The 55,029-nt window shown below is 70.7% G+C and carries 59 protein-coding genes (2 of these 59 running past the window's edge); 34 read left to right on the top strand and 25 right to left on the bottom strand.

The features are described 5' to 3' along the window. On the top strand, positions 1 to 530 hold the 3' portion of the coding sequence (locus ACGFSB_RS36400; protein WP_393408570.1) for an NAD-dependent epimerase/dehydratase family protein. Its footprint begins 526 nt before the window's first position; only the last 530 of its 1,056 coding nucleotides appear in the window; its start codon lies off the left edge, out of view; the stop codon is at positions 528 to 530. A 38-nt stretch (positions 531 to 568) separates the two neighbouring features. Here the strand turns inward: ACGFSB_RS36400 and ACGFSB_RS36395 are convergent, their stop codons facing one another. Next, positions 569 to 1,687 carry a sensor histidine kinase gene (locus ACGFSB_RS36395; RefSeq protein WP_393408568.1) on the bottom strand — a complete coding sequence of 373 codons (1,119 nt, stop codon included), beginning with the start codon at positions 1,685 to 1,687 and terminating at the stop codon, positions 569 to 571. After that, positions 1,684 to 2,493, bottom strand: a complete 810-nt coding sequence (locus ACGFSB_RS36390; protein ID WP_393408565.1) for a response regulator transcription factor — start codon at positions 2,491 to 2,493, stop codon at positions 1,684 to 1,686. The genes ACGFSB_RS36395 and ACGFSB_RS36390 overlap by 4 nt, the downstream gene beginning before the upstream one ends. 208 nt (positions 2,494 to 2,701) lie before the next feature. On the opposite strand from ACGFSB_RS36390, the gene ACGFSB_RS36385 reads away from it, so the two are divergent. Genes ACGFSB_RS36385 through ACGFSB_RS36375 form a run of 3 tightly spaced genes read left to right on the top strand, consistent with a single transcriptional unit; the run spans position 2,702 to position 4,916 of the window. Continuing rightward, the gene (locus tag ACGFSB_RS36385) at positions 2,702 to 3,379 is read left to right on the top strand and encodes a glycosyltransferase family 2 protein (RefSeq protein ID WP_393408608.1); all 678 of its coding nucleotides are present in this window, start codon (positions 2,702 to 2,704) and stop codon (positions 3,377 to 3,379) included. After that, positions 3,376 to 4,080, top strand: coding sequence for a DUF2064 domain-containing protein (locus ACGFSB_RS36380; RefSeq protein WP_393408562.1), 705 nt, complete (start codon positions 3,376 to 3,378; stop codon positions 4,078 to 4,080). Before ACGFSB_RS36385 ends, ACGFSB_RS36380 begins: the two co-directional genes overlap by 4 nt. Then, complete coding sequence (locus tag ACGFSB_RS36375; RefSeq protein WP_393408560.1) at positions 4,077 to 4,916, top strand: class I SAM-dependent DNA methyltransferase; 840 nt, start codon at positions 4,077 to 4,079, stop codon at positions 4,914 to 4,916. Before ACGFSB_RS36380 ends, ACGFSB_RS36375 begins: the two co-directional genes overlap by 4 nt. A gap of 331 nt (positions 4,917 to 5,247) precedes the next feature. Here the strand turns inward: ACGFSB_RS36375 and ACGFSB_RS36370 are convergent, their stop codons facing one another. Further along, positions 5,248 to 6,525 carry a molybdopterin-dependent oxidoreductase gene (locus ACGFSB_RS36370; protein WP_393408558.1) on the bottom strand — a complete coding sequence of 426 codons (1,278 nt, stop codon included), beginning with the start codon at positions 6,523 to 6,525 and terminating at the stop codon, positions 5,248 to 5,250. Between the two features lie 208 nt (positions 6,526 to 6,733). On the opposite strand from ACGFSB_RS36370, the gene ACGFSB_RS36365 reads away from it, so the two are divergent. Next, positions 6,734 to 8,104, top strand: coding sequence for a hypothetical protein (locus ACGFSB_RS36365; protein WP_393408556.1), 1,371 nt, complete (start codon positions 6,734 to 6,736; stop codon positions 8,102 to 8,104). Here the strand turns inward: ACGFSB_RS36365 and ACGFSB_RS36360 are convergent. From ACGFSB_RS36360 to ACGFSB_RS36345, 4 genes are all read right to left on the bottom strand, one after another. Next, positions 8,076 to 8,894: a lysophospholipid acyltransferase family protein gene (locus tag ACGFSB_RS36360; RefSeq protein ID WP_393408554.1), complete on the bottom strand. Its 819-nt coding sequence runs from the start codon at positions 8,892 to 8,894 to the stop codon at positions 8,076 to 8,078. The genes ACGFSB_RS36365 and ACGFSB_RS36360 overlap by 29 nt on opposite strands. Continuing rightward, positions 8,891 to 9,655 (bottom strand): GNAT family N-acetyltransferase, encoded by a 765-nt coding sequence (locus tag ACGFSB_RS36355; RefSeq protein WP_393408551.1) that lies wholly within the window; start codon positions 9,653 to 9,655, stop codon positions 8,891 to 8,893. The genes ACGFSB_RS36360 and ACGFSB_RS36355 overlap by 4 nt, the downstream gene beginning before the upstream one ends. 65 nt (positions 9,656 to 9,720) lie before the next feature. Continuing rightward, positions 9,721 to 10,512, bottom strand: coding sequence for an ABC transporter permease (locus ACGFSB_RS36350; RefSeq protein WP_393408549.1), 792 nt, complete (start codon positions 10,510 to 10,512; stop codon positions 9,721 to 9,723). Continuing rightward, complete coding sequence (locus ACGFSB_RS36345) at positions 10,509 to 11,426, bottom strand: ABC transporter ATP-binding protein (protein WP_393408547.1); 918 nt, start codon at positions 11,424 to 11,426, stop codon at positions 10,509 to 10,511. The genes ACGFSB_RS36350 and ACGFSB_RS36345 overlap by 4 nt, the downstream gene beginning before the upstream one ends. A 153-nt stretch (positions 11,427 to 11,579) precedes the next feature. Here ACGFSB_RS36345 and ACGFSB_RS36340 point away from each other — a divergent pair, with 153 nt between their 5' ends. From ACGFSB_RS36340 to ACGFSB_RS36330, 3 genes are all read left to right on the top strand, one after another. Continuing rightward, a complete protein-coding gene (locus ACGFSB_RS36340) occupies positions 11,580 to 12,236 on the top strand; it encodes a response regulator (protein WP_393408545.1) in 657 nt (218 codons plus the stop codon). Positions 12,237 to 12,330: 94 nt separating this feature from the next. After that, complete coding sequence (locus ACGFSB_RS36335) at positions 12,331 to 13,875, top strand: sensor histidine kinase (protein WP_393408543.1); 1,545 nt, start codon at positions 12,331 to 12,333, stop codon at positions 13,873 to 13,875. A gap of 57 nt (positions 13,876 to 13,932) precedes the next feature. Then, on the top strand, positions 13,933 to 15,150 hold the full coding sequence (locus ACGFSB_RS36330) for a CaiB/BaiF CoA transferase family protein (RefSeq protein ID WP_393408540.1): 1,218 nt from the start codon (positions 13,933 to 13,935) through the stop codon (positions 15,148 to 15,150). A 26-nt stretch (positions 15,151 to 15,176) separates the two neighbouring features. Here ACGFSB_RS36330 and ACGFSB_RS36325 read toward each other — a convergent pair whose 3' ends face one another. Together ACGFSB_RS36325 and ACGFSB_RS36320 are read right to left on the bottom strand one after the other, a co-directional pair. Beyond that, the gene (locus ACGFSB_RS36325) at positions 15,177 to 15,734 is read right to left on the bottom strand and encodes a YbaK/EbsC family protein (protein ID WP_393408537.1); all 558 of its coding nucleotides are present in this window, start codon (positions 15,732 to 15,734) and stop codon (positions 15,177 to 15,179) included. A gap of 74 nt (positions 15,735 to 15,808) precedes the next feature. Further along, the gene (locus tag ACGFSB_RS36320; RefSeq protein ID WP_393408535.1) at positions 15,809 to 16,393 is read right to left on the bottom strand and encodes an XRE family transcriptional regulator; all 585 of its coding nucleotides are present in this window, start codon (positions 16,391 to 16,393) and stop codon (positions 15,809 to 15,811) included. 94 nt (positions 16,394 to 16,487) lie between these two features. On the opposite strand from ACGFSB_RS36320, the gene ACGFSB_RS36315 reads away from it, so the two are divergent. After that, the gene (locus ACGFSB_RS36315; protein ID WP_393408532.1) at positions 16,488 to 17,351 is read left to right on the top strand and encodes an EamA family transporter; all 864 of its coding nucleotides are present in this window, start codon (positions 16,488 to 16,490) and stop codon (positions 17,349 to 17,351) included. Positions 17,352 to 17,447: 96 nt separating this feature from the next. Here ACGFSB_RS36315 and ACGFSB_RS36310 read toward each other — a convergent pair whose 3' ends face one another. Continuing rightward, positions 17,448 to 18,197, bottom strand: coding sequence for an acyltransferase (locus ACGFSB_RS36310; protein ID WP_393408530.1), 750 nt, complete (start codon positions 18,195 to 18,197; stop codon positions 17,448 to 17,450). Between the two features lie 133 nt (positions 18,198 to 18,330). Here ACGFSB_RS36310 and ACGFSB_RS36305 point away from each other — a divergent pair, with 133 nt between their 5' ends. Continuing rightward, positions 18,331 to 18,861, top strand: coding sequence for a gamma carbonic anhydrase family protein (locus ACGFSB_RS36305; RefSeq protein ID WP_393408527.1), 531 nt, complete (start codon positions 18,331 to 18,333; stop codon positions 18,859 to 18,861). Between the two features lie 6 nt (positions 18,862 to 18,867). Here ACGFSB_RS36305 and ACGFSB_RS36300 read toward each other — a convergent pair whose 3' ends face one another. The 3 genes from ACGFSB_RS36300 to ACGFSB_RS36290 form a co-directional block, all read right to left on the bottom strand. Then, positions 18,868 to 19,527 carry a DedA family protein gene (locus tag ACGFSB_RS36300; protein WP_393408525.1) on the bottom strand — a complete coding sequence of 220 codons (660 nt, stop codon included), beginning with the start codon at positions 19,525 to 19,527 and terminating at the stop codon, positions 18,868 to 18,870. Between the two features lie 83 nt (positions 19,528 to 19,610). Beyond that, entirely contained in the window at positions 19,611 to 21,197 is a 1,587-nt protein-coding gene (locus ACGFSB_RS36295) for a carboxylesterase/lipase family protein (RefSeq protein ID WP_393408522.1), read from the bottom strand. A gap of 330 nt (positions 21,198 to 21,527) precedes the next feature. Next, on the bottom strand, positions 21,528 to 21,980 hold the full coding sequence (locus ACGFSB_RS36290; RefSeq protein ID WP_393408520.1) for a DUF4442 domain-containing protein: 453 nt from the start codon (positions 21,978 to 21,980) through the stop codon (positions 21,528 to 21,530). A gap of 204 nt (positions 21,981 to 22,184) precedes the next feature. Here ACGFSB_RS36290 and ACGFSB_RS36285 point away from each other — a divergent pair, with 204 nt between their 5' ends. From ACGFSB_RS36285 to ACGFSB_RS36270, 4 genes are all read left to right on the top strand, one after another. Then, positions 22,185 to 22,580, top strand: a complete 396-nt coding sequence (locus ACGFSB_RS36285) for a hypothetical protein (protein WP_393408518.1) — start codon at positions 22,185 to 22,187, stop codon at positions 22,578 to 22,580. Positions 22,581 to 22,608: 28 nt separating this feature from the next. After that, positions 22,609 to 23,613 carry a hypothetical protein gene (locus tag ACGFSB_RS36280; protein WP_393408515.1) on the top strand — a complete coding sequence of 335 codons (1,005 nt, stop codon included), beginning with the start codon at positions 22,609 to 22,611 and terminating at the stop codon, positions 23,611 to 23,613. A gap of 99 nt (positions 23,614 to 23,712) precedes the next feature. Next, positions 23,713 to 24,759, top strand: coding sequence for a hypothetical protein (locus tag ACGFSB_RS36275; RefSeq protein ID WP_393408513.1), 1,047 nt, complete (start codon positions 23,713 to 23,715; stop codon positions 24,757 to 24,759). After that, positions 24,756 to 26,057, top strand: a complete 1,302-nt coding sequence (locus ACGFSB_RS36270; RefSeq protein WP_393408511.1) for an MFS transporter — start codon at positions 24,756 to 24,758, stop codon at positions 26,055 to 26,057. The genes ACGFSB_RS36275 and ACGFSB_RS36270 overlap by 4 nt, the downstream gene beginning before the upstream one ends. Here the strand turns inward: ACGFSB_RS36270 and ACGFSB_RS36265 are convergent. From ACGFSB_RS36265 to ACGFSB_RS36255, 3 genes are all read right to left on the bottom strand, one after another. Next, positions 26,019 to 26,810: a spermidine synthase gene (locus ACGFSB_RS36265; protein WP_393408605.1), complete on the bottom strand. Its 792-nt coding sequence runs from the start codon at positions 26,808 to 26,810 to the stop codon at positions 26,019 to 26,021. The two genes, ACGFSB_RS36270 and ACGFSB_RS36265, sit on opposite strands and share 39 nt — an antisense overlap. A gap of 132 nt (positions 26,811 to 26,942) precedes the next feature. Further along, positions 26,943 to 28,118 (bottom strand): elongation factor Tu, encoded by a 1,176-nt coding sequence (tuf, locus tag ACGFSB_RS36260; protein WP_393408508.1) that lies wholly within the window; start codon positions 28,116 to 28,118, stop codon positions 26,943 to 26,945. A gap of 311 nt (positions 28,119 to 28,429) precedes the next feature. Beyond that, complete coding sequence (locus tag ACGFSB_RS36255) at positions 28,430 to 29,143, bottom strand: DNA alkylation repair protein (RefSeq protein ID WP_393408506.1); 714 nt, start codon at positions 29,141 to 29,143, stop codon at positions 28,430 to 28,432. A 49-nt stretch (positions 29,144 to 29,192) separates the two neighbouring features. On the opposite strand from ACGFSB_RS36255, the gene ACGFSB_RS36250 reads away from it, so the two are divergent. The 12 genes from ACGFSB_RS36250 (at position 29,193) to ACGFSB_RS36195 (ending at position 46,463) form a co-directional block, all read left to right on the top strand. Continuing rightward, entirely contained in the window at positions 29,193 to 29,897 is a 705-nt protein-coding gene (locus ACGFSB_RS36250) for a TVP38/TMEM64 family protein (protein ID WP_393408503.1), read from the top strand. A 222-nt stretch (positions 29,898 to 30,119) separates the two neighbouring features. After that, positions 30,120 to 31,121, top strand: a complete 1,002-nt coding sequence (locus tag ACGFSB_RS36245) for an ABC transporter permease (RefSeq protein ID WP_393408501.1) — start codon at positions 30,120 to 30,122, stop codon at positions 31,119 to 31,121. A 3-nt stretch (positions 31,122 to 31,124) separates the two neighbouring features. Further along, on the top strand, positions 31,125 to 33,164 hold the full coding sequence (locus ACGFSB_RS36240) for a dipeptide/oligopeptide/nickel ABC transporter permease/ATP-binding protein (protein ID WP_393408498.1): 2,040 nt from the start codon (positions 31,125 to 31,127) through the stop codon (positions 33,162 to 33,164). Then, positions 33,161 to 34,141, top strand: coding sequence for an ABC transporter ATP-binding protein (locus ACGFSB_RS36235; RefSeq protein WP_393408496.1), 981 nt, complete (start codon positions 33,161 to 33,163; stop codon positions 34,139 to 34,141). The genes ACGFSB_RS36240 and ACGFSB_RS36235 overlap by 4 nt, the downstream gene beginning before the upstream one ends. Then, positions 34,138 to 35,196: a dipeptidase gene (locus ACGFSB_RS36230; protein ID WP_393408493.1), complete on the top strand. Its 1,059-nt coding sequence runs from the start codon at positions 34,138 to 34,140 to the stop codon at positions 35,194 to 35,196. The genes ACGFSB_RS36235 and ACGFSB_RS36230 overlap by 4 nt, the downstream gene beginning before the upstream one ends. A 40-nt stretch (positions 35,197 to 35,236) precedes the next feature. Continuing rightward, positions 35,237 to 38,647, top strand: coding sequence for a serine hydrolase (locus ACGFSB_RS36225; protein WP_393408491.1), 3,411 nt, complete (start codon positions 35,237 to 35,239; stop codon positions 38,645 to 38,647). A gap of 1 nt (position 38,648) precedes the next feature. Further along, on the top strand, positions 38,649 to 39,497 hold the full coding sequence (locus tag ACGFSB_RS36220; RefSeq protein ID WP_393408488.1) for a GNAT family N-acetyltransferase: 849 nt from the start codon (positions 38,649 to 38,651) through the stop codon (positions 39,495 to 39,497). A 110-nt stretch (positions 39,498 to 39,607) separates the two neighbouring features. Further along, positions 39,608 to 41,284: a PucR family transcriptional regulator gene (locus ACGFSB_RS36215; RefSeq protein WP_393408486.1), complete on the top strand. Its 1,677-nt coding sequence runs from the start codon at positions 39,608 to 39,610 to the stop codon at positions 41,282 to 41,284. A gap of 199 nt (positions 41,285 to 41,483) precedes the next feature. Next, a complete protein-coding gene (locus ACGFSB_RS36210; protein ID WP_393408484.1) occupies positions 41,484 to 42,842 on the top strand; it encodes a serine hydrolase domain-containing protein in 1,359 nt (452 codons plus the stop codon). Next, positions 42,839 to 44,557 (top strand): ABC transporter substrate-binding protein, encoded by a 1,719-nt coding sequence (locus tag ACGFSB_RS36205; RefSeq protein ID WP_393408482.1) that lies wholly within the window; start codon positions 42,839 to 42,841, stop codon positions 44,555 to 44,557. The genes ACGFSB_RS36210 and ACGFSB_RS36205 overlap by 4 nt, the downstream gene beginning before the upstream one ends. Positions 44,558 to 44,725: 168 nt before the next feature. Next, the gene (locus tag ACGFSB_RS36200; protein WP_393408479.1) at positions 44,726 to 45,601 is read left to right on the top strand and encodes an undecaprenyl-diphosphate phosphatase; all 876 of its coding nucleotides are present in this window, start codon (positions 44,726 to 44,728) and stop codon (positions 45,599 to 45,601) included. Positions 45,602 to 46,232: 631 nt separating this feature from the next. Beyond that, entirely contained in the window at positions 46,233 to 46,463 is a 231-nt protein-coding gene (locus tag ACGFSB_RS36195) for a helix-turn-helix transcriptional regulator (protein ID WP_393408476.1), read from the top strand. On the opposite strand, the gene ACGFSB_RS36190 is transcribed toward ACGFSB_RS36195, so the two are convergent. The 5 genes from ACGFSB_RS36190 to ACGFSB_RS36170 form a co-directional block, all read right to left on the bottom strand. Next, entirely contained in the window at positions 46,460 to 47,134 is a 675-nt protein-coding gene (locus tag ACGFSB_RS36190; protein WP_393408473.1) for a class I SAM-dependent methyltransferase, read from the bottom strand. The two genes, ACGFSB_RS36195 and ACGFSB_RS36190, sit on opposite strands and share 4 nt — an antisense overlap. Before the next feature lie 70 nt (positions 47,135 to 47,204). Next, positions 47,205 to 47,672, bottom strand: a complete 468-nt coding sequence (locus ACGFSB_RS36185) for a hypothetical protein (protein ID WP_393408471.1) — start codon at positions 47,670 to 47,672, stop codon at positions 47,205 to 47,207. A gap of 81 nt (positions 47,673 to 47,753) precedes the next feature. After that, positions 47,754 to 47,954 carry a hypothetical protein gene (locus tag ACGFSB_RS36180; protein ID WP_393408469.1) on the bottom strand — a complete coding sequence of 67 codons (201 nt, stop codon included), beginning with the start codon at positions 47,952 to 47,954 and terminating at the stop codon, positions 47,754 to 47,756. Next, positions 47,951 to 48,433, bottom strand: coding sequence for a hypothetical protein (locus ACGFSB_RS36175; protein WP_393408467.1), 483 nt, complete (start codon positions 48,431 to 48,433; stop codon positions 47,951 to 47,953). Before ACGFSB_RS36175 ends, ACGFSB_RS36180 begins: the two co-directional genes overlap by 4 nt. A 92-nt stretch (positions 48,434 to 48,525) precedes the next feature. Further along, complete coding sequence (locus tag ACGFSB_RS36170) at positions 48,526 to 49,704, bottom strand: transcriptional regulator (RefSeq protein WP_393408603.1); 1,179 nt, start codon at positions 49,702 to 49,704, stop codon at positions 48,526 to 48,528. Between the two features lie 132 nt (positions 49,705 to 49,836). Here ACGFSB_RS36170 and ACGFSB_RS36165 point away from each other — a divergent pair, with 132 nt between their 5' ends. The 6 genes from ACGFSB_RS36165 (at position 49,837) to ACGFSB_RS36140 (ending at position 52,268) form a co-directional block, all read left to right on the top strand. After that, a complete protein-coding gene (locus tag ACGFSB_RS36165) occupies positions 49,837 to 50,382 on the top strand; it encodes a flavoprotein (RefSeq protein WP_393408465.1) in 546 nt (181 codons plus the stop codon). Positions 50,383 to 50,393: 11 nt separating this feature from the next. After that, a complete protein-coding gene (locus ACGFSB_RS36160) occupies positions 50,394 to 50,633 on the top strand; it encodes a hypothetical protein (RefSeq protein ID WP_393408463.1) in 240 nt (79 codons plus the stop codon). A 99-nt stretch (positions 50,634 to 50,732) separates the two neighbouring features. Further along, a complete protein-coding gene (locus ACGFSB_RS36155) occupies positions 50,733 to 50,936 on the top strand; it encodes a hypothetical protein (RefSeq protein WP_393408612.1) in 204 nt (67 codons plus the stop codon). A 32-nt stretch (positions 50,937 to 50,968) separates the two neighbouring features. Then, positions 50,969 to 51,436: an excalibur calcium-binding domain-containing protein gene (locus ACGFSB_RS36150; RefSeq protein ID WP_393408461.1), complete on the top strand. Its 468-nt coding sequence runs from the start codon at positions 50,969 to 50,971 to the stop codon at positions 51,434 to 51,436. 130 nt (positions 51,437 to 51,566) lie between these two features. Then, positions 51,567 to 51,743: a hypothetical protein gene (locus ACGFSB_RS36145; RefSeq protein WP_393408460.1), complete on the top strand. Its 177-nt coding sequence runs from the start codon at positions 51,567 to 51,569 to the stop codon at positions 51,741 to 51,743. A 174-nt stretch (positions 51,744 to 51,917) separates the two neighbouring features. Next, positions 51,918 to 52,268, top strand: coding sequence for a hypothetical protein (locus tag ACGFSB_RS36140; RefSeq protein ID WP_393408457.1), 351 nt, complete (start codon positions 51,918 to 51,920; stop codon positions 52,266 to 52,268). A 373-nt stretch (positions 52,269 to 52,641) separates the two neighbouring features. Here the strand turns inward: ACGFSB_RS36140 and ACGFSB_RS36135 are convergent, their stop codons facing one another. From ACGFSB_RS36135 to ACGFSB_RS36125, 3 genes are all read right to left on the bottom strand, one after another. Next, entirely contained in the window at positions 52,642 to 52,989 is a 348-nt protein-coding gene (locus tag ACGFSB_RS36135; RefSeq protein ID WP_393408455.1) for a hypothetical protein, read from the bottom strand. A gap of 256 nt (positions 52,990 to 53,245) precedes the next feature. Continuing rightward, entirely contained in the window at positions 53,246 to 53,461 is a 216-nt protein-coding gene (locus tag ACGFSB_RS36130) for a hypothetical protein (protein WP_393408452.1), read from the bottom strand. Beyond that, positions 53,458 to 53,901 (bottom strand): helix-turn-helix domain-containing protein, encoded by a 444-nt coding sequence (locus ACGFSB_RS36125; protein ID WP_393408450.1) that lies wholly within the window; start codon positions 53,899 to 53,901, stop codon positions 53,458 to 53,460. Before ACGFSB_RS36125 ends, ACGFSB_RS36130 begins: the two co-directional genes overlap by 4 nt. A 185-nt stretch (positions 53,902 to 54,086) precedes the next feature. Between ACGFSB_RS36125 and ACGFSB_RS36120 the strand changes: the two genes are divergently transcribed. Together ACGFSB_RS36120 and ACGFSB_RS36115 are read left to right on the top strand one after the other, a co-directional pair. Then, entirely contained in the window at positions 54,087 to 54,542 is a 456-nt protein-coding gene (locus ACGFSB_RS36120) for a hypothetical protein (RefSeq protein WP_393408447.1), read from the top strand. A gap of 154 nt (positions 54,543 to 54,696) precedes the next feature. Continuing rightward, a complete protein-coding gene (locus tag ACGFSB_RS36115) occupies positions 54,697 to 54,891 on the top strand; it encodes a hypothetical protein (protein ID WP_393408444.1) in 195 nt (64 codons plus the stop codon). Positions 54,892 to 54,944: 53 nt separating this feature from the next. Here the strand turns inward: ACGFSB_RS36115 and ACGFSB_RS36110 are convergent, their stop codons facing one another. Beyond that, a protein-coding gene (locus tag ACGFSB_RS36110) for a hypothetical protein (RefSeq protein WP_393408441.1) crosses the window boundary here: on the bottom strand, positions 54,945 to 55,029 show its 3' end. Its footprint extends 491 nt past the window's final position; 85 of the gene's 576 nt are visible here — the last part of the coding sequence; its start codon lies off the right edge, out of view — the gene reads right to left on this strand; it ends in the stop codon at positions 54,945 to 54,947.

The following is a 55,029-nucleotide window of genomic DNA, read 5'->3' as shown; positions in this document are numbered from 1 at the left end:
CGCGTAATGTGTACGCCACGACGAAGCTCGCGCAGGAGCATCTGGCGGCGGCATGGGCTCGTGCGACGGACGGCCGTGCGGTGTCGCTGCGCTACCACAACGTCTACGGCCCCGGGATGCCGCGCGACACCCCCTATGCGGGCGTCGCCTCCTTCTTCCGCTCGTCCCTCGCCGCCGGTGAGGCCCCGCGCGTCTTCGAGGACGGCCGCCAGCGCAGGGACTTCGTCCATGTGCGCGATGTGGCCGCGGCGAACGCGGTGGCGCTCGACGCGATGCGGGGCGGGGCCACCGGCGCCTTCACCGCGTACAACACCGGCAGCGGCGATCCGCACACGGTCGGCGAGATGGCCGACGCGCTCGCTTCGGCGTACGGGGGTCCGGCCCCTGTGGTCACGGGCGAGTACCGCCTGGGCGACGTCCGCCATGTGACGGCGGACTCGGCACGGCTCCGCGCCGATCTCGGGTGGCAGCCGGAGGTGGACTTCGCTTCGGGGATGCGGGAGTTCGCGGCGGCGTCGTTGCGAGGTTGAGAGGAGGGGGTGAGGTGCTGTCCGGCAGCGCTATGTTCCTACGTTCCCTGCGCCGCCGCCGGCAGCATCACCTCGAAGCAGCACCCGCCCGCCACGTTGCGTACGGCCGCGCTGCCCTGGTGGGCCTCGACGATGCCGCGCACGATGGCGAGGCCCAGACCGGCGCCCGCCGGGGGCGTACGGGCGTGGGTGCCACGCCAGCCGGTGTCGAAGACGCGGGGCAGATCCTCCTCGGGGATGCCGCCGCAGCCGTCCGTGACGGAGAGGACCACGCCGTCGTCCGAGCGCACGGCGGCGACGGCGACGGTGCCGTCCGCGGGGGTCCGCCGAATGGCGTTGATCAGCAGATTGCCGAGCACCCGGCTCATCTCCTTGCCGTCGACCTCGACCGGGACGGCATCGATCCGATTACCCACGAGGCGTACGCCGTGTTCGCGGGCGAGGGGGTCCGCCCCCGCGATGGCGTCGCCGACGAGGTCGTACACGGAGACGCGCGACGGCGAGAGCGCGAGGGCGCCCGCGTGGATGCGGGAGAGTTCGAAGAGGTCGCCGACCATGCCGTTCAGGCGCTCGACCTCGGTACGGATCTGGCGCAGATAGCGGTCGGGGTCGGAGGCCACACCGTCCTCCAGGGCCTCCGACATGGCGCGCAGACCGGCGAGGGGGGTGCGCAGGTCGTGCGAGATCCAGGCGACGAGTTCCCGCCGCGAGGTCTCCAGGGCACGCTCCCGCTCCCTCGACTCGGCGAGCCGGGCGCTGGTGGACTCCAGCTCACGGGTGAGATCGGCGAGTTCCGCGGTGGCGGGGATGCCGGGGGCCGCGAAGTCACCGCCGTCCCCGAAGGAACGGGCCGCGAGGGTCAGCGCCTTGCTCCGGGCGACGACCCAGCGCCCGAGCAGCAGGGCGGTGGCCAGCGAGACGACGGCGGCCATGGCGACCACGGTCGTCACGACGCTCAGGTCGTGCGGCGAGAGAAACATCGCCCACGCCACCACGAGCGTCCCGGCCAGCATGGCGGTCACCGCGACCCCGGCGACGACGGCCAACGACACGACGAGCGACCGCCGCCGGAACACGCGAAGCAGCAACGCACCGAGCAGCCCCGCGGCGGCGGCTCCGAGGAAGGCGTAGAGGGCGATGAGGAGGGTGTCGTTCATGAGGGGCTGCCGGGGGGCGAGGGCAGGAACGGGGACGGAGGCGAAGGCAGGGACGGGGGCGGGGTGGCGCTCGGTTCGGCTTCGTCCGGCGCCGCCCCCTCCGGTGCCGTCAGGCGGTACCCCACGCCCCACACCGTCTGGATCAGCCGCGGCCTCGCCGGGTCGTCCTCGATCTTGGCGCGGAGCCTGCGGACGTGGACCGTGACCGTCGACAGGTCGCCGAAGTCCCAGCCCCAGACCTCCCGCATCAGATCCTCGCGGCCGAACGCGCGGCCCGGGTGGCGCATGAAGAAGGCCAGGAGGTCGAACTCCCGGACAGTGAGGGCCAGTTCCGTGCCGCCCTTGGTGGCGCGGCGGGCCGATGGGTCGAGGGAGAGGCCCGCCGTGCGCAGCGGCGCGAGGGGGCGGCCGACGGTGGCCGAGCCGCTGCGGCGCAGGACCGACTCGACCCGCAGGACCAGTTCCCGCGGGCTGAACGGCTTGGTCACGTAGTCGTCCGCCCCTATCTCGAGCCCCAGGATCCGGTCGTCCTCGTCGCCACGCGCGGTGAGCATGATGACCGGCACCGGGCCCCGCGCACGCAGCCTGCGGCAGACCTCGAGGCCGTCCATGCCGGGCAGCATCAGGTCGAGCACCACCAGGTCGGGGCGGCGGGCGGCGGCGCGCTCCAGTGCCGTGGGGCCGTCCCCGGCACGGTCGACTCCGTACCCGGCGCGCTCCAGATAGCCCGTGACGACCTCGGCGACGGTCAGGTCGTCGTCCACGACGAGTACACGGAGCTCGCCGCCCTGCGGTGGTGTCTGCATACCGCCCAGCCTCGCACCGCACCCGGCCGGGCGGCGCGTCCGGTGGCGTCCCGCGTGCCGACGTCCCCGTTTCGTAAGAACCTGTTGTCCGATATGTCCGCTTCTGCTTCGTAGGGTGAAGCGCGTGAACCTCTCCTCCCCCCTTCCAGAGAATCCGCCGGAAGCGACGGACGCGCCCGGCGCCCGTGCCCCGCGGGCCGACGTCGTCCTGCCCTGCCTCGACGAGGCCGCCGCGCTCCCCTGGGTGCTCGATCGCGTCCCCGCGGGCTGGCGCGCGATCGTGGTGGACAACGGCTCCACCGACGGCTCGGCGGAGATCGCCCGCTCCCTCGGTGCCACCGTCGTACACGAGCCGCGGCGCGGTTTCGGTGCCGCCTGCCACGCGGGCCTCGCGGCGGCCACCGCGGATATCGTCTGCTTCTGCGACTGCGACGCCTCGCTCGATCCGGGGCTCCTCGCCTCCTTCGTACGCCAAGTCGACGCGAGGGAGGCCGACTTGGTGGTGGGCCGACGTCGCCCGCAGGGGCCGGGCGCCTGGCCACCGCACGCCCGCGTGGGCAACGCGGTGCTCGCCCGGATGCTGCGGCGGCGCACCGGTGTACGCCTGCACGACCTGGGCCCGATGCGGGCCGCCGGGCGCGAGGCGCTGCTCGCCCTCGGCCTCACCGACCGCCGCAGCGGCTACCCCCTGCAGATGGTCGTACGGGCCGCCGACGCGGGCTGGCGGATCGAGGAGCGGGACGTGCCCTACCTGCCCCGCACCGGCAAATCCAAGGTCACAGGCACCTGGCGCGGAACGTGGCACGCGGTCCGCGACATGCGGGGTGTGCTCGCCGAGCGGCCCGTGTCCGGCCCGGCCGTGCGCGAGGCCGGGGATGCCCGATGAACGCGCACCGGCCGAAGGGCTCCCGTACGGACTCTCACACATATGACCGCGCGGACTCCCGTGCGGGCTCCACCACCCTCGTCGTCATCGCCAAGGAGCCACTCCCCGGCCGCGTGAAGACCCGGCTCACCCCGCCCTGCACGCCGCAGGAGGCAGCCCGCCTCGCCGAGGCCTCGCTGCGCGACACCCTGTACGCCGTGCTCGCGGCGCCCGCACGGCGGCGCGTCCTGGTGCTGGACGGGGCCGCGGGGCCCTGGCTGCCGCGCGGCTTCGACGTCGTACCGCAGTGCTCAGGCGGTCTCGACGAGCGCCTCGCCGCCGCGTTCGCGGGGTGTACGGGGCCCACCCTCCTGATCGGCATGGACACCCCACAGGTGTCCCCCGCGCTGCTCGCCCCGGCACTCGGACCCGACGCCTGGCGGGAGGCCGACGCGTGGTTCGGGCCCGCCGTCGACGGCGGTTTCTGGGCCCTGGGTCTCGCCGAGCCCGACCCGGCACTGCTGCGCGGGGTCCCCATGTCCGTGCCCACCACCGGCGCCGTCCAGCGCGCACGCCTCACGGCGGCGGGGCTGCGCGTGCGTGACCTGCCGGTACTGCGTGACGTCGACACCGCGGACGACGCGCGGCACGTCGCCGCCGAAGCGCCGGACAGCCGCTTCGCCACCGCGCTCGGCGCCCTCGCCACGGCCGTCCGCCGATGAGCACCACCGTGCCGCCCACCGGCCGCGACGCCGTCCCGTGGCGTGCCGACCCGTACGCGGACGCCCTGCGCAACGGCCACGGCCCGCTCTTCCTGCGCCGCAGTGACGGCTGGCTGCTCCCCCTGGAAGTCGAACGCTGGTGCGCGGCCCCCGACGCGGCCGATCTCTCCGCGCTGCGCCGCTGCACGGGCCCGGTGCTCGACATCGGCTGCGGCCCCGGCCGCCTGGTCGCCGCCCTTGCCGCCCTGGGCTACCCGGTCCTCGGCATCGACATCAGCGAGGCGGCCGTCGCCCGCACGCTCCGCCTGGGCGGCACGGCTCTGCGTCGCTCCGTCTTCGACTCCCTGCCGGGCGAGGGGCGTTGGGGCACGGCCCTGCTCATCGACGGCAACATCGGCATCGGCGGCGATCCCGCTGCCCTGCTGGCCCGTACGGCGCGGCTGCTCGCCCCGGGCGGGCTCCTCGTCGCGGAGAGCGCGCCGGTGGACATCGACGAGCGTGTCCAGGTCCACGTGGACGACGGACGGGGCCGGGACACGGCGGGCGCCACCTTCCCGTGGGCCCGGCTCGGCACCCCCGCCCTGCTGCGGCACGCTCGCCCGTCCGGCTGGCGCCTCACCGATCAGTGGATCGTCGGCGGGCGTTCCTTCGTCGCGCTGCGGCGCCGCCGAAGGAACGTACGCGACGCACGCGACGTACGCGACGCACGCGACGCACCCGACATACGGAGCCTCCGACGAAGCAGCCACAGCGCCGAGCCCCCGAACAACGCCGCCGTCACCAGCAGCCAGCGCGCGAGGAACACGTCCGCGGGCAGGCCCGTGGCCGGCTCGTAGCGCGCCACCTGCCCGGTGATCAGCGGGAACCACACGAGCAGGAGCAGCAGGGAGAAGGCCGCCGGGACCCGGACGAAGTTGACCAGGTCCCGGCGCGGCCCGCCGAGTCCGGCCTGCACGGCACGGTCGGCCAGGGCGTAGAGCGGCAGCAGCACCAGATCGTGCAGCAGCGCCGCACCGACGAACCAAGCCGCCACCCCCACCCAGTCGTCCGCCAGGAGCCGCACCCCGGCGTAGCCGGCGAGCGCGAACGAGGCGAGCAGGAGGAGGAGTTGGAGCGGCCCCTCTCCATACCAGCGCCGGATTCCGTGCAGGACCGCGCCGCTGGTCATCACAGCTCTCCAAAGGTCAGCCGGGCCACCCACTTGGTGTTCAGGACACCGGGCGCCGCAGGGACGATGATCCGTGCCGGATAGCCGTGATCGGGGGTCAGATCCACGCCGTTCACCTGGAGCGCGAGCAGCGAACGCGGGTCGCGGACCTGGTTCTCGCGGAGTGCCGCCTTACGGAAGGACCCGCGCAGCTGGAGCGATTCGACGAGGACCGCGGGCGCCTCGGCATCCTCGTATCCGGCAAGCGCGGCGAGGTCCCGCAGCCGGACTCCTCGCCACCACTGGTCCGACGTCGACCAGCCCTCCACGCACGCGATGGGGAGCGCCGCGCTGTGCTGAGCGAGACTCAGCAAGTCGGCGCGGGACAGGCGCAGTTCGCGACCGTCCCGGCCGCTGACGACCAGCCGCCAGGCCTCGCCCGTGTCGGCGGGCCTGATCCCCACCATCCCGGCCGACTTGTTGATCTGGAAGCCGCTCGGCCCCGTCCCCGGTTCGCCGCCGCCGTGCGGCGCGAAGAGGGCCGTCCGGCGCGGCGCCCCGTCGAAGCTCTGCCCCGCCGTCGTCACGAGCAGCAGCGCGGAGCCACCGCCGACCAGGCCGAGCGCGCCCCTGCGGGACATCGTCGAGCCGGTGGCGGGCGTGTCGTCCGTACGCAGCCGATCCCGCAGCCCGCCCGCCCGCAGCGTCCGCACCGCGAGCGGCATCCGGAGCGCCGCATGTGCCACGAAGGCGCCGAAGAACACCCAGGCGCCGTAGAAGTGCAGGGGGTAGAACGAGCCGGGGAAGAGGTACTCCAGCTGGACGTTGAGCACCCCGGTCACGAACTCGAACAGCGCGCCGCCCACGAGCAGCAGCAGCGAGATCCGTTCGAGTGCGTGTCCCACGGAACGCACCGGCGGCAGCTCGAACAGCTTCGGGATCACCGACCACAGCTTGGCGAGCAGGACCGGGATCAGCGTGATGCCGACGGTGACGTGCAGGCCCTGGGTGAGGCGGTAGAGCCAGTGCGGATCGGTCGGCCAGGAGAAGAGGTAGAAGCCGAGCAGGCCCTTGTCCGGCGTCTTGTCGTTGACCGGCGAGAGGTCCGGGTTGTACGCGGCGTACGACAGGAGGCCCGTCACGAAGAGCAGCGTGATGCCGAACAGGAGGACGACACCGAGCACCGCGGTGAACCAGGTCCCGCGCAGAGGGCTGCGCCAGAAGCCCGGCGAAGACGGGGGTAGAGGAGAAGAGGGGGAGCCGTAACGTGGCTCGGTCCGTGGCAGGTCGTCGCCCATGTCGCTTCCTCGGCGGTCACGCGCGGCGGTGGGTTCCGCCGCCCTGCGCCGACCGTATGCCGCACCACCTGCGTGGACGGGCCCGCGACTCATGACGAAACTCTGACGGCGCAGTGCGGGCCCGCAAGATCTGACAGTTCGGTGACACCACCCTGTCCAAGGCCTGTCCAAGGCCGCCGACCGCCGCTTCCCGGCCTAGCGTGCAGGTGTGATCCCCGAAGAAGGACGTGAAGGTCCCGTTCCGCCCCGCCGCGACCTGCTCACCGCCATCGGGGCCGTCGCGCTCGTCGCGCTTGCCATCGCCATCGGCACGTACGTGGAGCGGGAGTACGGCACTCTGCACGTCAACTGGCCCCCGCTGTACGCCAAGTGGTCCCCGCACGTCGGGCCGGGAACCCCTGCCGCGCTCGCTGTCGCCGCGATGCTGATCGTGTACGGCCCCGCGCTCGCATCGCGCCTGCCCTGGCGACTGCTCGTCCTGGGGAGCTGGGCGGCGTCCATGGCCTGGATCTGGTCCCTTGCCCTCGTCGACGGCTGGCGCCGGGGCATCGCGGAGCGCCTGACCACCAAGTACGAGTACCTCCAGGTGATCGACCGCTTCGACGACATCCCGGCCGCCCTGCGGGACTTCACCCAGCACATCCTGATCGACTCGCCCGGCCACTGGCCCGCCCACACGGCGGGGCATCCGCCCGCGGCCACGCTCACCTTCGTCGTCCTGGACCGCATCGGCCTCGGCGGCGGCGCCTGGGCGGGCGTCTGGTGCATCACGCTCGGCGCGACGGTCGCGGCCGCCGTCCTGGTCAGCGTGCGCGCCCTGGCCGACGAGGCGATCGCACGCCGGGCCGCGCCCTTCCTGGTGCTCGCCCCGGCCGCGGTCTGGACCGGCACATCGGCGGACGGCTACTTCGCCGCCGTCGCCGCGTGGACCACGGCCCTGCTCGCGCTGGCCGCGACGCGCACGGTCCGCTTCCCGGCGGCCGCCGCACTCGGCGCGGGTCTGCTGTTCGGACTTCTCTGCTACCTCTCGTACGGCCTGACGCTGTTCGCGGTGGTCGCAGGCGCTGTGCTGCTCCTCGCGAGGAACGCCCGCCCGATCCCCTTTCTCCTCGCGGGGGCGGTGGTGGTGCCGCTCGTCTTCACCCTGGCGGGGTTCGACTGGTGGGAGGCGTACCGGATCCTGGTGGAGCGCTACCACCAAGGGGCGGGCGGCATCCGTCCGTACGGCTACTGGGTGTGGGCCAACCTCGCGTGCACGGTCCTCGTCGTGGGACTCGCCTCGGTCGCGGGGCTCGGCCGCGCGGTGACCTCCGCGCCGGGCGCCGTCCGGCGGCTGCGTACGGGCCGGGACGCGCCCGTCGACCGGCTCGTACTCCTCGTGCTCGTCGTCCTACTCGTCCTCGCCGCCGCCGACCTCTCCGGCATGAGCAAGGCGGAGACGGAACGGATCTGGCTCCCTTTCGCGGCCTGGCTCCTTGCCGCCACGGCACTGCTGCCACCGCGCACCCAGCGCTGCTGGCTGACGGCCCAGGCGGCTCTCGCGCTGCTGCTCAACCACCTTCTTCACACCGGGTGGTGACGACCGCTTGCGCCGCGGCGGCGAGCTCACGCCGGTCGGAGCCGTGCAGCGGGGAGTGTGCGGTGACCCGCATGGTCAGGCCCCGCGCACGGGCGACGCGGTGCAGGGAGGCACCGAAGGTCTCGTCGCCGAGGAAGGCTGCCGTGGTGCTGCGGGTGCCGTGCTGGTAGTAGCGGATGGTCACCGGGCGCACGGGCGCGCCCGCGTCGGCCGCCGCCTGGAACGTGGCCCGCCGGAACCGGCCGCCTGGCACGGAGCACCAGGTCGTCGCCTGCGGGAAGGCGAGGACCGAGCGACCGGAACGCAAGGCGGACGCCAACTCGGCGACCACGTATGGCAGTTGACGCAGCCCATCGCGGTCGATGAACTGGCATCCCGCGCGCCGGGCGAGCGTGCCGATGACCGGCCACTGACCCACTTCGCGCTTGGCGAGGACCGTCACCGGCTCGACGGCGAGCAGGCCGACGACGTCGAGCCAGGAGATGTGGTTGGCGACGATCAGGGTTCCCACACCCTGCACGGCACCCCGGTCCGGGCCGCCCCGCACCGTCAGACTCTCCGGCGCCGACTCGATCCGTACGCCGAGCGCGTCGAGGACGCCACGGGCCCGCGCCCGCAGCGCGAGGGGCTCGGCGAGCCGCTCGCCCTGTGCGACGCCACGGCCTATCTCGTACGCCAACGCGGCGTACCGGCGGCCCAGTTCGCCCGACGCCACCCGTGGCACCGACCGCGTGACGCAGGCCGGGGTGCACAGGACCACCGGGCCTCCTCCCCCTCCCCCGTGGCTCATGGGGTCTCCCCCAGGAAGTAGCGGCGGTAGCGGTCGCCGAGCCGGTCCATGTCGAGGAGTACGAAGAAGTCGGCGACGTCGAACTCGGGGTCGTGCGTCGGCGCCCCGCACATCCACGCGCCGAGGCGGAGATAGCCACGGAGTAGCGGCGGCAGATCGGCGTAGGTGGGCCGCTCCACCGTCGGCACGGTGGGCACCCAGGGGCGCCGGGGGTGCACCCGGAGGTCGGGCGGCGACGCGTGCTTGGACGTGCCGAGCAGCCAGGCGCTTGACGCCGCCTTGCCGCCGTCGGACAGCGGCACGGAGGCGCAGCCCGCGAGATAGCGGTGGCCGGAGAGCAGGACGTAGCGGGCGAGCGCCGACCACATCAGGTTGATCACGGCGCCGGAGCGGTGATCCGGGTGCACGCAGGAGCGGCCCGCCTCGATCGTGGAGGACCGCAGGTCAGCCAGGGCGCGCAGGTCGAACTCGCTGTCGGAGTAGGACCGCTCGGCCCGGCCGGGCGGCAGCAGACGGTACGTGCCGACGACCTCGTCGGTGGTGGTGTCGGTGACGATGAGGTGGTCCACGAGCTCGTCGTAGGGGTCCACGTCGTGGCCGGGCAGGGGGGTGTGGAGCGTGGCGCCCATCTCCTCGCCGAAGACGCGGTACCGCAGCCGCTGTGCGGCGCGTATCTGCTGTCCGGAGTCGGCGATGGAGGTGACGTAGGTGCTGGATACGGCGGGGACGGTGGGTGTCGAGGCAGCGGATGTCGAAGCCATGACGGATCTGGTCTCCGTTCGAGGATGAGCGGTGGTTCGGGGAGGCGTGGTTCGGGGATGAGGGCTCAGGCGTCGCGGCGCCCCATGATCACCGTGGCCAGGGTCAGTGAGGCGGCGACCCAGGCCGCGAGGAGCAGCAGCCCGGCAGCGGGGCCGTACAGATCCGCTTCGCCGGTGAGGAACTGCGTGCCCGCCGCCTGGGGCAGGAACTGCGCCAGGTTCGTGAGGAAGTCGAGGGGAATCGATTGGAGGATCGTCGGCACGATGAGCAGCAGCACGAACAGCACGGTGATGGCCCCGGCTGAACTGCGCACGATGGCCGCGAGGCCGATGGTCAGGACACTCATGAGCATCAGGTGAACGGCGATCCCAAACACCTGACCCGCCACTTGTGCGAGGTCGGATGTCGACTCGTCCATGGCCGACGCGCCCGCCACGACCCCGATCACGGCGAGCACGATCCCGGCGGCGAAGGCGACGGCCCCCACCGTGAGGCTCTTGGCGATCAGCAGGCGTGCCCGGTCGGGCACGCACTGGAGGGTGGTGGTGATGCTGCCGGTGGCGTACTCGCCGGCGACGCTGAGCATGGCGAGGGCCGCGACGATGAACTCGACGCCGTAGACGGTGGCGAGCGTCGCCGGGTCGGCGGCCGACGCGCCGGGGTCGTGGGTGACCGCCCCGACGCACGCGGCCGTCATGCCCATCACGGCGGCGGCGGTGCACAGGAAATACCAGGTCGAGCGGAGCGAGAAGAGCTTGGTCCACTCGGCTGCCACGGCCCCGCGAAGGCCGCCGCCGCCCGTCCGCAGCGGGACCCGGTGCTGCTCGCGGTGCTGCTCGGAGGTCTGAGCGCTCACAGCCGCGCCTCCCCGTACTCGACGCTGCCCGCGGTCAGTTCCATGTAGGCCTCTTCCAGTGACGCCTCGACGGCGCGCAGTTCGTGTAGGCGTACGTGCTGCTCATGGGCCAGATCACCGACGCGTTCCGCACTGATTCCCCGTGCGACCAGCTCGTGCGGTGAGACCCGCTCGACGTCGTGCGCCTCGCCCCTCAGCCGGTTCGCCAAGGCGTGCAGGCCCTCCGCCTCGGGCCCGCGCACGCGGACCGCGTTGCGGGAGCTGCGGGCGAGGATGTCCTCCATCGGGGCGTCCGCGATGAGCCGCCCCTTGCCGATGACGATCAGCCGGTCGGCGGTGACCTCCATCTCGCTCATCAGATGGCTGGAGACGAACACCGTTCTGCCCTGCGTGGCGAGCGACCGCAGGAAGCGGCGGATCCAGAGGACACCGTCCGGGTCGAGCCCGTTGACCGGCTCGTCGAGCATCAGCACCTCGGGGTCGCCGAGGAGCGCTCCCGCGATGCCGAGGCGCTGCCCCATGCCGAGCGAGAACGATCCCGCCTGCTTGCCCGCCACATCGCTGAGCCCGGTGGCGTCGAGCACCTCGTCGACTCGACGGGCGTCGATACCGTGACTGCGCGCCATCGCGAGGAGGTGCTTGTGCGCGCTGCGCCGGGGGTGCACGGCCCTGGCGTCCAGGAGCGCGCCGACCTCCCGCAGGGGATGCGTGTGGTCGGCGTACCGCTTGCCCTTGATGAGCGCGGTGCCCGATGTGGGGTGGTCGAGGCCGAGGATCATGCGCATCGTGGTGGACTTGCCCGCGCCGTTCGGCCCGAGGAAGCCGGTGATCTTCCCCGGCGCCACCTCCAGGGACAGGTCGTCGACGGCGGTCTTCTCGCCGTATCTCTTGGTCAGGCCCCGCAGTGTGAGCATCGTTCCCCAAATCCCTCTCGGCGCCTACGCCTTCGGTCGCGTCGGCGGTGCTGACAGGGACGCTACGAAGCGGCGCGGCCGGGGACAGGGGACCTTGGTCAGCACTTGCCCTGCACTTTCGTCAGGTGGAGAGCCGCCGGGTAGCGTGCTCGCATGATCCGAGTGCTGCTTGCCGATGACGAGGCGATGATCAGGGCCGGGGTGCGGGCGATCCTCGGCACCGCCGACGGCATCGAGGTGGTCGCCGAGGCGACCGACGGGCGCGAGGCGGTCGACCTGGCCCTGAAGCACCGTCCGGACGTCTGCCTCCTCGACATCCGGATGCCACGCCTCGACGGCCTCCAGGCGGCGGCCGAGCTGCACCAGGTCGCACCCGAGACGGCCGTCGCGATGCTCACCACGTTCTCCGAGGACGAGTACATCGCGAGCGCCCTCGGCTCGGGAGCGGCCGGTTTCCTGCTCAAGTCCGGCAATCCGCGCGAGCTGATCGCAGGCGTCCAGGCCGTCGCCGACGGCGGGGCGTACCTCTCCCCCTCGATCGCGCGGCGGGTCATCTCCCACCTGGGAGCGGGGCAGCTCGGCAAGCAGGCCACCGCGCGTGCCCGCATCGAAGAGCTGACGGCGCGCGAACGCGAGGTGCTCGCGCTGGTCGGGGCCGGTCTGTCGAACGCGGAGATCGCCCAGCGGCTGCACGTCGTCGAGGGCACGGTGAAGGCGTACGTCAGCCAGGTCCTGGCCCGCCTCGGCTTCAAGAACCGGGTGCAGGCCGCGATCCTCGCGTACGAGGCGGGGCTCGTCGGCGGGGAGTGAGCGCTCCGGCACGATCGGGTCACTCGGCACGCTCGGGGCGATCCCCTACTTTCGTCACGGGCGCGGGCCGGGGGTGATCGGCGATGCTTGCCGGATGCGGATGCGCGGCGTACACAGCTGGTTCCCCCAGCTCTTCGACATCGGACTGTGGCTCGTGGTGTGCATGCCGCCGGTCTCGGGAGTCTTCGGTCTCGACGGGCGTGACGCGGTCGTGGCGGCCGTGGGCGTCCCGCTGCTCGGGGGCGCCGTCGCGTGCGGCAGGCGGTGGCCGCTCGCCGCCCTCGCCGTGCCGGTCGCGCTGAGCCTGATGATGGACCCGGAGATGCTGGCGCCCGCGTACTGGGCGGCGCTCGCCCTCTTCGGGTATCTCGCGGGCAGCCGCACAGTGGCGGTGCGTCCCGCGCTGTGGTTCTTCGGGGCGGTCGCCGTGGTCGGGCTCGTGCTGTGCGCGGTCGTGTCGAGCGATCTGTGGGGCTGGCCCACGATGCTCCTGGTGCTGCTGGTCGCCGTGGTGCTGCCCTGGCTGCTCGGCCGCTACCGCCGCCAGTACACCGACCTGATGTCCACCGGCTGGCGGCTCGCCGAGCGCATGGAGCACGAGCAGCAGGCCGTCGCGGACCGTACCCGCATCCGTGAGCGGGCCCGGATCGCGGGCGACATGCACGACTCGCTCGGCCACGACCTGACGCTCATCGCGGTCCAGGCGGGCGTCCTGGAGGTCGATCCCAGCCTCGACGCCCGCCAGCAGGCGGCCGTGGGGGAACTGCGCGAGGCGGCGGGTGCGGCGACCGAACGGCTGCGGGAGATCATCGGCGTGCTGCGGGCCGACGACGAAGTACCGCCGAGGGCGCCGTCGGAGGAGAGCCCGGACGCCGTGGTCGAGCGCGCGCGGGCCTCCGGGGTCGAGGTCACGCTCGAACGCTCGGGGGCCACGGAGGACCTGCCGCCGATGGTCGCTCTCGCCGTCCACCGCGTGCTCCAGGAGTCCCTGACGAACGCCGCCAAGCACGCGCCGGGTGCGGCGGTGCGGGTCCGCATAGCGCGGGACGGCGACACGCTGCGGCTCACGGTGGTCAACGGTCCGGCTCCGGCGGGGCCCCTCGCCGGGGTGGCGTCGGGCGGCAGTGGTCTGGTCGGCCTCGACGAGCGGGTGCGCCTCGCGGGCGGCACGCTGCGCGCGGACCTCACGGACGACGGCGGCTTCGCCGTGGACGCGGAGCTGCCCGCTGCGGGAGCGGCACCGCGCGCCGCCGACGCGCCCCGGCCGACCACGTCCGCCCGTGAACTGGAGCTGGCGAGGCAGCAGATCAGACGGCGGCTCACCCAGGCGGTCCTGGCCCCGCTAGCGGTCCTCGCCGGAATCCTGCTGCTCATGCTCCCCCTCAGCCTGATCAGCTCGTCCTTCTCGATCCTGGACCGGGACGTGTACGAGGGCCTGACGACCGGAGAGCCGCGAGGCGAGGTCGAATCCCGGCTGCCGCGGTTCACCAGGGACGGCGCGCCGGACGGCGCGCCCGCGCCTCCGCGCGGCCAGGACTGCGTGTACTACAGCACGCGCCTCATGTCGGCCGACGGCTACCGGCTCTGCTTCACCGACGGACGACTCGTGTCGAAGTCGGTCGTGGGTGAGGGTGAGTAGCGGGGCCCGTGGACGGACCGTGCAGACTCAGGCAACACCCGCGAACGAGAGGCAGTCATGGCGACGACGCACCACGAACCGGCCGGTCAGCTCCCCCTGGCGGGCATCACCGTCGTCAGCCTGGAGCAAGCCGTCGCCGCCCCCTTCGCCACCCGGCAGCTCGCCGACCTCGGCGCCCGCGTGATCAAGGTGGAGCGTCCCGGCGGCGGCGACTTCGCCCGCCGCTACGACACCACGGTGCACGGCCAGGCCAGCTATTTCGTCTGGCTCAACCGCTCCAAGGAGTCCCTCACCCTGGACCTCAAGGCCGATGACGGCATGGAGATCCTGCACGAACTCCTCGCGGGTGCCGACGTGTTCGTTCAGAACCTCGCCCCCGGCGCCGCCGACCGCCTGGGTCTCGGCGCGGACGAACTCCAGGCCCGCTACCCGTCGTTGATCCCCTGCACCGTCAGCGGCTACGGCACGAGCGGCTCCTGGGCGGACCGGAAGGCGTACGACCTGCTCGTGCAGTGCCAGACCGGGCTGCTCTCGCTGACCGGCACACCGGACGAGGCGGTGCGTGCGGGCATCTCGGTCGCCGACATCGCGGGCGGGATGTACGCCTACAGCGGCATCCTCTCCGCGCTCTTCACCCGGGCAACCACCGGGCGTGCACCGACAGTTGAGGTCTCCCTCTTCGACGCGCTCGCCGAGTGGATGAGCCAGCCCGCGTACTACACCCGCTACGGCGGCACCCAGCCGCCGCGCGTCGGCGCCCGGCACGCGACGGTCGCGCCGTACGGCCCGTTCACCGCGTCCGACGGCAAGGACGTCCTGCTGTCCGTGCAGAACGAGCGCGAGTGGGCCGCGCTGTGCGAACAGGTCATCGGGAGGCCCGAGTTGACCGACGACCCGCGGTTCGCCACCGGCTCGGACCGCGTGGCACACCGCGAGGAACTCGACGCGATCATCTCCGTACGCTTCGCGGGACTCGGCAGCGACGAGGCGATGGAGCTGCTCGACCGCGCCAACATCGCCAACGCGGGCGTCAATTCGGTCACCGAGTTCCTCGACCACCCCGCGCTGACGGAGCGCGAACGCTGGCGGGATGTCGCGATCCCGGGAAGCACAGCCCCCGTACAGGCGCTGCTGCCGCCCGCCGATCTCAGCGGCGTACACCCGCGTATGGATCCCGTACCGGCCGCGGGCGAGCACACCGAGCTGATCCTCGGCGAACTGGGCCACGATCCGGCCGACATCGCGCGGCTGCGCGAGCAGGGAGTCTGCCGCTGATGCGGGGAGTCTGCCGCTGAGCGGTCTCAGGCGACGCCGAGCCCCTCCAGCACCACGGCACCCGGCAGCTCGGCGAACGCCTTGCCCGGCACGATGAGCTTGCCGCGGCGGCTGCCGCTGCCGATCAGGACGTACGGCAGATCGACGACGGCGGCGTCCACGAGGAGCGGCCAGTCGGCGGGCAGGCCGATCGGGGTGATGCCGCCGTACTCCATGCCGGTCCCGCCGGTCGCCGTGTCCATCGCCGCGAACGAGGCCTTGCGGGCGCCGAGTTGGCGGCGCACGACGCCGTTCACGTCGACGCGGGTCGTGGAGAGGACCAGGCACGCGGCGAGCGTGGACTCGCCGCCGCGCTTGCCCGCGACGACGACACAGTTCGCTGACTGCTCCAGGATGTCCTGGCCGTAGTGCTCCACGAAGGTGGCGGTGTCGGCCCACTGCGGGTCGGTGTCGACGTGCAGGACCTGCGCGGCGGGGACGGCACCCGTCAAGGCGCGCACGGCGTCGGCGACGGGTGCGACCAGGAGGTCGAGGGCTTCGGAGGCGGGGCGGACGGCGTCGAAATCTCCCATGGGTGCACGCATGGCCGCACGCTAACAGCGAAGCGCACGAAGGCAGTCGGCCGTCTCGACGTGCGGGCGCCCCGCGCCGCCGTGGCTCAGTACGACGAGCCGTGCGCGGGCGGCACGGACACCGACATCGTCATCTCGACCGGCTCGGCGCCCTTGTTGTGATAGCCGTGCGGAACGTTCGCCTCGAACGTCGCCGCGGACCCGGCGGGCACCGGATACTCCTCGCCGTCCACGACAAGCGTCAGCTCGCCCGCCGCGACGTGCAGCAGCTCGATGGTCCCCGGCGGATGCGCGTCGGAGTCACTGCTCTCACCGGGCATCAGCTTCCACGCCCACAGCTCGAAGGGGCCGCGCGCCTCGGTCCCGACGAGCAGTGTCGTACTGCTGCCCGCCTCCGTGGACCACATGCGCACCGCTTGTTCCGGCGGTACGAGGCGGACGTGCGAGCCCTGCTCGTAGTCGAGGAGCGTGGTGATGCTGACGCCCAGGGCATCGGCGAGCTTCACGGTGATGCCGACGCTGGGGTTGGTCCTTGCCTGCTCGATCTGGATGATCATGCCGCGACTCACGCCCGCGCGGGCCGCGAGCGCGTCGAGCGTGAAGCCCCGTTCCGAGCGCCACCGCTTGAGGTTGCGAGCGAGCGACTGAGTGAGCTGGTCGAGGTCCGACACATTCCGTCCAATATTATGGATGACAGAGTTCATTATACTGAACTACGGTGTGGTGCACCTGAAGGTTCACCACACTGTACTGCGAGGATCTCCGATGACAGCACTGTTCGCCCTGGCCACCAGCCTCCTCTGGGGCCTTGCCGACTTCGGCGGCGGACTGCTGACCCGACGCATCCCCGCCCTCACGGTGGTCGTCGCCTCACAGACCATCGCCGTGGTCGTCCTCGGAGCGATCGTGATCGCCACGGGCGGCTGGACGGAGTGGGGGCCGCAGCTGTGGTTCGCCGTCGGCGCGGGCCTCGTCGGGCCCATCGCCATGCTCGCCTTCTACAAGGCTCTGGCGCTCGGCCCGATGGGCGTCGTCTCGCCGCTCGGTTCGCTGGGCGTCGTCGTACCGGTGGGCGTCGGGCTCTTCCTCGGGGAGCGGCCGGGGGTCCCGCAGTTCGCCGGGATCGCCGTGGCCGTCGTGGGCATCGTGCTCGCGGGCGGGCCCGAACTGCGCGGCGCCCCCGTGCAGCGGCGGGCGGTCGCACTCACCCTGGTCGCGGCCTTCGGCTTCGGTGCCGTGATGGCGCTCATCGCCGAGGCGTCGACCAACCTCACGGGCCTGTTCCTCGCCCTGTTCGTACAGCGCGTGACGAACGTGACGGCAGGCGGCACGGCCCTGTTCATCTCGGTCAAGCGGGGCGGCAGGGCGCTCCCCGAGGGCACGGGGGTGCGCATCCTCTGGTCATCGATCCCGGCCTTGGCTTTCGTCGGCCTGGCGGACGTCGCGGCCAACGGAACGTACTCCATGGCAGCCCAGCACGGCCCGGTCACCATGGCCGCCGTACTCTCGTCGATCTACCCGGTGGTCACCGCACTAGCCGCACGAGCCGTACTGAAGGAACGACTGCGGGGAGTACAAGCGGCGGGAGCAGGCCTGGCTCTGGTCGGCACAGTGCTACTGGCCAGCTGAACAGCGCCCCGCCAGGGGCGCGGGGCTCTGACATGTGCGACTCCATCGCGTGGGCGCGACAAGCCACGACGCACCCGCGGACAAGGGAGACAGCAACTACCCCTCTCCCAAATCCCCCAGGGCAAGCAACTGATCCGGCGTAACCCCGTCAGGGATCGGCACAGGCGCAGGCGTCCGCAACGGCGGCTGCCACCCCGCCTCCGCATCCCAGGTCCGCACCACGCGAGCAGGCGCTCCGGCCACCACCGCGTGGTCAGGCACATCGCCCCGCACAACGGCCCCCGCGGCCACCACGACATTGCGGCCGAGCCTCGCCCCCGGCAGGATCACCGCATTCGTGCCGATCCAGCAACCGGGCCCGATCTCGACGGGCTCCATACGCGGCCACTGCTTGCCGATGGGCGTATGCGGATCGTCGTACGAGTGGTTCGTCGAGGTCACGTACACCGTGGGCCCGAAGTAGCAGTCGTCGCCGATCGAAATCGTCGTATCGGCGATGACATGGCTGCCGCGGCCAAGGACGACACCGTTGCCGATGCGCAGGATCGGCTCGGGCCCGAGGTCCAGATCGGGCATCATCCCGGCGGTGAGGGTGACCTGCTCCCCGATGATGCAGTGGTCGCCGATGCGGATCCACCGCTCACCGAAGACCGTCCCCTGCGGGAAGGCCAGCTTCGTGTTCTCGCCCAGCGCGCCGAACCGCAGCCGCCCCGGACTCTGCGCGGTCACCGCCCCCGTCCGCTGCACCCACGCCCAGCCCGCGTGGACGGCACGCTGGACCGCGCGGCGCCGCAAGGCGGCGGCTGCGGCGACCGCGGATGAGAACGTGTTCCTGTTCTTCGGCACGCGCTCACGTTACTCAGCCCCGCGCGGCCCGGTGACCCCGGAGCCCTGTGATCTTCACCCCACAGGGCGGCGCGCCCGCCCCCGTCCCGTACGGTTCCGCCAGGCGCGAGACACGTACGAATGGAGACATCCGATGAGCCACCAGGCACTCATCACCGGGTTCGGCGGCAAGGACCCGCAGATCGATCAGGACGCCTTCACCGCGCCCACATCGGTCATCATCGGCGAGGTGACGCTGCACGCCGGTGCGAGCGCCTGGTACGGGGCGGTGCTCCGCGCCGACGGCGGGCCGATCGTCGTCGGCGCCGACAGCAACATCCAGGACAACTGCAGCCTCCACGTCGACCTGGGCTTCCCGATGACCATCGGCGAGCGGGTCTCGGTCGGCCACAACGCCGTCCTGCACGGCTGCACCGTCGAGGACGACTGCCTGATCGGGATGGGCGCGACGGTGCTCAACGGCGCGGTGATCGGCGCCGGTTCACTGGTGGCGGCGCAGGCGCTCGTCCCGCAGGGGATGATCGTGCCGCCCGGCTCACTCGTCGCGGGCGTGCCCGCGAAGGTGCGGCGCCCGCTCACCGACGAGGAGCGCGCGGGCGTCACGCTCAACGGCACCATGTACGTCGAGCTCGCCAAGGCTCATCGGGACGCCCACGCGCAGTGACGTACGTCAGTCGGCGGCCGGGGCTGACAGCGGCTGCGCACCGCTGTCGGCTTCGCGCGCCGCCGCCGCCTTCTTGGCGCGGCGCTTGACGAACAGCATGGAGCCGACGCCGATCAGGACGGCGATGGCCAGACCGAAGTACGAGAACCGCTTGAGCCAGTCCTCGGCCACGACACCGATGTAGTAGATGACAGCGGTGGTGCCGCCCGCCCAGATGATGCCGCCGAGGACGTTGGCGATGAGGAACTTCCAGTAGGGCATACGAAGGACGCCCGCCAGCGGTCCCGCGAAGATCCGGAGCAGGGCGACGAAGCGGCCGAAGAAGACCGCCCACATGCCCCACTTCTGGAAGGACAGCTCGGCACTGCCGACGTTCGATGCGCCGAAGTGCTTGGGGAACTTCCGTTCCAGCCAGGCCAGGAGCGGCCGACCGCCCTTGCGTCCGATCGCGTAGCCGATGGAGTCGCCGATGATGGCGCCCGCCGTGGCACAGACGCCGAGGACGACCGGGTTGAGCTCGCCGTGCTGCGAGGAGAGCAGCGCGGCGGAGACGAGGACGATCTCACCCGGCAGCGGAATGCCCAGGCTCTCGAGGGCGATGACCACGCCCACCAGCGCGTAGATACTGACGGCCGGTACGGTCTCCAGCCATTCCTGGACGTGCAACGCCGGTTCCTCCTGTTGCTGGTGTGCCTGTACCCGGCGTGCGCGCTCCCCCCCGGTGCGCGCACGCCGGGCAGCCTACCCGCTCACCCGGCGTCGGCCGGGGCGGAGTCCCAGAGGTCACAGCGGTGCTCGGCGGCCACCGTGGCGCTCAGCTCGTTCCCGCCCGCGGACGCGGTGCGCAGCGAAAGCACCTGGCCGGGCCGCGTCCGCTGGTCGGGCGCGGTGGGCTGGCCGTCGGCGCGCGGCGGACCGCCGTGGATGAAGGATCCCCAGTACTGGACCATCTGCCGCGCCAGGACCCGCTGTTCGGCGTCGAGCGGCGTCGGGAGCCCGAAGTGCTTGAAGAGGTACTGCACTTCGTTGACATGGGTCGCGCCGAAGTCGAACGTCTTGCCCGCCTCGCGGATCGACGCGAAGGGCGGCGATGTGCGGTCGGCGAACTCATAGGCGTAGACGGGCCCGCGGCCCTTGAGCGCCTTGTTCATCCGCAGCGCCGGGCAGGCGAACGTCTCGTCGCCGAAAGTGGCCGCGTAGGCGTGGGTCGGCGAGGCGTGTTCGGACACGGGATAGCGCTTCAGGACCTTGGCGCCGAGGTCCGCGCCGTACGCCTGTCGGATCGCGCCCGGGTACTGCTCCTCGGTGAGCGGCTTGCCCTGTCCGTCGAACTGCCCGTAGGCGAAGAGCCGCCCTTCGTCGCTGTTCGCGCCGTTCAGGACGGGCACGCGCGAGGCGCTCCCCTTCTCGTACGCCTCCTCCGGCTGGACCGGCAGGAAGTCGCCGCCCGTCACCGGAGCCCAGTCGAACCCGCCTTGCGCCGCGAGGATCTCCCTGGCGGGCTTCTTCCGCAGACACGCGAGAGCGGTCGCCGCGTCCGGGCAGCCCGCCTTCTTCGCGAAGGCAGCGCCCTGCGCTCGGGCGTCCTTCTGCTCGCGGGCCGCACAGTCCCCGTACGCGCCGCTCTCGACGACGCCCGCGCGGTAGAGGCCCTTCGCGGTGGGCGAGGCGAGCTGGGTGCAGACGGAGCGGCCGCCCGCGGACTCGCCCGCGACGGTGACGCGCTGCCGGTCGCCGCCGAAAGAGCCTATGTTGGCACGCACCCAGCGCAGGGCGGCCTGCTGGTCGAGCATCCCGTAGTTGCCCGACACGTGGTCGGACGCCTCACCGTCGAGGCCTTCCCCGGCCAGGAACCCCATGGCTCCGAGGCGGTAGTTGACGGTCACGACGACGGTGCCGGTGCGCCGGGCGAAGGCGTCGGGCACGACGTCCTCCCCCGCACCCGCGGTGAGCCCGCCGCCGTGCAGCCAGACGAGGACGGGACGCTGCTCGCGCTGCCCCTCGGGCGCGTAGACGTTGAGATCGAGGCAGTCCTCGGTGTGGCTGGGGTTCTCGTATCCGGGATCCCCACTCGCCGTCTGTACACACCGGTTACCGAAGGAGGTCGCGCCGCGCACGCCCTGCCAGGACTCGGCGCGCCGTGGTTCCTTCCAGCGGAGGTCGCCGACGGGCTGCTGTGCGTACGGGATGCCGAGGAACTGCCGCCCCTCGGCGGTGGGTTCACCGCGCACCCAGCCCGCGTCCGTACGCACGAGCGTGCCCTTGCCCGTGCCCGTGCCCGTGCCGGGATCGGCCTGCGCGAGGTGCGGGGTGAGCAGGGCCGCGGCGGCGGCCATGACGACGACGGCGACGGACGTGCTTCGCCCCGATCTTCTCCTGCGACTCATAAGGCTCGTATGACTCATACGACTCATGTGGCTCATGCGGCGACTCCCCTGGAAACGTCGACCCACTGGCGGCGGGAAAACTATGACCGTCGCTGACTCGTGTCAATGAGTTGAACAGAAGGCCAGGGGAAACGGCGGGAAAGAAGTCACAAGGAAGCGAGAAGGGAGCACCGAGGGAGCACGAAAGAACGGCGTCCCACCGGTCGGCACCCCCGTGACCCGGCCGGCGTGACGCCGCTGTGTTCAATGAACGTACGGAACCGAACGCCCCTGTGCGACTCAGTTATTGGGCCGCAGGGTCCACACGACAGTCATCTCGCCGGTCACGGCGCCGTCCTCGCGCTGGATCGCGATCGCCACCGGGAACTCGGGCCGCTGCCCGGCGTCGAGCTCGGCGATGACATCGGCGGCGGGGCGGCCGAGGGTGGCGGTGGCGGTCACCGGGCCCATGGCGAGCTTCTTGTACGAGATGTCGGCGCGGACGGCGAGAGGCACGGCCCGCGAGAGCTGCTCCCCGAACGCGGCGAGCACGATCGCACCGCTCGCCGACTCTCCCAGGGTGAACATGGCTCCGGCGTGCGGTCCGCCGACGTGGTTGTGGAAGTCACCCTGGTCGGGCAGGGCGACCACGGCCTTCTCGGGCGTGGTCTCACGGAACTCGAGGTTCAGGGTCCGGGCCATCGGCACGGTGGCGGCGAGCATCTCGCCTATCGACATCTGGTCAGCGCTCATGACCGTGATGTTACCCACGAGTAGCGTTCTTTGGCCACTACCCCGCCACGACCACCGACCCCTCGGGGTGGAAAACGGGCATCACAAGCCTTGGCCATTTAACCCAGTTCGCCCACCTGGATCCTGATTGACAGCACTCGGTCAAGCCGATTAACTTATCGCAAGTAGCACGCTCAATTGATCGGATTGGGGGATTCCCCACGAATGGATAACCCCCTCAAAGAAGGACTCATCTTGAATAATAAATCTTCATCCTGGGCAATTGCCGCAGCGCTCGTCGCGGCCAGCCTCTCCTTCGTGACCCCCGCCTCAGCGCATTCGACACCGGATACTTCCGCGTCCAACGCCGCAGGTATCAACCACTGCGAGAAGTACTCTCGGGCCTACAAGACGAAAAAGAGGACGGCCGTCCACTACGGACCGTCATCGGGCAGCAGGGTCACCGGCCACCTTTCCAAGGGGACGGCCGTCAAAAGCAAATGGCGCTGCAAGAATTCATCGGGAAATTACTGGGCCTGCTACAAGAGCTGCGTGATAGATGTGGACGTTCCGGTAATCAAGGGAAAGTTCGTCTACACCGGCCACCTGCGCAGAGTCTAAAACAGTAGATGCCCTATCGTTGCCCCCCATGTGGCCAGGACAGCAGCCGCCCGGGGGCGAGCAGAACCCGCAGGACCAGAATTCCAACCCGTACCAGCAGCCGGGGTACCAAGCACCCAACCCGTACCGGCAGCCGGGGTACCAGCAGCCCAACACGCACCAGCAGCCAGGGCAGTGGAACACTCCCCCGACCGTATCGGGAGCACCTCAGCCGCAAGGCGGGGGCGGTGGGACCAGAACCAAGGTGATCGCCCTGGTGGCAGCCGCCGCGGTCGTGGTGGCTGCCGGCGTCACCGGATTCGTCGTCCTGGGGGGCGAGAAGGACTCCGAGAAGGACTCCGCCGCCCCCCAGAAGTCCTCCGCCGAGAAGCCCGGCCCGGTGAACTCCCCGGCGAACGGAGGCGGCAGCGAGCGCGGCACCGACAACGGCCCCAAGCCGACCGTCAAGGGCTGGCAGGTCGTAGTGAACCCCAAGCGAGGCACCGTTTTCGACGTACCGCCCGGCTGGGATGTCAGGTCCGCGGACTCCGCGGTCGCATTCGAGGACGTCAAGACGGGTGAGCCGCTCATCACCATGTCCGCGCCGGCTTACTACAAGTCGAAGTGGTGCACTTCCGACGACGACAAGGACGGCCAGAGCGAGGACAAGGCGCTCTCAGCTGTGGGCACCAAGGGTGCGAACGGCGCGAAGAACACCGACGAGGTCGCCGTGAACCAGGTCGGTTGGTGGGTCTTCGGTGCTTACACCCAGCCGGACAAGAAGAGCCTCTCCGTCGACGAGAAGGCCAAGCCGTACACCACCAAGTCAGGCATCAAGGGCAGTGTCGCGTGGGCCCGGTCGAAGAACGCGCCCACACGCTACAAATGCGACTCGGACGGCAAGGCGATCACCTTCGGCTTCAAGAACTCCGAGGGCGAGTACGTCGCCTGGAGCCTCTACAGCGCCAAGGACGTCAAGGACGAGATCCCGAACGCGACCATCATGAAGATTCTCAGCACGGTGCGCCTGCAAGGGGATTCGACGAACTCCTGAGTCACTTCGTACACCGATGGGGCTTGTGCCCTGATGTGTCGCCCCCTCGCCGGGGGCAGCGATGACATCAGGCCACAAGCCCCTCTATGGTTACTGCCCATGTGGCCAGGACAGCAGCCGCCCGGGGGCGAGCAGAACCCGCAGGACCAGAATCCGAATCCGTACCAGCAGCCGGGGTACCAGCAGCCGAACCCGTATCAGCAGCCGGGATACCAGCAGCAGCAGCCGCACTCGGGTGCCTTCTCGCAGCCGGAGCAGGCTCAGTGGGCCGCGCCCACGCCGCCGCCGATGCCGCCCCAGCCGGGCGGCGGGCAGGGCGGGGGCGGAAACAAGACGAAGATCACCGCGATTGTCGCGGCGCTCGCCGTCGTGGTGGCCGCGGGCGTCACGGGCTTCCTCGTCCTCGGTGGTGACAAGGACGACGAGGCGGATTCGAAGCCGGAGAAGTCTCCCTCGAAGTCCACGTCCAAGAAGCCGAGCCCCAGTCCGACGGACGACGGCGGAACCGAGCGCGGCACGGGCGGCGGCCCGAAGCCGACGATCCCCGGCTGGAAAGTCGTGGTGAACCCCAAGTGGGGCACGGCCTTCGATGTGCCCGCCGACTGGGAGGTCTCGAGCGCAGACACGCTGATCGGCTTCGACGACCGCAAGGAAGAGGGCGCGAAGTCCATCATCATCATGTCCGCGCCCGCGATCCTCAAAGAGAAGTGGTGCACGTCCGACGACGACAAGGACGGGGAGCCTGACGACACCTCGCTCGCCGCGGTCGGCACGAAGGGGCAGAACGGCGCCAAGGACACGGCGGGCGTCGCACGCAACGACTCCGCCTGGTGGGTCTACGGCGGCTACACGGAGCAGACCAAGGCGGACAAGAAGAAGATCAAGATCAGCAAGGTGGAGCCCTACACCACCGATGCCGGTATCAAGGGGAGCCTCGCGACGTCGACGACGTCCGGCGCTGCCACCTCCGCCAAGTGTGACTCCGAGGGCAAGGCCACGACGTTCGCCTTCAAGAACGGCAAGGGCGAGTACGTGGCCTGGACCCTCTACGGCGCCAAGGGCGTGAAGGACGAAGTTTCTGAGTCGCAGGTCAAGAAGATCCTCAGCACGGTGCGTCTGAGCGACGACACGCCGGAATCTGAGTGACCGAGCCCCACCGCTCGTCCTGGGTGAAGCGCAACTACACCCTGCTGACCGCCGCCGCGATCGTGACCAATCTGGGCAGCCACGGCGCCTTGATCGCGGCGGCGTTCGCCGTTCTCGATTCGGGTGGTGACGGCGGGGACGTCGGTCTGGTGGCGGCGGCGCGCACCCTGCCGCTCGTGCTGTTCCTGCTCATCGGCGGCGCCGTCGCCGACCGGCTGCCGCGGCACCATGTGATGGTCGCGGCCAACACGCTCAACTGCCTCTCGCAGGCGGTCTTCGCGGTGCTCATCATCTCCGGCACGCCCCCGCTGTGGTCGATGATGCTGCTCACCGCGCTCGGCGGTACCGGCCAGGCGTTCTTCGGTCCGGCCGCCGAGGGCATGTTGATGTCGACCGTCAGCGGCGAACAGGCGAGCCGCGCCTTCGCGCTCTACCGCATGGCGATGCAGGGCGCGGGGCTCGGCGGGGCGGCGCTCGGCGGTCTGCTGGTCGCCGCGATCGGGCCGGGCTGGGTGCTGGCCGTGGACGCGGCGGCGTTCGCGGTGGCCGGAGCCCTGCGGTCGTTCCTCGACGTGAGTCACATTCCGGCGCGTGCACCCGGCGGCGGGCTGCTCTCCGATCTGCGGGAGGGCTGGCGGGAGTTCATCAGCAGGCCGTGGCTGTGGGCGATCGTCGCGCAGTTCTCCGTGGTGGTCGCCGTGATCGGCGCGGCCGAGGCCGTGTTCGGGCCGCTGGTCGCCCGGGACGAGCTCGGCGGCGCGGGCCCCTGGGGGCTTGCGCTCGGCGCGTTCGGCGCGGGCACGGTCGGCGGCGCCTTCCTGATGATGCGGTGGAAGCCGCGGCGCCTGCTGCTCGCGGGCACCCTCTGTGTCTTCCCGCTCGCCGCGCCTTCGGCGGCGCTCGCGGTGCCGTTGCCGGTGGCAGGTCTCGCGGCGGTGATGTTCGTGAGCGGCGTCGCGATCGAGGTGTTCGGCGTCTCCTGGATGACGGCGATGCATCAGGAGATCCCGGAGGAGAAGCTCTCGCGGGTCGCCGCGTACGACTGGTTCGGCTCGATCGCGATGGTCCCGCTCGCCACGGCGCTGGCAGGCCCCGCGGAGATCGCTTTCGGGCGTTCGGCTTCGCTGTGGGGCTGCGCGGTGCTCGTGGTCGTCGTGACGGCGCTCGTGCTTTTCGTCCCTGACGTACGCAACCTGACGCGGCGCACGTCGTCGACGGAGGTCAAGGTCACGAAGGCGTCCGCCCCGGCGGCGGATCACTCAGCCGATGTGGAAGGCCCCGTCGGGCGGCTCGGGTGAGGCGACCGCGTCCTCGTCCCGCACGGGCTTCGCGTCGCCGATGAACCGCCGCAGCGAGTCCCCGTACTCCACGCGTGCCGGAAAGACATCGGCCGCCGCACGCCGGGCGAGCGCCTCGATGTCGATGGCCTCGTGGGAGGCGACGAGCACCGCGTTGCCGAAGCGACGGCCGCGCAGCACGGCCGGTTCCGCGATCAGCGCGAGCTCTTCGAAGACCTCGGCGAAGGTGGCGAGCTGGGAGCGGAGGAAGCCGAACGGCGCGCCGTCGGCGAGGTTCGCCGCGTAGACGCCACCCGCCCGTAGGACCCGGTCAGCGGCGTGCGCGTAGCCAAGGGACGTCAGATGGGCGGGCACTCGCGAACCGCCGAACACATCGGCGACGAGCACATCGGCGCTGTCGGGCGCCGCCGCTTCCAGCCACTGGCGGGCGTCCGCGCCGTGCACGGTGACCCCGCAGTCCGCGGGCAACGGCAGCCGCTCGGTGACGAGTTCGAGCAGCCCCCGGTCGGCCTCCACCACGTCCTGCCGTGAGCCTGGCCGCGTCGTGGCGACATAGCGGGGCAGAGTGAGCGCGCCGCCGCCGAGGTGGGTCACGTCGAGGGGGCGGACCGGCTCTCCGGCGGTGTCGATGACGTGGGCGAGGCGCTGCGCGTACTCGAACTCCAGATGTGTGGGCGCGTCCAGATCGACGTACGACTGAGGCGCACCGTCGACCGTGAGCAGCCAGGCGCGCGGCCTGTCCACGTCCGGCATCAGCTTGGCGGTGCCGTGATCCACGTCCTTGATGACGGGTATGGCCTCGTCCGTACGTTCGTCATCGGTCACCGCTCCATTGTGCCCGCCTTCCCCGGGGGCGGATCCCCCGGGGAAGGCGGGCATCGGCGGTCAGCCGACCGCGGTCACCGTGCCCGCTCCGACGGTGCGCCCGCCCTCGCGGATCGCGAAGCCGAGGCCCGTCTCCAGGGGCATGTCGCGGCCGAGCTCGACCATCATGGTGACGGTGTCGCCGGGCCTGGCGACGGCGGTGTCGCCGAGGTCGACGTCGCCGACGACGTCCGCGGTGCGGAGGTAGAACTGCGGCCGGTAGCCGGTCGTGATCGGCGTCGACCGTCCGCCCTCCTTGGCCGAGAGGACGTACACCTGCGCGGTGAAGCGGCGCCTGGGACTTACGCTCCCCGGCTCCGCGACGATATGCCCGCGTCGTACGGCGTCGCGCGGCACTCCGCGCAGGAGCAGCGCCACGTTGTCGCCCGCCTGCGCGGACTCCATGGGCTTGCCGAAGGTCTCGAGCCCGGTGACGACGGTCTCCGTGTCCGGCTGCGCGCCGAGCACCTCCACCCGGTCGCCGACCCGCACCTGGCCGCGCTCGACGGCCCCGGTGACGACGGTCCCGCGCCCGGTGATGGTGAGCACGTTCTCCACCGGAAGGAGAAAGGGCGCGTCGACGTACCGCTCGGGCATGGGCACATAGGTGTCCACCGCGTCGAGCAGCGCCTCGATGGCGGCGGCCCACCGTGGGTCGCCCTCAAGCGCCCGCAGCCCCGAGACCCGTACGACGGGTACGGCGTCGCCCCCGTACCCGTGCGCGGAGAGCAGCTCGCGCACCTCGAGCTCGACGAGGTCGGTGAGCTCCTCATCACCGGCGTCGGCCTTGTTGAGCGCGACGACGATGTGGTCGACGCCGACCTGCCGGGCGAGCAGGACGTGCTCGGCGGTCTGCGGCATGATCCCGTCGAGCGCGGAGACGACGAGGATCGCCCCGTCCAGCTGCGCGGCGCCGGTGACCATGTTCTTGACGTAGTCGGCGTGGCCCGGCATGTCCACGTGGGCGTAGTGCCGGGTGTCGGTCTCGTACTCGACGTGCGCGATGTTGATGGTGATGCCGCGCTGCGCCTCCTCGGGGGCGCGGTCGATGCGGTCGAAGGGCACGAATGTGCCGGTGCCGCGCTCGCTGAGGACCTTGGTGATGGCGGCGGTCAGAGTGGTCTTGCCGTGGTCGACGTGGCCCATCGTGCCGATGTTGAGGTGCGGCTTGGTGCGGACGTATGCCGTCTTGGACATGGCTGTTCCTTCTCGGGAACTCGAAGCTGAAGTCCTGGGCGTACGTCATCGCGTACGCGCTCGGGACGGGGACCCCGGGGCCGAACCGACCCTCCCCCTATGGGGTCCGCCGGAGTGTCCGGGGAGGGTCAGCGTCGGGCGCCGTCGACAAGAAGTGCGGCGCGGAGGAAGGGGATGACGGCAGCCTTCGCAGCGTCCGCAACCGCGGACCTGTCTGCGTGGAAGGCATACCGGAACATGTCGCAGATCATTGCCGACGGGCGGGGGTACGTCGAATGGTTTTCGCCATGCGCCACGTGCGTTCGGTGCGGTCAGAGGTTCTTCAGTGCCTCGCGCGCCGAGAGCGGCGCCAGGTGCCCGCGCTCCCGCTCGACGAAGTCGCGTACGGCGTCGGGATCGGTCTTGGCGTACTCGCGCAGACACCACCCGATGGCCTTGCGGATGAAGAAGTCGGGGTGTCCCGACTGGCGCAGGCAGTAGGCGAAGAGGCGCTCGGTGTCGGTGGCTTCCTTGTACCGGAGCTGGTGGAGAAGGGCGGTGCGGGCCACCCACAGGTCCTGGTCACCGATCCAGGCGTCCATCTCGGCCGTCAGCTTCGGGTCGGCGGCGACCAGGCCGCCGACAACGTGCGAGGCGAGCGCATCGACCGTGTCCCACCAGGAGACCGTCGTGACGAGGTGGCGGGCGACCGGCAGGAAGCCGGATGAGCAGCGCTTCACATGGCGGCGCAGATAGTCGACGGCGAAGTACGCGTACTCGCGCTCGGGCAGTTCCCAGCAGCGCAGGGCGATCGCCGCACAGTCCGCCTCGTCGGGGCGCGGGGTCCCGGCGAGGACGGTGCGGGACAGATCGCGGCGCAGCGGCGTGGGCAGGCCGAGGAAGGGGGCGATGTTCTTCATGTACGCCTGTGCCTGCGCGGCCCGCACCGGATCGGCCGCCTCGGGGTACGTCGCGGTGAGCCGCTCCATGACGGTGTCGGCAACGTCGCTGTGCGGGATCGTGACACCCGGGACTGTGACGCTCATGAGACGCACCATACGGCGATCACACACATATGTCGGTTAGTCTCCCCGGATGCTCGACACCGCCGCAGCCCGCCCGCAGGGCATCGCCGCGCGCTGCACCAGGGCGCTGCTCTCGCCGTGGTCCCGGCTGTCTCTGCTGGTCATGCTGCTCGCGGCCGCCGGGACGTGCGTGTTGCTCTTCGAGCCGCAGCAGCTCCTTTCCGACGGAGGGCTCCGCCGGCTCGGCGGCGTCGCCGCGGTGACGGTGTTCGCCGCCGCGTACGGCCTGTGCACCGCCGCGTTCGTGCCGCGCCCGCTGCTCAATCTGGCGGCGGGCGCCCTCTTCGGATCGCAGGCGGGGACCTTCGCGGCGCTCGCGGGCACGGTCCTCGGCGCCGGGATCGCCTTCGGGCTCGGCCGGATGCTGGGGCAGGACGCGCTGCGCCCGCTGCTTCGAGGGCGCTGGCTGAAGGCGGTCGACGGGCAGTTCAGCAAGCACGGGTTCCGGTCGATGCTGGCGGTGCGGCTGTTTCCCGGGGTGCCTTTCGCGGCCGCCAACTACTGCGCGGCGGTCTCCCGCATGGGCTGGCTGCCGTTCCTGCTCGCCACGGGCCTGGGGTCGATCCCGAACACCGCCGCGTACGTCGTCGCGGGCGCCCGCGCGTCGACACCGACCTCCCCCGCCTTCCTGATCGCGATGGGCTTCATCGCGGTGACGGGCTTGGCAGGCGCGATAGTGGCCTGGCGCAAGCGTCACCACTTGCGGGGGCGGTAGAGCCCCGCAAGGGGCGCGGGGACCCGCGCGCCCAGCCACGACGCGCTCGCAGACGAAGTACTCGCAGACGAAGTACTTGCAGACGAAGTACTCGCAGACGAAGTACTTGTCCTGCGGTACGAGCGGCTCCGTTCTTCTTGTGCGCCGGGACGAATCGCCCGCTCCCTGCCGGGCGCGACACTCACCGGGTTCCCTCACGGAGTCCGACGGAGGTCGTTGCCGGTGTCCACAGTGGTTGCCAGGCCCGCACCACCGGGTGTGCCGACGGGAGTTCTGGGAAGCCCCTGGCTCTCGTTCTTCGTACGGCGGCTCGGGCGGTTCGTCGTGTCGTTGTGGGTGGTGGTGTCCGCCGCCTTCGTGATGATCCATCTGATACCCGGCGATCCGGTGCGGTCCGCGCTCGGCATGACGGCGCCGGTGGAGGCGGTGAACGCGCGACGCCAGGCGCTCGGCCTCGACGACGGACTCCTGACGCAGTACTGGCACTACCTGCGGTCTGTGTGCGGCGGCGACTTCGGGACGTCCATGCTGAGCAACCTGCCGGTGTCGCAGCAGATCGGCGACCGGCTGCCCGCGACGGCACAACTGGCCCTCGCCGCATTCGCCGTAGCCATGCTGGTGGCGGTTCCGGTGGGCGTGGTGATGGCCGTGCTGACCCGGGCGGGGCGGCGCAGGGGCGGGGAGCTCGCGTTCACCTCGACCAGCGTGCTGCTGGCCGCGATCCCCGAGTTCCTGCTCGCGGTCGGGCTCGTCTACGTCTTCTCGGTGCACCTGGGGTGGTTCCCCGTGGCCGGGCGCGGGGGCTTCGACTCGTATGTGCTTCCCGTTCTCGCGCTCTCCGTCGGTCCCGCTGCCGTCCTCGCACGCATCGTGCGGGTCGAGATGCTGGCCGTCCTGGGCGACGACTTCGTCCGCACGGCCCGCGCCAAGCGGCTGCCGGCCCGGCGGATCTACGCACGGCACGCGCTGCCCAACGCGCTCACCGCGACGCTGACCATGGGCGGCCTGGTGCTGACCGGCCTGGTGGCCGGGACGGTCCTGGTCGAGAACGTCTTCGCGTGGCCGGGCCTCGGGTCGACGATCGTCCAGTCGATCCAGCAGAAGGACTACCCGGTGGTGCAGGGCATCGTCCTCGTCTACGGAATCGGCGTACTGACGGTGAATCTGCTCGTCGACGTGTTGCTCGCGGTGCTCGATCCACGCTCGACGATCCGGGAGGCCTGAGCCATGCGGAGCGACAGAAATGGAAAGAGCGGCAAGAACGGCAAGAGCGGCCGTGCGAAATTCCGGGCCGTAGTGCGCACGCCCGTCGGAGCCTGCTCCGCCGCCCTCCTGATGCTGCTGATCGCGCTGGCCCTGCTGGCTCCCCTGGTGTGGGGCGACCGAGCGTCCGCCGTGGACGTGGACGCGCTCCAACAAGGGCCTACCGCAGCCCACTTGCTCGGTACCGACAGCCTGGGGCGTGACATTCTCGCCCGCGTCCTCGTCGCGACGCGGCTCTCCCTCGTGCTCGCCGTGACGGCCACGGTGATCGGGGTGGTGACCGGCACGCTGCTGGGGACGGCGCCCTCCGTGCTCCCCCGGTGGGCGGGACGGCTCGTCACCGCGACCGTGAACATCGCCGTGGCCTTCCCCGGGCTGCTGCTCGCCCTGTTCTTCGCCATGATCATCGGCGTCGGGGCCAAGGGTGCGGTGCTCGCCATCGGGCTCGCCATGGCGCCCGCGTTCGCCCGGCTCACCCAGACATTGTCCGCCTCGGTCGCGGGGCGGGACTTCGTGGCGGCGGCGCGGGTGGCCGGGGTGGGGCGGGTCCGGCTCCTCACCCGGCATGTGCTGCCCAACATCGGAGAGCCGCTGGTGGTCAACGCCACCATCAGCGCGGGGATGGCGCTGCTCTCCTTCGCCGGGCTCTCGTTCCTCGGCATCGGGGTGCAGGCCCCGGACTACGACTGGGGGCGGCTGCTCGGGGAGGGGCTCAATCAGATCTACGTGAATCCGACGGCTGCCCTCGCTCCTGGCGTCGCCGTGGTGATCGCCGGGCTCGCCTTCAATCTGTTCGGGGAGACCGTGGCGGGGGTGGTGGGGGCGCGTGCTTCGACGCCTTCCCTGCCGAAGCCGAAGGGTGCCCGGAAGCACGCTCCGACTGCCGCCGCCATGGGACATGCCGATGGCTCCGATGGCTCCGATGGCGAACAGCGGCTCGTGCTCGCCGTGGAGAATCTGCGGGTCACCTTCCCCGGAGCCACGGGGCCTGTGACGCCGGTGCGCGGCGTCAGCTTCACCGTCGGGGCCGGGGAGTCCGTCGGCGTGGTCGGTGAGTCCGGCTCGGGGAAGAGCCTGACCGCGCTTGGCGTCTCCCGGTTGATCGAGGCGCCGGGGGTGGTGTCGGCGGACCGTCTGGAGTTCCTCGGGAAGCCGCTGCTCCAGACGTCGGGGCCCGAGACGCGCGGGCTTCTCGGTACGTCGCTCGCGCTGGTCTTCCAGGATCCGTTGACCTCCTTCAACCCGACCCAGCGGATCGGCCGTCAGCTCGCCGAGGTGTCGGAGCAGCATCAGGGTCTCTCACGCGGCAAGGCGCTCGCGCGGGCGGTGGAGCGGCTGCGCGAGGTGCGGGTGCCTGCGGCTGGGCGCCGGGCCCGGCAGTATCCGCACGAGTTCTCCGGCGGTATGCGGCAGCGGGCCATGATCGCGATGGGCCTCATGGGCGAGCCACGCCTGGTCATCGCCGACGAGCCGACCACCGCCCTGGACGTCACCGTGCAGCGGCAGGTGCTGCGGCTGCTTGCCCAGGTGCGGGGGGACGAGGGCGGGGCGGAGGATGGATCCCGCCAACAGGGCGAGCGGGCCGCGCTGTTGCTCATCAGCCATGACATCACCGTGGTGGCGCAGAGCTGCCGCCGGATCCTGGTCATGTACGCGGGGCGGATCGTGGAGGACCTGCCCACGGCCGAACTGCTGACCGCCGCGCGCCACCCCTACACGCGGGCGCTCCTCTCCGCCGTCCCGGCGCTCGACACCGACAGGGACGCGCCGCTCTCGGTCATCCCGGGGCGTCCGCCGGAGCCGGGACAGGTGGGCGCGGGCTGCGCGTTCGCGGCGCGTTGCTCCTTCGCCGACGAGCGGTGCGGGGCCGAGGATCCCGCGACGGTGGACATCGGCGCCGGTGGGGCCGCACACCGCGTGGCGTGCTGGCACCCGCAGGGCACCGGGTCCAGTGCGGGCAACAGTTCCGATGTCGCGGTCAAGGCCTCCGGAGGTGGCGCATGAGCGAGCTGGTCTTTGAACAGGTGAGCGTGCGGTACGGAACGCGGCGCGGCGGACTCACCGCTGTCGACGGCGTCAGCCTCACCGTGCCGCCCGGCCAAGTGGTGGGCCTCGTCGGGGAGTCGGGGTCCGGGAAGTCGACGCTGGCCCGCAGCGCCGTCGGCCTCGCGCCGGTCAGCGCGGGGCGGGTGCTCCTCGACGGCATCGACGTACGGCAGCTTGCGGGGCGCCGTCCGCTACAGATGGTGTTCCAGGATCCGTACTCCTCGCTCGATCCGCGTATGCGCATCGGCGCTTCGATCAGCGAGGCGATGCCACGCGGCGGCGGGGCGGACGCGAGACGGGCCGAGGTGGCGCGGCTCCTCGAACTGGTCAACCTCGACCCCGACCGTGCCGGGATGCTGCCCGCCCAGCTCTCCGGCGGTCAGCGCCAACGGGTGGCACTGGCCCGCGCGTTGGCGGGACAACCTAAAGTGGTGATCGCGGACGAGATCACTTCGGCGCTCGATGTGTCCGTGCAGGGTGCCGTGCTCAATCTCGTACGCGACGTGCGGAGGAGTCTGGGCCTGTCCATGCTGTTCATCTCGCACAACCTCGCCGTCGTCCGCTATCTCAGCGACATCATCGCCGTCATGTACCTCGGGCGGATCGTCGAGGCCGGGCCCGCCGAGCAGGTGCTCTCCGACCCACAACACCCTTACACACGTGACCTGTTGAGCGCCGCACCGGCCTGGAACACCCCTCTGTTCGAGGACGGCGACGCCGCCGGTGTCTCCGACGCCGAGCCGAGTGACCCGCACCACCCCCCTGCCGGGTGCCGCTATCACCCGCGCTGCGCACTCGGCCCGCTCGCCCGGCCCGACCGGGACGTGTGCCTCACCACCGACCCCGCGCAGGACGCCGAACGGCGCCCGCACAGGTCGGCCTGTCATTTCGCGGGGGAACCCCGACCCGCCCTGCCGAAGGGAGCCCGAGCATGACCACGGCACCGAGCACCGCCGCCGAGCTGCACCGGCGCAGCGTCGTCGCCGACACTCACAACGACCTTCTCATCGCGGTGACGGCCAGGCCCGTCGACCAGTGGGCGGTGTTCTTCCGTGAGCGGTGGCTGCCCCAACTGCACGACGGCGGGGTCGACATACAAGTGCTTCCCGTCTTCATCGACGACGAGTACCGGCCCGAGGGGTCCCTGCGGCAGACCCTGCGCATGATCGAGGCCGCTCATCGCCTCGCCGAGGGCAACGCCGACGCGGTGCGGCTCTGCGGTGACGGCGCCGAGGTGGACGCCGCCCTTGACGACGGAAGGATCGCGCTCGTCCTCGCCCTGGAGAGCGCGCCGGGCGTCGGCGACGACGTCGAACTCCTGGAGACCCTCCACCGGTTGGGCGTACGGATCGCCTCCCTCGCACACTTCGGGCGTACGCCGCTCGCCGACGGCAGCGGCGAGGACGCGGCCGGCAGCAGGCTCACCCGGGCGGGTGTGGAGGCGGTCGCCGAGATGGAGCGCATCGGCATGATGTTCGACATCAGTCATCTCGGTGCCGCCGGTGTCGACCACGTACTGGAGCTGTCGACCAAGCCGGTCATCGCCACCCATTCATCGGCGCGTGCGCTGCGCGACCATCACCGCAATCTCACCGACGACCAGGTGAAGGCGACCGCCGCCAACGGCGGTGTGGTGTGCGTGAACTTCTTCGCGCCGTTCCTGCACGAGGACGAGGACGGCTACACCGTCGACCGTCTCGTCGACCACATCGAGCACCTCGCGAGTGTGGCCGGTGCCGCCCACGTCGGCCTCGGTCCGGACTTCGTGCAGGAGGTCATGGCCGACACCACCCGGCCCTGCTGTGCGCACGCGATCATCGAGGGCTTCCGCACCGACCAGTTCCTGCCCGGCCTCGAAGGCCCGGCAGGGCTGCCCCTGGTGACCGAGGCACTGCTGCGGCGCGGCTGGGCCGAGCCCGACGTCGCCGGGGTCATCGGCGGCAATGTGCACCGCCTCTTCCGCGCCGGGCTCGGCCGCCCCTCCTCCTGACCAGCATCCCGACCCCCGACTTCCGAGGAGGTGGCGCACCGTGACCCCACGCCTGCGCATCGACGACCTGTACGGCCTCGCACTGCCCGAGCAGCCCGCGGTCTCGCCGGACGGCACCGAGATCGTGTACGTGCTGCGCACCGCCGACCGTGCCGCCGACCGCGACATGTGCTCGCTCTGGCAGGTCGGCGCCACCGGCAGTACCGAGCCGCGTCAACTGACGTGCGGACAGTCCGACTTGGCGCCTGCCTGGTCGCCCGACGGAACCCGGATCGCCTTCCTGCGCACGCCGGACGACGGGCCCGCGCAGGTGTGGCTGCTGCCCGTGGCGGGCGGCGAGGCCGAGCAGGTCACGACGCTGCCGCTCGGCGCCGGCGCGCCGGTGTGGAGCCCGGACGGCAGCGCGGTGGCATTCACCGCGCCGGTGGACGAGGCCGCGGGCGGCGGCGAGGACGACCCCGCGCGCGCCAGGAAGCCGGTCGTCGCCCGGCGCCTGGACTACAAGGCCGACGGCCCCGGTCTGCTGCGCACGATCCGCAGCCACCTGCACGTGGTCGGCATCGACGACAGCGAGGTCCGGCAGGTCACCCGCGGCGACTGGCACGCGGGCGCCCCCGCCTGGTCGCCCGACGGAACCCGCCTCGCGTTCCCCGCCGCGCGCGACGCGGACGCCGACCTGACGTTGCGCAGTGCGGCGTACGTCGTGGAGGTGAGCCCGCGCCGTTCACAACCGGTGCGAGTCGGCGCGGCCGACGGGCAGGCGGGGGCCGTGACCTGGACGGCGGACGGCGACGCCCTCCTCGTCGTCGGCTCGACCGGCACCGATGTGGGCCACGCCCGGCTGCTGCGCGTGCCGGTGAGCGGGGCCCCGCTGGACGGTGCCGCGCCCGCCGACCTCACCGGCTCCCTGGACCGCAACGTCATGTCCGGCGGGCCCGGCTACCCCGGTGCGCTCCCTCAACTCACCGCCGACGCAAGCGGCGTGCTGGTCTGCCTGCGGGACCGCGGCAGCACGCAGCTGTACGTCGCCGATGCCGAGGGCGGTGGTCTCGCGAGCGGTGGTCTCCAGGGCGGCGGTCTCCCGCGCCGCGTGCTCGGCGGCGGGGCGCTTCAGGTCAGCGGGATGTCCGCGGCGGGCGGCACCGTCGCCGTCGTCCTGTCCACCGCGACCTCCTACGGCGAGATAGCCACGGTGGATCTCACCTCCGGCACCATCAGCACCCGCACCGCGCACGGCACACCTGACGCCGGTGGTGGTCTCTTCGTACGCGAGGAGCGGGAGTTCACCGTCTCCGACGGCACGGTGGTGCACGGCTGGCTGATCCGCGACCCCGCACGCGGCAGCGGCCCCGCACCGCTGCTCCTGGACATTCACGGCGGCCCGCACAACGCCTGGAACGGCACCGCCGATCCCGCCCACCTCTATCACCAGGTGCTCGCCGCCCGTGGCTGGACGGTGCTGCTGCTCAATCCGCGCGGCAGCGACGGCTACGGCGAGGAGTTCCTCACCGCAGCGCTCGGCGCGTGGGGTCTCGCCGACGCCGCCGACTTCACCGAGCCCATCGACCAGCTCGTCGCCGAGGGCATCGCGGACCCCCGGCGGCTCGCTGTCGCCGGATACAGCTACGGCGGGTACATGACCTGCTATCTGACCAGCCGTGACGACCGGTTCGCGGCAGCCGTCGCGGGCGGCGTGGTGTGCGACCTGACCAGCATCGCCGGTACGTCCGACGCCGCGCATCCGCTGGGCGTGGCCGAGCTGGGCGGTGCGCCGTGGTCGGACCGCGAGCACCACGCACGGCAATCGCCGCTGGCCCGGGTCGAAGAGGTGCGCACCCCGACGCTGATCTTGCAGGGCGGCGATGACCAGCGCTGTCCCGTCGGGCAGGCCGAGCAGTGGTTCACCGCGCTCCGCGGGCGGGGCGTTCCCACCGAGATGGTCCTCTATCCGGGCGGCACGCACCTGTTCCCGCTCTGCGGTGCGCCCTCCCATCGGGCCGACTTCAACCAGCGTGTCGTGGACTGGGTGGAGCAGTACGCCGGTGAGCCGGGGCGACCGCGCAAGGTGCCCCTCGACACGGCCCACTGGCAGCGCCGCCTCGCCGAACTGGCCACGGCACACCGGGTGCCCGGTGCCGCCCTCGGCGTGCTGCGCCTCGACCCGCGAGTCGGCGGCGACGAGGTGCTCCAGGCCCACCACGGCGTGCTCAACAGCAACACGGGTGTCGAGGTCACCGACGACTCGGTCTTCCAGATCGGGTCCATCACCAAGGTCTGGACGACGACCGTCGTCATGCGGCTCGTCGACGAGGGCAAGCTCGACCTGGACGCGCCGCTCGTCGACGTACTGCCCGAACTGCGCCTCGCGGACCCCGCTGTCACCAAGCAGGTGACGATGCGGCATCTGCTCACCCACACGAGCGGCATCGACGGCGATGTCTTCACCGACACAGGGCGTGGCGACGACTGCCTGGAGCGCTACGCCGCACTCCTCGAGGAGGCGGGCCAGAACCACCCTCTCGGCGAAACCTTCTCGTACTGCAACTCGGGCTTCAATCTCGCCGGGCGGATCATCGAGAAGCTGACGGGCCTCACCTGGGACCGCGCCCTGCGCGAGTTGCTCTTCACGCCGCTCGGCCTGCGCAGCGCGCTGACGCTCCCGGAGGAGGCGCTGCTGCTGCGCGCCGCCGTCGGGCACGTCGCGGAGGGCGACGCCGATCCCGCGCCCGTCCCGGTGTGGTCGCTGCCCCGCTCGGTCGGCCCCGCCGGGCTCGTCAGCGCCGCGACCGCGGATGTGCTCGCCTTCGCGCGGATGCATCTGGCCGGGGGGCTCGCCCCGGACGGCAGCCGTGTCCTGAGCGAGGAGAGCGCGGCCCACATGGCCGCCCACCAGACCGACCTGCCGGATCACGACACCCTGGGCGACTCCTGGGGCCTCGGCTGGATCCGCTTCGGCTGGGACGGGCAACGCCTGATCGGGCACGACGGCAACACCATCGGTCAGTCCGCGTTCCTGCGTGTCCTGCCCGACCAGGGCATCGCGGTGACGCTCCTGACCAACGGCGGCAACACGCACGACCTGTACCAGGACCTGTTCCGGGAGATCTTCGCCGACCTGGCGGGCGTCACCATGCCCCGGCCGCTCGCTCCCGCCGAGAGCCCGCCCACCGTCGACGCCGCTCGGCATGTCGGGGTCTACGAACGGGCCGGTGCGCGCATCGAAGTCCTCGACACCGAGGGCGGGTTGAGCTTGCGGCAGACCGTGACGGGCCCCCTCGCGGCACTGCAATCCACACCCATCGAGGAGTTCGCGCTGGTGCCCGTCGGCGGCGATCGGTTCGTCTTCCGGCGGCCCGGTACGCAGACCTGGGTCCCGGTCACCTTCTACAAGCTCGCGACCGGTGAGCAGTACGTCCACTACGGCGCCCGCGCCACCCCGAAGGTGGGCTGACGTGACCGCAGGTGGTGCGGCCGACGAGGCCGTCGCCGCGGCGGACGCGGCAGCCCGCGCGGGCCACGTCCGCGTCCGCCAACTCGCCGACCTGGCCGATCTGGAGGCCGTACAGCACCTCTACGAGAAGGTCTGGCGGCCCGACGGGAAGACCCCGCCGGTGACGACCGAACTCCTGCGCGCGCTCACCAAGGCGGGCAGTTACGTGGGCGGAGCCTTCGACGGCGACGAACTCGTGGGCGCCTGCGTCGGGTTCTTCGCACCGCCCGCCGACGAGGCCCTGCACAGCCATATCGCCGGAGTGGCGCCGGAGCTGCGCGGGCGCAACGTCGGCTACGCCCTCAAACTGCACCAGCGCGCCTGGGCGCTGCAACGCCAAGTGGCCGAAATATCCTGGACGTTCGACCCACTCGTGCGCCGCAACGCCTACTTCAACCTCGGCAAACTGGCCGCCGCGCCCACCGAGTACCTGCCCAACTTCTACGGCCGGATGAACGACGGCATCAACGGCGCCGACGACACCGACCGACTCCTGGTCACCTGGCGCCTCACCGCCCCCGAGACCGTCGCGGCCTGCGCGGGGCGGCGCGCCGTTCCCGTCACGGCCGGTGCCGTCACCGGCCTGTCCCTCTCCCCACAGGGCCGCCCCGCCCCCGGCACGCTCGAAGGACCGACCGTCCTGGTGGCCGTGCCCGGCGACATCGAGAAGCTGCGCGCCACCGACCCCGCCTGCGCCGCCGCCTGGCGCGCCGCGCTTCGCGACGTCCTGGGCGGGCTTCTCGCGGACGGGGCGCGGATCACCGGGTTCGACCGGACGGGCTGGTACGTCGTCGAACGCGTCCCGGCGTGATGCCGCAGGCGGGCGGGGCTCTGTCGTACGCGCCGAGCTCCCCGTAGGGTCTCTGCCCATACGCCGCCTATACGACGTACAAGACGCAAGAAGCTGGTTCTCGTCCCCCCATGGGAGGAAGCGTGCTCGTCCCGGTGACCACCCATCCCCGAGCCAGCCTCCGGCGGGTCCTGGAGGATCTCGGCCCCACCCTTCTCGACCTCGTCCACGGCGACCCCGACCGCGCCGACGACATCGGCGGCGTCGTCATCCACGACCCGCACGACGAGCCCGTGCCGCCCCCGCAGGCCCTCGTGCTCGGCGTCGCCGTGCAGGACCCGGTGGACATCGTCCGGCTGCTCGACGCGCTCGGCGAACAAGGCGCCGCGGGGCTCGTCGTCCGGGCGCCGGTCGCCGCCGACGACAAGATCACCGAGGCGGTCGAGCGGTCCGGGGTCGCGCTGCTCGGCCTGACGCGCGGCGCCACCTGGGCACAGCTCGCCGCGATGCTGCGCTCGCTCATCGCCGAGGGTGACGTCGGCGAGACGGGTGGCGAGACGCTGGGCGGGGTGCCGTCCGGGGACCTGTTCGCGCTGGCCAACGCGGTCTCGGCGCTCCTCGACGCGCCCGTCACCATCGAGGACCGGAGCTGGCGTGTGCTCGCCTTCTCCGGGCGGCAGGACGAGGCGGACTCCTCACGCGTCGAGACCATCCTCGGCCGTCAGGTGCCCGAACGCTTCACCCGTATGCTGGAGGAACGCGGCGTCTTCCAGGCCATGTACCGCAGTGACGAGGCCGTCTATGTGGAGCCCCTCGTCGAGGGGGAAGCCGATGAACTCAGCCTGCCGCGTGTGGCGTTGGCCGTCCGTGCCGGGGACGAGATCCTCGGCTCCATCTGGGCCGCGGTGCGCGCACCCCTCAGCGCCGAGCGCGAACAGGCCCTGCGCGACGCGGCCAAGCTGGTCGCGCTGCATCTCTTGAGGCTGCGCGCGGGCGCCGACGTCGAACGCAGGCTGCGCGCCGACCTCGTGGGCACGGCCCTGGAGGGCGGGCCCGGCGCGGCCGATGCCGTCTCCCGTCTGGGGCTCGCCGAACAACCGGGGGTGGTGCTTGCCCTCGCGGTCGCGGACTGCCCCGACGGCGACCGGTCCGCCGCGCGGCACGCCCGGTACGTGGCCGAACGGCAGCGCCTGGCCGACGCGTTCGCGATGCTCCTGACCGCCGTGCATCCCCGCTCGGCCGCCGCGCTCGTCGGTGACGTCGTCTACGGCGTCGTCCCGGCCCCCGCCGACCGTCCGGACGCCGATGAGCGGGCGACCCGGGTCGCGCACGAGTTCCTTGAACGCGTCGGTGAGCGGCAGGAGTTGCTGGTGGGGGTCGGTCCGCTCGCGCCGGGGAGTACCGCGCTGCCCGCGTCCCGGGCGGGAGCCGACCGGGCGCTGCGGGTGCTGCGCGCGGGTCAGGGGCCCCGCTCGGTGGCCCGTATCGCGGACGTACTCGTCGAGTCGCTGCTGCTCGAACTCGCCGACGTGATCGCCGAACGCGGTGACCCGCCGTCCGGCCCCGTGGCCCGGCTCGGCGCCTACGACGCGGCGCACCACACCTGCCTGGTCGAGACGCTGCAAGCGTGGCTCGACGCGTTCGGCGACGTGATCGCGGCGTCCGCCGCCGTCCATGTGCACCCGAACACCTTCCGCTACCGGCTGCGGCGGCTCGCGGAGGTGGGCGGCCTCGACCTCGGCGACGCGAACGCGCGCTTCGCCGCCATGCTGCAACTGCGGCTGTGGCCGCACGTCCGGCGTTCCTAGCAGCTCACGCCACCGGTTTGGTGCCGGGCGATGGAACGCGGCCTCCGCATCGTGCGCCCGGACGAATCGCCGCCCGTGGACCGCGGCCTAGCCTCACTGCCAGTTGGACCTACCCATCTGTGGACTCGAGGTACGTATGTCAAAGGCACCGTCGGAATCGTCGGAATCTGGGGCACAACTCGTCGCCCTCCAGGCTTGGTTGAGCGGACACCTGGCCGCCCTGCTCGACGAGCACCAAGTACCGGGCGCCGCCGTCGCCGTGAGCTTCGGTGATGCGGTGATCGACGCCGCCGCGGGCGTACTCAGCAAGGACACCGGCGTAGAAGCCACGCCGGACTCCGTGTTCCAGATCGGCTCGATCACCAAGGTCTGGACGACGACCCTCGCGATGCAGCTCGTCGACGAGGGCAAACTGGACCTCGACGCTCCCGTGCGTGACTACCTGCCGGACTTCAAGCTCGCCGACGACGCCGCCGCGGCCAGGATCACCACCCGGCAGCTCATGTGCCACGTCTCCGGCTTCGAGGGCGACTTCTTCACCGACACCGGCGTGGGCGACGACTGCCTGGAGAAGTTCATCGCCACGCTCGGCGACGTGCCCCAACTCTTCGCGCCGGGCGAGCGGTTCTCGTACAACAACGCCGGATACTGCGTCATCGGCCGGATCGTCGAAGTGCTGCGCGAGAAGTCGTACGACGACTGTCTGCGCGCCCATCTCTTCGCCCCGCTCGGACTCACCCACGCGGCCGCGGGACCGTACGAGGCGATCTTGCACCGGGCCGCGGTCGGCCACCTCCAGGCCACCCCCGACGCCGCGCCCCGGCCCGCACCGGTGTGGGCGCTCGTCCGCTCGAACTCCGCGGCCGGCTCGATGCTCGCCATGCGGCCCCGCGACCTGCTGGCCTTCGCCCGTATGCACCTGACCGAAGGCCGGGCCCCTGACGGCACCCAGGTACTCAGCCCCGAGAGCGCACTGGCCATGCGCCAACGGCAGGTGGACGTACCGCCCTTGGGGCTGATGGGAGACGCCTGGGGTCTCGGCTGGGAGCTGTTCGACTTCCCCGGCGGGACCGTCATCGGCCACGACGGCGGGACCATCGGTCAGTCCGCGTTCCTCCGGGCCGTCCCGGGGCAGGACATCGCGGTGGCGGTCCTGACCAACGGCGGCGACCCGCTCGCCGTGTACACCGAGATCGTCGGCCGTGTCCTGCGCGAGCTCGCCGGCATCGAACTGCCCGCCCTGCCCGAACCGGACCCCGAAGCGCCGCGCATCGACGCCTCCCGGTACGTGGGGACGTACGCGTCGTCGGTCGCCGACACGGTGGTGAGCCAGGACGCGGACGGCCGCGTATGGGCCGAGCGGACCCCGAAAGGGATCTTCGCCGAGATCGGCGGCGGTCCGGAGCGGGTCGAGCTCGTCCCCGCTCGCTGCGACACCCTGATCGCCGTCGAGCCCGAGCACGGCATGCACCGGATGCACTCCTTCGTCGGCGACGACGGCGAGGGCCGCGCACAGTTCCTGCACACCGGCCGCGCGGACCGCAGGGTGTCGCAGTGAGCGGAGTCCAGGGCCCCGACGCGGGTGAGGCGGCCGCCAGGCGCCCGGACGAGCGGAAGCCGAAGCGGAAGCCGAAGCCGAAGCGGACGACCATCCCGGCGCGCCGTCGTATCGGGGGGATCGCCGCAGCGGTCGTCGGCGCCGCCGCCCTGACCCTCACCGGTTGCGGCGGGCCCTCGAACGCCGGCAGCACCGCGGCCACGGGCGGCAGCCTGGCCGACGGCAGGACCTTCACCATGGCGCTGCCCTCCGACCCGGGCACGCTCGACCCGGCCATGACCGTCATCGCGGCCGCCATCCAGGTCGACCGCTTCCTCTACGACCCGCTGATCCACCTCGCCAAGGACGGCAGCCAGACCGCGGGCCTGGCCGAGAAATGGGAGGCGGACACCACCACGGCCCGCTTCACGCTGCGGCCGGGCCTCACCTGCGCCGACGGCACGCCGCTGACCCCGCGTGACGTGGCCGCGAACATCGCCTTCGTCGCCGACCCGAAGAACAGATCGCCGCTGGCCGGCCTGTACGTGAATCCGGGCACCAAAGCGAAGGCCGTCCCCGGAACCCGTGAGATCACCGTCACCAGCAAGGTCCCCGACGCCTTCCTGCTGCGCGACATCGGCATGATCCCGATCGTCTGCGGCAAGGGCCTCGCAGACCGCGGCTCGCTCGCCACCGGTCGCCACGGCACCGGCATGTACACCATGACCGAGGCCGTTCCCGGCGACCACTACACCCTCACCCGGCGCGAGGACTACACCTGGGGCCCCGGCAAGCGGAAGACCGGAGAGACCGGGCAGAAGGGGCTGCCGGACAAGGTCCGTGTCCGCGTCATCGCCAACGAGACGACCGCGGCGAACCTGATCCTGTCCGGCGAACTGAACGCCGCGACCCTCGGCGGACCCGACCAGCAGCGCCTCATCGGCCGCGGCCAGTTCCACGCCGACTCACTCCTCGCGCGAGGCGAGATGTGGTTCAACCAGGCACCGGGCAGTCCGGCCCGTGACGAGTCGGTGCGACGCGCTCTCGCCCAAGCCGTCGACCTGCCGGACATCGGCAAGGTGCTCACCGCCGGAACGGGCAAGCCGTCGCAGGGGTTCATGACCGTCGAGCCGAAGGCCTGCGACGGCGACACGATCACCGACGACCTGCCCGCCCACGACGTACGCGCCGCCAAGTCCCTCCTCGGCAAAGCGGGCTGGAAGGAGAACGCCGACGGCATCCGCGCGAAGAACGGCAAGCGCCTCGCGCTCACCTTCGTATACCCCAGCCAGGTCGGGCAGCCCGCCTCGTCCGCGGCGGAGCTGATCCAGAAGGCCTGGAAGGACGTCGGGGCCGATGTGACGATCAAGGGGATCGACAACGCGGGAGCACATCAGGTGGTCTCCGGCAACGCGTCGTGGGACGCCGCCATCCTGCCGCTCGGCCTCGGTCTCCCGCCCCAGCTCAGGCCCTTCGTCTCCGGCCCTACGCCCCCGGACGGCACGAACTTCGCCCACATCAAGAACGACTCGTACGCGGCACTCGCCGAGAAGGCCGCCCGTATGCCCGGCGCCCATGGCTGCCCGGCCTGGGGCCGCGCCGAGTCCGAGCTGGTCGCGTCGGTGGACGTGATCCCGTTCGTCGACGCCGTCATGCCGACCTTCGGGGCGGGGGCACGATTCGAGTTAAGTCACGCGAGCATCACACCGTCGTCGATCCGGATGTACGAGGACTGAGCCGCCCCCCACGGACGGTGGCCCTCCGGCGATCTCGTAACCAAGTGACGCTACGCTGCCCACGGCAAGGGAGTGATCACCCCTCGCTTTCACACCCTCCGTGCCCCTTCACACAACCGCACGCACACACCCGCAGCCCATGATCCGTAGTTGGACGGCGCAGTTTCCATGTCTTGGCTTGAATCCTTCATTCTCGGGCTCGTCCAGGGACTGACCGAGTTCCTCCCGATCTCGTCCAGCGCGCATCTGAGGCTGACCGCGGCGTTCGCGGGCTGGCACGATCCTGGAGCCGCGTTCACCGCGATCACCCAGATCGGCACCGAGGCAGCCGTGCTGATCTACTTCCGCAAGGACATCGCGAGGATCATCTCCGCCTGGTTCGGCTCCCTCTTCGGCAAGGTGCCACGCTCGGACCACGACGCACAGATGGGCTGGCTCGTCATCGTCGGCTCGATCCCGATCGGCGTGCTCGGCGTCACGTTCAAGGACCAGATCGAGGGCCCGTTCCGCGATCTGCGCCTCATCGCCACGACCCTGATCGTGATGGGCGTCGTCCTCGGCATCGCCGACCGCCTCGCGGCCCGCGACGAGACCGGCGGCAAGCACCGCGCCATCAAGGAACGCAAGGGCCTGAAGGAACTGGGCGTCCGGGACGGCCTGATCTTCGGCATCTGCCAGGCGATGGCCCTGATCCCCGGCGTCTCCCGCTCCGGCGCCACGATCAGCGGCGGCCTGCTCATGGGCTACACCCGCGAGGCCGCCGCACGCTACTCCTTCCTCCTCGCCATCCCGGCCGTCCTCGCGTCCGGCGCCTTCGAGCTGAAGGACGCGGGTGAGGGCGGGCATGTGTCCTGGGGCCCGACGATCTTCGCGACGATCATCGCGTTCATTGTCGGATATGCCGTAATCGCGTGGTTCATGAAGTTCATTACGACCAAGAGCTTCATGCCGTTCGTGTACTACCGGATCCTGCTCGGCATCGTGCTGTTTGTGCTGGTCGGGATGGGTGCACTGAGTCCCCACGCGGGCGAATCAGCCGGGTAGGCGGGGCCCTGGACATCTAGGTTCCCCTAGCTTTACCTAGATGAAACTAGAGGGTAATGGCTGGAAATCGAGGGCTCTCCCCCTGATCAACTCCCACTTGTCTCCCACTCTCTCCCTCGACGGCACGACGACGGCCCCTGCGGATCCACTCCGCGGGGGCCGTCGCTGTGTAGCCACTGAAGGACCAGGGTGGGGGCGCCACCTGGGGGGTGGGGCCTCTCCCCCACCCTGGCCACACTGATCAACGCCTGGTGCCATGAACGCGTCACGGTCAGCCATGTCACACGATCGAGCAGGTTTTAGCACAATCGATCGGAAGTGCGCAGAGGCCGTCCACCCGCCGACGAGGGGGTGCTCACGACGGGCGGACGACCATGCGACGAGAGCGGGGACCGGGCTCACGCCGGGCTTCTAGGCCCCCCGCATGCACTTGACCTCAGCAGCCTCACATGCCGCGAGTGTGTGCACATGGCACATGCCTGCATTCCGTTCACACGGGGGGCGTTCTCGTTACACGTTGTTCAGTTATCCGCAGAGCCCCACCAGCGGGCCATCAGGCCGAGTATCCAAGATCGCAAGATTTACCCAGCCAGGTAAAGACTTACGATCAAGATCGTTCAAACGTTGGCGGGTGCCCCTCGACCCGATGCCCTCCTGGGTACCCCACCGCCGCCGCGCCATCGGGGCACGCATCCGCGAAGCACGCACCTACGCTGGCCTCTCACAGGTGCAGCTCGGCGAGCGCATCGGCCGCGACCACAAGACGATCCACCGGTACGAGCACGCCACCAGCGTGCCGACCCTCACAGACCTGCTCCTGATCGCCGACGCCCTCGACGTGCCACTCCGCGACCTCGTCTAGCCAGCGCGTTCAGCGCGCACCATGAGTGTCCCGGTGCGTCGCCGCCCGGCCGGGGCCTCCACGGTGCGGGCCTGCACCGTCGTGAACCCGTAGTCGAGGAGGCGGCGCCTCCACTCGTCCTCGGGGTAGTCCCACCGCCGGACCACGAGAGGGTCCTCGTCATCACCGCGTGGGATGTAGGACGCCTGGCAGTCGTAGCAGCCTTCCACCGGCGGGCGCTGGGAGAACGCCAGCACGCCCCCCGGGCGGAGCGCCTTGAACACCAGCGGGATCAGGTCGTCAGGGTTGGTGAACCAGGCGGCTCCGTACACGGAGTACGCCGCGTCGAATCCCTTAGCGTTCTGCGACAGGTAGGTCACCGCGTCCGCGCGCTCCAGCGACAGGCCGGGCACTGCGCCCCACCGTCCCCGAGCTGCACGCAGCTGGACGGGGCTCACATCGACACCCACGGCGGTCATCCCGAGCGTGGCCAGATGCGCGATGTTGCCGCCCTTGCCACAACCGAGATCCAGGACGCGGCTACCTGGTTGCAGACCGAGCACTTCGACACCGGGCCCGTGGTCCGGGTACTGAGTCCAGTTGAACCACGTGGTCTCGCCGCGGGCGTTCGTCGGCCGGCGCTCAGGACGCTGGCCCGAGTACTGATTCCAGGCGGTGGCGATGTCAGTCACGGTGGCTCCGCTCGTGTGCCAGCCGTCCGGCACTGCTGCCGGACGGCTGGAGTCTTCCAGGGTTGGGGTGCTACTTGCCCTTACCGCCGTTGGGGCTGTCCGTGCATCCGGCGTGGCATTGGGAGCATTCGGCGGACGGGCTCGCCCACAGCTCCTGGTCGATGGGGTAGCCCGCCGCTTCGATTGCATTGAGTGTGGTGCGGCGGGCTGCGGTGCGGTCGCCAGGCTCGTTGCCGGGCAGGTCCGGTACGTGGGGCACGTCCGCGCCGATCCGCGTCATGAGGGCGTCGCGGTCGCGGGTGTGCATGATCCAGGCGTGCCAGCCGTGATCGACCAGCTTGCTTGGGGCCATGACGGTGCCGGGGTTGGCGGCGCTGGCTGCCTGGAATTCGGCGGCCGCAACGACCATGCGCTCAGCGATGGCGAGGCTGAACTCGGGGTGCTCCCGCACGATGTAGCGGGCGAGACGGGTACGGACGTCCTTGGGTGCGAGGTCGTCCAGCGGTAGGACTACAGGACGTTCAAGCGCTGTGTTCACTCTTCCTCCTGTGGATGGATGGTGCGTCCCTCGCCCCGAGGTGATGAGCGCGAGGCAGAGCGCAGCTCGGGGCGAGGGGTCCTACAACCCGCCGTTGCTACGGCGGGAGTTCATGGGGGCGGCGGCCGCGGCGCGAGCCGCTTGCAGGGCCCGGCGGATCCGGCGGCCCTCTTCACACGGCGCCTCGCGGCGGCACTGCGGGCAGGCGTCCAGATGCGCAAGCTGCACCTGATAGGCGGCCTGCGCCTTGGAGGCGGCCTCGGCCGGGGCGTCGGCCTTCACTGCTCTGTCTCCCGGGTAGCGGTGCAGGCGAGAGCGATCAAGGCGCGCACGGCGTCGGGCTCGCACACGTCGCCAACGGTGCGCGGTGGAACGACCCAGAACGTGCCTGGTGGCTCCCGCCGGTCGAGGCGGGGCACTCCGAGGTACGTGCCCTCCGCCAGGAGCGGCGCGACGTCCTGGTGCTCCCACACTGCCTCGCCGAGCGGGCTCATCAGCGGGTAGTAGGTGCCGCCCATCCTCCGGCCGTCGAAGATGACAGGGCCGTTGAGGAGCCGCTCCAGGCCGACGGCGACCTCACCGGGGGCGCTACTCCCGACTGCGGCATAGACGAGCTTCTCGGACAGGCGAGACGTGACGAACCGCGGGCCGAGCGGGAGCACGGCGACGCCCGTGCGGGACCACGCATTCCAGGCGTACTGGGGCTGTTGCTGCGCCCTGGCCAGCCACTCAGCGGCTCTTTCTCTCTTCTGCCCATTCACCGTCTGCCCCTGCCGTCATCATCGATCAGCCTGTGAGACCAGGGTGATGACGTGCAGGGGCGCTAACTGTCACTCTTCAGTGACAGCTGGTGTCACAGACCAAACCACGAGGTCATGTGGCCCAAGGACTCGGGAATACGACGTTGCTGGTGCGCGAGCTCCTCGATCGTGGCCCGTGCTCCGGGGTGGTATCGGGTCTGCTGAGGTGCCAGCTCGCGTGCCTTTCGGATGGACGTGAGCGCCGCATCGCTGCGGCCGGTCTCCATCTCCGAGCGCCCCCGGTCGATCCACACGTGGGCGCGCCGTGACGTGGGCCAAGAGTCGGGCATACGCAGCTTCTTCGCCTTCTCCACAGCCTTCCCGTACTTGCCCATCTCTGTCAGCGCAGACAGTTGGTGCGCTGCCCAGTTCGTAGGCCCGAACGACAACCAGTGCACCTCACGTGCTTCGCCAACCTCCTTAGCAAGGCGCTTCGCCTCGCGTAGGTGGGTCTCCACCATGCTCTCGTCCTGCGCCCGTGCGGCAATGACCGTCGCGCCGAGATGCAACTGTCCGGCCACCGCGAGAGACTCGCGGGTGTCCTCGCCCTGAGACAGGATTTGGTGGCCGGCATTCACCAGGCGCAGGCCGATCGTGTGCTCGCCCTCGCGGTGGTAGACGAGGCCGCGCATGTACTGGCGCACGGCGGAGAGGACCGGATCGGATGCCCGCTGAGCGGCCCACTCCATCCTGTCCAGCGCGATGGTCGAGAGGTCGAAGAACCCGAGCTTGACCGTGACGTCGTGGGCGGTGCGGTAGGTGGAGCCGAGCGCAGCCCACAGCTCAGCCGACGGTGCGCGGTACGCCGCGGTCGTCAGCTCGGCGACCAGGCGCGGGAGCGCTCGCGCGGCCGTGTTCAGCTGTGTCGCGCGCACCTGCTCGCACAGCGTCGCTGCAGCTTCGACGAGTTGAGACGTCTCGCGAGTGGCGACATCGGGATCGGCTCCGAGGTCGTACAAATCGAGGGACTCACGGATGGGCCGGATCAGCTCGGCGAGGCGATCCTGTTGGAGCTCGGTCATGTACGGCTGTCCTGTCAAGGCGGTGACGTCGATATGCAGCGCCCGTGCGACAGCCGACACAAGATCCGGACTCGCTGCCTTATGCCCACCCTCGACCTGGTGGAGCATGCTGTACGAGTACGGGATCTTCATGGATAGGCCCTGCTGCGTCAGCCCAGCGATTTTCCGCTGGTGCGCGATCCGGGCCCCTGTGTGGTCGTCTCTGGGCATACTGGAACTCCGTTCCTGGCTCACCACTTGGAACGGTACCCGCGCTCGATGGCGCTGGACCGGCTTCTGCCCCCGATCCACCTGGATCGGGGGCAGTTGCGTGTGGCCAGCCGCGCAGGGTCGGATGGCGCTATGACCTCACGCACCCTGTACCTGTTCGGCTCGGCCGCGCCCCCCGTCACGCAGGTGGCCGAAGTGATCGAGACAGCGCAGGCCGACGGGTGGGACGTCTGCCTCGGGTTGACGCCGAGCGCAGCGCGATGGCTCGACGACAGCCTCGATGACCTGGCCGAGCTGACCGGGCACGCGGTGCGCAGCGAGTACAAGCTCCCTGGCGAGCCGGACGCGTGGCCCAAAGCGGACGTCATCCTCTTCGCCCCGGCCACGTTCAACTCGCTCAACTCGTGGGCGCTCGGGCTGACGTCCGTGTTCGTCGTGGGCGTCGTCTCCGAGGGCATCGGCAAGGGCATCCCCACGGTCGCGATGCCGTGCGTGAACGCCGCGTACGCGCAACACCGGCAGCTCGACCGCAGCGTCGCCGAGCTGCGAGAGCAGGGTGTCACGGTGCTGTACGGGCAAGGCGGGTTCACGCCGAACCCGGCAGGCTCGGGGAAGCCGAAGGCATATCCGTGGGGGGCCGCGCTGGCTGCGGCTCGTCGCCTGGTCGACGGGGCATGACGAAAAGGTCCGTGGCTGACATCACCGATGAACTGATCAAGCTGGAACGTATCGCCGAGGAAGCACGAGCCGGACTCGCAGGCCTCGACGACGAGGAGTACGCAGCACAGTGGCGCCGCTGGGCCGAGGCTGCGGAAGCATTCCAAGGAGCGGTCACCGTGCACGCGAAGGAGACCGGCCAGCCCCGCCATGAGGTTGAGATGGCGGCGAAGAAGGCCGTACGGCACGCCGACGAGGACCCGGTCGAGTAGCAGCCTGCGGGGCGCTGCGGCTGCCTACTTGTATTGGTTTAGGCGACCGGTGAGTGGAGTGTTCGCCTGATCCGGGCGGTCCACTCCTGACCGGACGGGGTGCCGATAGTCGTTCACCCGCCGCTCGGAATGGGCGGCCGACGGGTGGTCGTGCGCGGGCAGATCCTCGGCCTCGCGCACTCCGACCGCGACGTGGTCGAGTTCCTGCGCCGTGCCGGTCTGCCGGACGCGGAGGGGCTGCTCGACGATCCGGCGTGGGTGAAGTGGCGCGGCGGCCGGGCACACCACTACGAGGCCGCGTAGGGCCAGCGGGCCCCTTGTGCCTGGAGGCGGCGATGGACGACGACGTACACAGGTGGGGCGCACACCCGCCTCGGCCACCGGGTTCGTCGAGGCCCCGACGTCGGCCGCCCGGTCCATTGTGGCTGTGGGCCGTCGTTGGACTGCTCCTTGTGGCCCTTGTGAGCGTGGCGACCAGCAAGAACTCCGATAGCCCGGAGCCTGCACCCACCGTCACCGTGACCGAGCCGGGCCCGACTGTGACCGAGACACAGACCGAGGAAGCTACCGAACCGACGGTCACGGAGACCGCCACAGAATCGGCAGACGCCTCCGAAGGCGTGGAGGACGACACCCCGGAGCCGACATCTGAGTCGAGCACACCGCAGGACGTCTACTACGCGAACTGCGACGAGGCACGGGCTGCGGGCGCTGCCCCGCTTCACGCAGGTGAGCCGGGGTACAGCTTGGACCTTGACCGCGATGGCGATGGGGTGGCGTGTGAGCCGTACTCCGGAGGATGACGGCGCTGCGGTTATCCACAGGCACACTCGTTCCCCCTGCGGTGCGCTCTACCGTGGCGCTCCTGTGGATCACAAGGGGGCGTTATGCGCAGGGTGGCTTGCGAGTGAAGCCGACGAGGCGCTGTGGTCGATGCCGGATGACGTGCACGAGGAGACGCTCACACTGATTGACGGCATCGCGGACGCGCGCGAGGGCGGGGCTGGCCGGATGTCGGCCGTCGATGCGGTACTCCGCGGCCGGGTGTGGGTGGTCTATGCGGCGATCGGCGGTCTGCTCGTCGTCCTCGACTGCGGCCGGGTCGGCTGATCGGTTTCCTGGCTCGTTCCTACTCGAACCCCGGACTCTGCGGGTTTTGGGGGGTGATGCGACGGGTCCATAGATTCGGCTACTTTCTGACATCTTGCAGTCACTCGGGGTAAATGAAACGCTGATTCAGTCCCGCGTCGTGCGGTACATCGAGCCTGAAGGACTGGAGTGCCGATGCTCCTGCGGACCCGCCGGGCGAAAGCCCGCACCTTCTTCGCGGCCGTCCTGGCTGCCTGCACCCTGACCATGTCCTCCCCGCCAGCCCACGCCGGCGAAGTCGCCGGGACGCTGTTCATCACCTGGCCCGGCGGCCAGGAAGAGCGTACGGAAGTCAACTTCGCCTGCTACGAGGTCCAGCCCGCCGGAAACACGACCATCACCAACGCCCTCTACATGGCTGCCGTCCAGGTCTACGCGGAGCCCAACTGCCCCGGTAGCTTGTGGGACCCCAACCTGGTGTGGAGGAACGAGACGGACACCTTCCCGCACGTGGCGTCCTACATGGTCGTGCGTGCGCCGGGCTGAGCCGTCCCGGGCAGCCCGGCGGGCGGTCGAAGTCCACCGGGCCCCGCCCGTGCGTGCCAGTGGGCCGTCCTGGACGACGCGCGACAGGGCGAAGCCGCCGCGGTGCGGCGTCTGTGTGCGCAGTGCCGCGCAGGCCTGCTCGTACGACCACGCGGTGGGGTAGGGCTGCCGGTCGTGGGCGATGACGGCGCCGTCGGTCATGGCGACGAGGTGGGCGCGCTCGCGGTACGCGCCGTCACGCTCTTCGGTGAGGCGGTTGATGTTGCTCTCCTCGGCGCCTTCGGCGGGGGTACGGACGGGTGGGAGGGGCTTGCCCTCCCGCATGGCGATCTGCCGGGCGCGGCGCTGGTTCTGGTCCATGGGGTCTTCCGGGTCAGGTGGCGGGCGGGCGGATCGCGTCGTGGAGTTCGACGAGCCGGGCATCCCACCAGCGGGACAGGCTCGTGCCGAGCGGCGGCGAACCGGCCTTCACCCACTGCTCGTACAGGGCGATGACGCGCTGCACCTCAGCCTCGGCCTGGCGGAGTTGGTCGCCGAGGAACTTGCCGTGCGGGAGGACCACGCCGAGAACGCCGCTGATGATCTCGGTGACGACGCACTCGTGCTGGTCGATCGTGTTGTGCTCGGGGTGCTCGTCGAGGGTGGGTTCGATGGCGGCGCGGAGCTGCTGACGGAGCGGGGACTCAGCGGGCTTGGTCGCTGCCGGGCCCGACTCCGGCACCTCATAGGTCGCGGCGAAGATGTCCGGCTTGCAGCGGGGTAGAACGTGCCAGGCTTCCCGTCAGGGATGACCCAGTCGCCGAGTCGCGCCGGTGCGTCGTCGCCGTGGACCGTGGTGAGGATCAGGTAGTCCGGGTTCTTCTCGGTGGGGCCGTAGATCCCGTTTGTGCCGAATGCGTCCCAGATCTCTTGGATGTTGTCGCCGGTGAACTGAATGGCTTCGGTCTCGATGGGCTTCTTGCGGTAGCGGGTGACTGTCACTTCGTGTTCCTCCGTGCTGCGCGCGCGAGGGCGCGCCGTGTCTCGCGGTTCGGGCGGGGTGGGAGCGGCTGGTTCATGTCGGGCCCGGTGGTGTCGGGTTCGGACCAGCCGAACGGGTTCTCGCAGCGGTCGATGTCGACGACGACTTCGCCGAGGTGGACGAGCTCGGTGTCCCAGGTGACGCCGGGTGTGGGCGTGTGCTCGCCGGTCACGCTGCGCTCCGGTGATCGTTCGTCCGGCAGGTGTCCTCGTGGGCGGCGCCTGCCGACGTCCACCAGCGTTCGCAGCACGCGGCGGACAGTTCGGCGCGGACGAGGGCGCGGGCGTCCTCGTCGTCCCACGACTGGCGGCGGGCCGCACGTACGGCACCACCCTCGCGGCACTGCGCCGGAAGCGACACGACCGAAGCCGGGGCCACGGCACGCAGGCGGTCAGCGAGCGCGTCGTCGACCTGGATCTGGAGGGCGGTGCGTAGTCCCGCGTAGGCGGGGGGCCGCATGCGCCAGCGGTGTCCGGCTTCGATCTCGGCGAGGTAGCTGCGCGAGATGGAGGCGGCGTTGGCGCACATGGCCTGGGTCATGCCGAGGTCGTTGCGGCGTGTGCGGATTGCCGCCCCGTCCACCTGGAAGGTGGTTGGGGGTCTGTCTTCCATGGCAAGACCGTAGAGGGCGCCGCTAGATGTTTCTAGAGGTACTCATAAGTAACATCTAGTTTCATCGATTTTCCTCTAGTGGAAAGTAGCGGTTCCAGGGGCTCGCGCCTACGCGACGTCTACTTTCAGGTCAAGGAGACGGATGTTTCTAGCGGTCTCTGGCGGTCGCTGGCATAGTGGTGCGCATGCCGACCCCCCGCGACGACACCACTCGTCACCTGCGCAAACTCGCTGCACTCGTGACGCAGCGGCGCGTAGCGCTCGGCCTGCGCAGCAAAGAAGCCGCCGCCAAGGCGTGCGACATCGCGGTCATGACGTACCGCAAGATCGAGGACGGACACACCGTCAGCGACACCACATACGTGAAGATCGAGATCGGCTTCGGCTTCCGACCCGGCTCCTGCAAAGCCATCCTGGGCGGGGCAGACTCCATCACGCTGGAGAACGGCGCCGAGCTGATCGAGGGCGCGCAGATCCGCGACTTCATCGACCCAAAGCGCCTCGCCGAAGCAATGCCGCAGGCGATTACGAAATCGGCTTCCGTGACGGCCCCCGAGCTCACTCTCAGTCAAGTTGAGGCCATGAATGCAGGGGTAATGGAATACCTTCGCAGGCAGGGCATCGTTCCTACCGACGAGTGATTACTTCTGATCGTCGTACAACCATTTCCCGTTACCGGATCGTGACCCTCCGGAGCCACGTGAACGGTCAACGACCCCTGCCCTGGCCATCTTTCCCATGCGAGGCTGGCCATCCACCTGGGGGGTTCTCTGAAAGCGAGACAAGGGGGACCTAATGGCGACGGTCATCACGTACGACAAGCCGGGCTTTATAGGCCATGTGCTTGAGGTGAGCGGCGAGATTGTTTGCGTCCTGTCACCAGCAGCCTTTACCGATGCGGCACTTAGAGATCGGGTAAAGAGGCTGATGCGCGGTCAGGGCATCGACTGTGGAAAGTGCTTCGGCTGCCCAATCGGTCGGGCAAAGTAGAAACAGTCAGTACGCGGAAGCCGGCGGTAGGGGTGCTTGCCGGCGCATCCGCTCTACGTGCGAACGATCATCCGGGGGGGCGACGGGTGCCTTACGCCGAGCAGCGCGGCAACAAGTGGCGAGTCCGGTGGAACACCG

This window comes from Streptomyces sp. NPDC048441 (assembly GCF_043200235.1).
Lineage (GTDB): Bacteria > Actinomycetota > Actinomycetes > Streptomycetales > Streptomycetaceae > Streptomyces.
The sequence above is the reverse complement of the archived record's forward strand: the minus strand, read 5'-3'. Positions and strand labels throughout refer to the sequence as shown.

Excerpts from the sequence above, each read along its gene's own strand:
- ACGFSB_RS36395 (WP_393408568.1), bottom strand. The coding sequence starts at position 1,687 with ATGAACGACACCCTCCTCATCGCCCTCTACGCCTTCCTCGGAGCCGCC.
- ACGFSB_RS36390 (WP_393408565.1), bottom strand. The coding sequence starts at position 2,493 with ATGCAGACACCACCGCAGGGCGGCGAGCTCCGTGTACTCGTCGTGGAC.
- ACGFSB_RS36380 (WP_393408562.1), top strand. The coding sequence starts at position 3,376 with ATGAACGCGCACCGGCCGAAGGGCTCCCGTACGGACTCTCACACATAT.
- ACGFSB_RS36375 (WP_393408560.1), top strand. The coding sequence starts at position 4,077 with ATGAGCACCACCGTGCCGCCCACCGGCCGCGACGCCGTCCCGTGGCGT.
- ACGFSB_RS36370 (WP_393408558.1), bottom strand. The coding sequence starts at position 6,525 with ATGGGCGACGACCTGCCACGGACCGAGCCACGTTACGGCTCCCCCTCT.
- ACGFSB_RS36360 (WP_393408554.1), bottom strand. The coding sequence starts at position 8,894 with ATGAGCCACGGGGGAGGGGGAGGAGGCCCGGTGGTCCTGTGCACCCCG.
- ACGFSB_RS36355 (WP_393408551.1), bottom strand. The coding sequence starts at position 9,655 with ATGGCTTCGACATCCGCTGCCTCGACACCCACCGTCCCCGCCGTATCC.
- ACGFSB_RS36345 (WP_393408547.1), bottom strand. The coding sequence starts at position 11,426 with ATGCTCACACTGCGGGGCCTGACCAAGAGATACGGCGAGAAGACCGCC.
- ACGFSB_RS36340 (WP_393408545.1), top strand. The coding sequence starts at position 11,580 with ATGATCCGAGTGCTGCTTGCCGATGACGAGGCGATGATCAGGGCCGGG.
- ACGFSB_RS36335 (WP_393408543.1), top strand. The coding sequence starts at position 12,331 with ATGCGGATGCGCGGCGTACACAGCTGGTTCCCCCAGCTCTTCGACATC.
- ACGFSB_RS36330 (WP_393408540.1), top strand. The coding sequence starts at position 13,933 with ATGGCGACGACGCACCACGAACCGGCCGGTCAGCTCCCCCTGGCGGGC.
- ACGFSB_RS36325 (WP_393408537.1), bottom strand. The coding sequence starts at position 15,734 with ATGCGTGCACCCATGGGAGATTTCGACGCCGTCCGCCCCGCCTCCGAA.
- ACGFSB_RS36315 (WP_393408532.1), top strand. The coding sequence starts at position 16,488 with ATGACAGCACTGTTCGCCCTGGCCACCAGCCTCCTCTGGGGCCTTGCC.
- ACGFSB_RS36305 (WP_393408527.1), top strand. The coding sequence starts at position 18,331 with ATGAGCCACCAGGCACTCATCACCGGGTTCGGCGGCAAGGACCCGCAG.
- ACGFSB_RS36295 (WP_393408522.1), bottom strand. The coding sequence starts at position 21,197 with ATGGCCGCCGCCGCGGCCCTGCTCACCCCGCACCTCGCGCAGGCCGAT.
- ACGFSB_RS36290 (WP_393408520.1), bottom strand. The coding sequence starts at position 21,980 with ATGAGCGCTGACCAGATGTCGATAGGCGAGATGCTCGCCGCCACCGTG.
- ACGFSB_RS36285 (WP_393408518.1), top strand. The coding sequence starts at position 22,185 with ATGGATAACCCCCTCAAAGAAGGACTCATCTTGAATAATAAATCTTCA.
- ACGFSB_RS36280 (WP_393408515.1), top strand. The coding sequence starts at position 22,609 with ATGTGGCCAGGACAGCAGCCGCCCGGGGGCGAGCAGAACCCGCAGGAC.
- ACGFSB_RS36275 (WP_393408513.1), top strand. The coding sequence starts at position 23,713 with ATGTGGCCAGGACAGCAGCCGCCCGGGGGCGAGCAGAACCCGCAGGAC.
- ACGFSB_RS36265 (WP_393408605.1), bottom strand. The coding sequence starts at position 26,810 with ATGCCGGACGTGGACAGGCCGCGCGCCTGGCTGCTCACGGTCGACGGT.
- tuf (WP_393408508.1), bottom strand. The coding sequence starts at position 28,118 with ATGTCCAAGACGGCATACGTCCGCACCAAGCCGCACCTCAACATCGGC.
- ACGFSB_RS36255 (WP_393408506.1), bottom strand. The coding sequence starts at position 29,143 with ATGAGCGTCACAGTCCCGGGTGTCACGATCCCGCACAGCGACGTTGCC.
- ACGFSB_RS36250 (WP_393408503.1), top strand. The coding sequence starts at position 29,193 with ATGCTCGACACCGCCGCAGCCCGCCCGCAGGGCATCGCCGCGCGCTGC.
- ACGFSB_RS36240 (WP_393408498.1), top strand. The coding sequence starts at position 31,125 with ATGCGGAGCGACAGAAATGGAAAGAGCGGCAAGAACGGCAAGAGCGGC.
- ACGFSB_RS36235 (WP_393408496.1), top strand. The coding sequence starts at position 33,161 with ATGAGCGAGCTGGTCTTTGAACAGGTGAGCGTGCGGTACGGAACGCGG.
- ACGFSB_RS36230 (WP_393408493.1), top strand. The coding sequence starts at position 34,138 with ATGACCACGGCACCGAGCACCGCCGCCGAGCTGCACCGGCGCAGCGTC.
- ACGFSB_RS36215 (WP_393408486.1), top strand. The coding sequence starts at position 39,608 with ATGGGAGGAAGCGTGCTCGTCCCGGTGACCACCCATCCCCGAGCCAGC.
- ACGFSB_RS36200 (WP_393408479.1), top strand. The coding sequence starts at position 44,726 with ATGTCTTGGCTTGAATCCTTCATTCTCGGGCTCGTCCAGGGACTGACC.
- ACGFSB_RS36170 (WP_393408603.1), bottom strand. The coding sequence starts at position 49,704 with ATGCCCAGAGACGACCACACAGGGGCCCGGATCGCGCACCAGCGGAAA.
- ACGFSB_RS36165 (WP_393408465.1), top strand. The coding sequence starts at position 49,837 with ATGACCTCACGCACCCTGTACCTGTTCGGCTCGGCCGCGCCCCCCGTC.
- ACGFSB_RS36150 (WP_393408461.1), top strand. The coding sequence starts at position 50,969 with ATGGACGACGACGTACACAGGTGGGGCGCACACCCGCCTCGGCCACCG.
- ACGFSB_RS36145 (WP_393408460.1), top strand. The coding sequence starts at position 51,567 with ATGCCGGATGACGTGCACGAGGAGACGCTCACACTGATTGACGGCATC.
- ACGFSB_RS36140 (WP_393408457.1), top strand. The coding sequence starts at position 51,918 with ATGCTCCTGCGGACCCGCCGGGCGAAAGCCCGCACCTTCTTCGCGGCC.
- ACGFSB_RS36125 (WP_393408450.1), bottom strand. The coding sequence starts at position 53,901 with ATGGAAGACAGACCCCCAACCACCTTCCAGGTGGACGGGGCGGCAATC.
- ACGFSB_RS36120 (WP_393408447.1), top strand. The coding sequence starts at position 54,087 with ATGCCGACCCCCCGCGACGACACCACTCGTCACCTGCGCAAACTCGCT.
- ACGFSB_RS36115 (WP_393408444.1), top strand. The coding sequence starts at position 54,697 with ATGGCGACGGTCATCACGTACGACAAGCCGGGCTTTATAGGCCATGTG.